The 56,862-nt window shown below is 71.2% G+C and carries 49 protein-coding genes (1 of these 49 running past the window's edge); 19 read left to right on the forward strand and 30 right to left on the reverse strand.

Annotation, left to right across the window (positions count from 1 at the left end):
• Window positions 1–332, reverse strand: partial view of a MarR family winged helix-turn-helix transcriptional regulator gene (locus ACN20J_RS27675; protein WP_419667032.1) — the 5' portion only. Its footprint begins 178 nt before the window's first position; 332 of the gene's 510 nt are visible here — the first part of the coding sequence; the start codon lies at window positions 330–332; its stop codon lies off the left edge, out of view.
• A 303-nt stretch (window positions 333–635) separates the two neighbouring features.
• On the opposite strand from ACN20J_RS27675, the gene ACN20J_RS27680 reads away from it, so the two are divergent.
• The gene (locus tag ACN20J_RS27680; protein WP_419667033.1) at window positions 636–2,192 is read left to right on the forward strand and encodes a subtype B tannase; all 1,557 of its coding nucleotides are present in this window, start codon (window positions 636–638) and stop codon (window positions 2,190–2,192) included.
• 28 nt (window positions 2,193–2,220) lie between these two features.
• Here the strand turns inward: ACN20J_RS27680 and ACN20J_RS27685 are convergent, their stop codons facing one another.
• From ACN20J_RS27685 to ACN20J_RS27705, 5 genes are all read right to left on the reverse strand, one after another.
• Window positions 2,221–2,865, reverse strand: a complete 645-nt coding sequence (locus ACN20J_RS27685; protein WP_419667034.1) for a hypothetical protein — start codon at window positions 2,863–2,865, stop codon at window positions 2,221–2,223.
• A complete protein-coding gene (locus ACN20J_RS27690) occupies window positions 2,865–3,452 on the reverse strand; it encodes a hypothetical protein (protein ID WP_419667035.1) in 588 nt (195 codons plus the stop codon). Before ACN20J_RS27690 ends, ACN20J_RS27685 begins: the two co-directional genes overlap by 1 nt.
• Window positions 3,449–3,973 (reverse strand): HIT family protein, encoded by a 525-nt coding sequence (locus ACN20J_RS27695; protein ID WP_259333282.1) that lies wholly within the window; start codon window positions 3,971–3,973, stop codon window positions 3,449–3,451. The genes ACN20J_RS27690 and ACN20J_RS27695 overlap by 4 nt, the downstream gene beginning before the upstream one ends.
• 44 nt (window positions 3,974–4,017) lie before the next feature.
• Window positions 4,018–5,037 carry an N-acetylmuramic acid 6-phosphate etherase gene (gene murQ, locus ACN20J_RS27700; RefSeq protein WP_419667036.1) on the reverse strand — a complete coding sequence of 340 codons (1,020 nt, stop codon included), beginning with the start codon at window positions 5,035–5,037 and terminating at the stop codon, window positions 4,018–4,020.
• A 181-nt stretch (window positions 5,038–5,218) separates the two neighbouring features.
• Complete coding sequence (locus tag ACN20J_RS27705; RefSeq protein ID WP_189836845.1) at window positions 5,219–6,136, reverse strand: MurR/RpiR family transcriptional regulator; 918 nt, start codon at window positions 6,134–6,136, stop codon at window positions 5,219–5,221.
• Window positions 6,137–6,326: 190 nt separating this feature from the next.
• Here ACN20J_RS27705 and ACN20J_RS27710 point away from each other — a divergent pair, with 190 nt between their 5' ends.
• Both ACN20J_RS27710 and ACN20J_RS27715 read left to right on the forward strand, forming a co-directional pair.
• The gene (locus tag ACN20J_RS27710) at window positions 6,327–6,740 is read left to right on the forward strand and encodes a hypothetical protein (RefSeq protein ID WP_190228944.1); all 414 of its coding nucleotides are present in this window, start codon (window positions 6,327–6,329) and stop codon (window positions 6,738–6,740) included.
• The gene (locus ACN20J_RS27715) at window positions 6,737–7,012 is read left to right on the forward strand and encodes a DUF4031 domain-containing protein (protein ID WP_055613941.1); all 276 of its coding nucleotides are present in this window, start codon (window positions 6,737–6,739) and stop codon (window positions 7,010–7,012) included. Before ACN20J_RS27710 ends, ACN20J_RS27715 begins: the two co-directional genes overlap by 4 nt.
• A gap of 32 nt (window positions 7,013–7,044) precedes the next feature.
• Here the strand turns inward: ACN20J_RS27715 and ACN20J_RS27720 are convergent, their stop codons facing one another.
• The 3 genes from ACN20J_RS27720 to ACN20J_RS27730 form a co-directional block, all read right to left on the reverse strand.
• Entirely contained in the window at window positions 7,045–8,133 is a 1,089-nt protein-coding gene (locus tag ACN20J_RS27720) for a GNAT family N-acetyltransferase (RefSeq protein ID WP_419667037.1), read from the reverse strand.
• Between the two features lie 18 nt (window positions 8,134–8,151).
• Complete coding sequence (locus ACN20J_RS27725; protein ID WP_189838343.1) at window positions 8,152–9,411, reverse strand: Cmx/CmrA family chloramphenicol efflux MFS transporter; 1,260 nt, start codon at window positions 9,409–9,411, stop codon at window positions 8,152–8,154.
• Between the two features lie 108 nt (window positions 9,412–9,519).
• The gene (locus tag ACN20J_RS27730; RefSeq protein ID WP_189836847.1) at window positions 9,520–10,173 is read right to left on the reverse strand and encodes a hypothetical protein; all 654 of its coding nucleotides are present in this window, start codon (window positions 10,171–10,173) and stop codon (window positions 9,520–9,522) included.
• Between the two features lie 154 nt (window positions 10,174–10,327).
• On the opposite strand from ACN20J_RS27730, the gene ACN20J_RS27735 reads away from it, so the two are divergent.
• The 4 genes from ACN20J_RS27735 (at window position 10,328) to ACN20J_RS27750 (ending at window position 13,149) form a co-directional block, all read left to right on the forward strand.
• Window positions 10,328–10,999 (forward strand): maleylpyruvate isomerase family mycothiol-dependent enzyme, encoded by a 672-nt coding sequence (locus ACN20J_RS27735; protein ID WP_189836848.1) that lies wholly within the window; start codon window positions 10,328–10,330, stop codon window positions 10,997–10,999.
• 96 nt (window positions 11,000–11,095) lie between these two features.
• Window positions 11,096–11,788 (forward strand): copper homeostasis protein CutC, encoded by a 693-nt coding sequence (locus ACN20J_RS27740; protein WP_190228948.1) that lies wholly within the window; start codon window positions 11,096–11,098, stop codon window positions 11,786–11,788.
• A gap of 74 nt (window positions 11,789–11,862) precedes the next feature.
• On the forward strand, window positions 11,863–12,573 hold the full coding sequence (locus tag ACN20J_RS27745) for a Clp protease N-terminal domain-containing protein (protein WP_259333284.1): 711 nt from the start codon (window positions 11,863–11,865) through the stop codon (window positions 12,571–12,573).
• Window positions 12,574–12,690: 117 nt separating this feature from the next.
• Entirely contained in the window at window positions 12,691–13,149 is a 459-nt protein-coding gene (locus tag ACN20J_RS27750) for a hypothetical protein (protein WP_189836850.1), read from the forward strand.
• Between the two features lie 6 nt (window positions 13,150–13,155).
• On the opposite strand, the gene ACN20J_RS27755 is transcribed toward ACN20J_RS27750, so the two are convergent.
• From ACN20J_RS27755 to ACN20J_RS27770, 4 genes are all read right to left on the reverse strand, one after another.
• Entirely contained in the window at window positions 13,156–15,228 is a 2,073-nt protein-coding gene (locus tag ACN20J_RS27755) for a HelD family protein (protein WP_419668965.1), read from the reverse strand.
• A gap of 711 nt (window positions 15,229–15,939) precedes the next feature.
• Window positions 15,940–17,583, reverse strand: coding sequence for a DNA repair helicase XPB (locus tag ACN20J_RS27760; protein WP_189836852.1), 1,644 nt, complete (start codon window positions 17,581–17,583; stop codon window positions 15,940–15,942).
• A gap of 71 nt (window positions 17,584–17,654) precedes the next feature.
• The gene (locus ACN20J_RS27765) at window positions 17,655–20,051 is read right to left on the reverse strand and encodes a tetratricopeptide repeat protein (protein WP_419667038.1); all 2,397 of its coding nucleotides are present in this window, start codon (window positions 20,049–20,051) and stop codon (window positions 17,655–17,657) included.
• Window positions 20,048–21,691, reverse strand: a complete 1,644-nt coding sequence (locus ACN20J_RS27770) for a hypothetical protein (protein WP_419667039.1) — start codon at window positions 21,689–21,691, stop codon at window positions 20,048–20,050. Before ACN20J_RS27770 ends, ACN20J_RS27765 begins: the two co-directional genes overlap by 4 nt.
• Before the next feature lie 388 nt (window positions 21,692–22,079).
• Here ACN20J_RS27770 and istB point away from each other — a divergent pair, with 388 nt between their 5' ends.
• On the forward strand, window positions 22,080–23,393 hold the full coding sequence (gene istB / locus ACN20J_RS27775; protein ID WP_246575149.1) for an IS21-like element helper ATPase IstB: 1,314 nt from the start codon (window positions 22,080–22,082) through the stop codon (window positions 23,391–23,393).
• Here istB and ACN20J_RS27780 read toward each other — a convergent pair.
• Window positions 23,371–23,616 (reverse strand): hypothetical protein, encoded by a 246-nt coding sequence (locus ACN20J_RS27780; protein WP_419667040.1) that lies wholly within the window; start codon window positions 23,614–23,616, stop codon window positions 23,371–23,373. The two genes, istB and ACN20J_RS27780, sit on opposite strands and share 23 nt — an antisense overlap.
• Window positions 23,617–24,122: 506 nt before the next feature.
• On the reverse strand, window positions 24,123–26,672 hold the full coding sequence (locus ACN20J_RS27785) for a helicase-associated domain-containing protein (protein WP_361997928.1): 2,550 nt from the start codon (window positions 26,670–26,672) through the stop codon (window positions 24,123–24,125).
• A gap of 241 nt (window positions 26,673–26,913) precedes the next feature.
• Between ACN20J_RS27785 and ACN20J_RS27790 the strand changes: the two genes are divergently transcribed.
• Entirely contained in the window at window positions 26,914–27,921 is a 1,008-nt protein-coding gene (locus ACN20J_RS27790; RefSeq protein WP_419667041.1) for a hypothetical protein, read from the forward strand.
• 7 nt (window positions 27,922–27,928) lie between these two features.
• Here the strand turns inward: ACN20J_RS27790 and ACN20J_RS27795 are convergent, their stop codons facing one another.
• The 3 genes from ACN20J_RS27795 to ACN20J_RS27805 all read right to left on the reverse strand — a co-directional run bounded on the left by ACN20J_RS27795 (window position 27,929) and on the right by ACN20J_RS27805 (window position 30,950).
• Window positions 27,929–28,819 (reverse strand): ABC transporter ATP-binding protein, encoded by an 891-nt coding sequence (locus tag ACN20J_RS27795; RefSeq protein ID WP_419668966.1) that lies wholly within the window; start codon window positions 28,817–28,819, stop codon window positions 27,929–27,931.
• A gap of 35 nt (window positions 28,820–28,854) precedes the next feature.
• Window positions 28,855–29,880 carry a FecCD family ABC transporter permease gene (locus ACN20J_RS27800; protein ID WP_361918447.1) on the reverse strand — a complete coding sequence of 342 codons (1,026 nt, stop codon included), beginning with the start codon at window positions 29,878–29,880 and terminating at the stop codon, window positions 28,855–28,857.
• Between the two features lie 77 nt (window positions 29,881–29,957).
• Window positions 29,958–30,950 carry a FecCD family ABC transporter permease gene (locus tag ACN20J_RS27805; protein ID WP_189836856.1) on the reverse strand — a complete coding sequence of 331 codons (993 nt, stop codon included), beginning with the start codon at window positions 30,948–30,950 and terminating at the stop codon, window positions 29,958–29,960.
• Between the two features lie 239 nt (window positions 30,951–31,189).
• Here ACN20J_RS27805 and ACN20J_RS27810 point away from each other — a divergent pair, with 239 nt between their 5' ends.
• Window positions 31,190–31,822: an HAD family hydrolase gene (locus tag ACN20J_RS27810; RefSeq protein WP_189836857.1), complete on the forward strand. Its 633-nt coding sequence runs from the start codon at window positions 31,190–31,192 to the stop codon at window positions 31,820–31,822.
• A gap of 17 nt (window positions 31,823–31,839) precedes the next feature.
• On the opposite strand, the gene ACN20J_RS27815 is transcribed toward ACN20J_RS27810, so the two are convergent.
• Window positions 31,840–32,088, reverse strand: a complete 249-nt coding sequence (locus tag ACN20J_RS27815; RefSeq protein ID WP_189836858.1) for a hypothetical protein — start codon at window positions 32,086–32,088, stop codon at window positions 31,840–31,842.
• A gap of 188 nt (window positions 32,089–32,276) precedes the next feature.
• Here ACN20J_RS27815 and ACN20J_RS27820 point away from each other — a divergent pair, with 188 nt between their 5' ends.
• Window positions 32,277–32,660, forward strand: coding sequence for a cold-shock protein (locus tag ACN20J_RS27820; RefSeq protein ID WP_055610283.1), 384 nt, complete (start codon window positions 32,277–32,279; stop codon window positions 32,658–32,660).
• Window positions 32,661–32,730: 70 nt separating this feature from the next.
• Here ACN20J_RS27820 and ACN20J_RS27825 read toward each other — a convergent pair whose 3' ends face one another.
• The 4 genes from ACN20J_RS27825 to ACN20J_RS27840 form a co-directional block, all read right to left on the reverse strand.
• Window positions 32,731–33,558, reverse strand: coding sequence for a 1,4-dihydroxy-6-naphthoate synthase (locus ACN20J_RS27825; RefSeq protein ID WP_361893228.1), 828 nt, complete (start codon window positions 33,556–33,558; stop codon window positions 32,731–32,733).
• Between the two features lie 61 nt (window positions 33,559–33,619).
• Complete coding sequence (locus ACN20J_RS27830; protein ID WP_419667042.1) at window positions 33,620–34,387, reverse strand: futalosine hydrolase; 768 nt, start codon at window positions 34,385–34,387, stop codon at window positions 33,620–33,622.
• A gap of 19 nt (window positions 34,388–34,406) precedes the next feature.
• Window positions 34,407–34,895 carry a hypothetical protein gene (locus ACN20J_RS27835; RefSeq protein ID WP_189836861.1) on the reverse strand — a complete coding sequence of 163 codons (489 nt, stop codon included), beginning with the start codon at window positions 34,893–34,895 and terminating at the stop codon, window positions 34,407–34,409.
• A gap of 271 nt (window positions 34,896–35,166) precedes the next feature.
• Window positions 35,167–36,588: an MFS transporter gene (locus ACN20J_RS27840; RefSeq protein ID WP_189836862.1), complete on the reverse strand. Its 1,422-nt coding sequence runs from the start codon at window positions 36,586–36,588 to the stop codon at window positions 35,167–35,169.
• A 488-nt stretch (window positions 36,589–37,076) separates the two neighbouring features.
• Here ACN20J_RS27840 and ACN20J_RS27845 point away from each other — a divergent pair, with 488 nt between their 5' ends.
• The 4 genes from ACN20J_RS27845 to ACN20J_RS27860 all read left to right on the forward strand — a co-directional run bounded on the left by ACN20J_RS27845 (window position 37,077) and on the right by ACN20J_RS27860 (window position 43,791).
• Window positions 37,077–38,000 (forward strand): DUF3027 domain-containing protein, encoded by a 924-nt coding sequence (locus tag ACN20J_RS27845; RefSeq protein ID WP_361918330.1) that lies wholly within the window; start codon window positions 37,077–37,079, stop codon window positions 37,998–38,000.
• A 515-nt stretch (window positions 38,001–38,515) separates the two neighbouring features.
• Window positions 38,516–41,662 carry a sacsin N-terminal ATP-binding-like domain-containing protein gene (locus tag ACN20J_RS27850; protein ID WP_419667043.1) on the forward strand — a complete coding sequence of 1,049 codons (3,147 nt, stop codon included), beginning with the start codon at window positions 38,516–38,518 and terminating at the stop codon, window positions 41,660–41,662.
• A 233-nt stretch (window positions 41,663–41,895) separates the two neighbouring features.
• Entirely contained in the window at window positions 41,896–42,675 is a 780-nt protein-coding gene (locus ACN20J_RS27855) for a calcium-binding protein (RefSeq protein WP_189836865.1), read from the forward strand.
• A gap of 186 nt (window positions 42,676–42,861) precedes the next feature.
• Window positions 42,862–43,791, forward strand: a complete 930-nt coding sequence (locus tag ACN20J_RS27860; protein ID WP_189836866.1) for a hypothetical protein — start codon at window positions 42,862–42,864, stop codon at window positions 43,789–43,791.
• Window positions 43,792–44,131: 340 nt separating this feature from the next.
• Here ACN20J_RS27860 and ACN20J_RS27865 read toward each other — a convergent pair whose 3' ends face one another.
• A complete protein-coding gene (locus tag ACN20J_RS27865; RefSeq protein ID WP_419667044.1) occupies window positions 44,132–46,534 on the reverse strand; it encodes an HAD-IC family P-type ATPase in 2,403 nt (800 codons plus the stop codon).
• 111 nt (window positions 46,535–46,645) lie between these two features.
• On the reverse strand, window positions 46,646–46,927 hold the full coding sequence (locus ACN20J_RS27870) for a DUF2530 domain-containing protein (protein ID WP_189836868.1): 282 nt from the start codon (window positions 46,925–46,927) through the stop codon (window positions 46,646–46,648).
• 187 nt (window positions 46,928–47,114) lie between these two features.
• On the opposite strand from ACN20J_RS27870, the gene ACN20J_RS27875 reads away from it, so the two are divergent.
• Window positions 47,115–48,566 (forward strand): NCS2 family permease, encoded by a 1,452-nt coding sequence (locus tag ACN20J_RS27875; RefSeq protein WP_419667045.1) that lies wholly within the window; start codon window positions 47,115–47,117, stop codon window positions 48,564–48,566.
• 54 nt (window positions 48,567–48,620) lie between these two features.
• Here ACN20J_RS27875 and ACN20J_RS27880 read toward each other — a convergent pair whose 3' ends face one another.
• A complete protein-coding gene (locus ACN20J_RS27880) occupies window positions 48,621–48,803 on the reverse strand; it encodes a hypothetical protein (protein WP_055616674.1) in 183 nt (60 codons plus the stop codon).
• A 155-nt stretch (window positions 48,804–48,958) separates the two neighbouring features.
• Between ACN20J_RS27880 and ACN20J_RS27885 the strand changes: the two genes are divergently transcribed.
• The gene (locus ACN20J_RS27885) at window positions 48,959–49,396 is read left to right on the forward strand and encodes a MarR family winged helix-turn-helix transcriptional regulator (protein WP_055616675.1); all 438 of its coding nucleotides are present in this window, start codon (window positions 48,959–48,961) and stop codon (window positions 49,394–49,396) included.
• Between the two features lie 60 nt (window positions 49,397–49,456).
• A complete protein-coding gene (locus tag ACN20J_RS27890) occupies window positions 49,457–50,806 on the forward strand; it encodes an MFS transporter (protein ID WP_307888522.1) in 1,350 nt (449 codons plus the stop codon).
• Window positions 50,807–50,865: 59 nt separating this feature from the next.
• Here ACN20J_RS27890 and ACN20J_RS27895 read toward each other — a convergent pair whose 3' ends face one another.
• Window positions 50,866–51,627 carry a DUF4239 domain-containing protein gene (locus ACN20J_RS27895; RefSeq protein ID WP_419667046.1) on the reverse strand — a complete coding sequence of 254 codons (762 nt, stop codon included), beginning with the start codon at window positions 51,625–51,627 and terminating at the stop codon, window positions 50,866–50,868.
• A gap of 84 nt (window positions 51,628–51,711) precedes the next feature.
• Here ACN20J_RS27895 and thpR point away from each other — a divergent pair, with 84 nt between their 5' ends.
• On the forward strand, window positions 51,712–52,296 hold the full coding sequence (gene thpR / locus ACN20J_RS27900) for an RNA 2',3'-cyclic phosphodiesterase (protein WP_419667047.1): 585 nt from the start codon (window positions 51,712–51,714) through the stop codon (window positions 52,294–52,296).
• 220 nt (window positions 52,297–52,516) lie between these two features.
• Here the strand turns inward: thpR and ACN20J_RS27905 are convergent, their stop codons facing one another.
• From ACN20J_RS27905 to ACN20J_RS27915, 3 genes are all read right to left on the reverse strand, one after another.
• Window positions 52,517–53,509 (reverse strand): aldo/keto reductase, encoded by a 993-nt coding sequence (locus ACN20J_RS27905; protein WP_361918351.1) that lies wholly within the window; start codon window positions 53,507–53,509, stop codon window positions 52,517–52,519.
• A 123-nt stretch (window positions 53,510–53,632) separates the two neighbouring features.
• Window positions 53,633–55,351 carry a methyltransferase gene (locus tag ACN20J_RS27910; protein ID WP_419667048.1) on the reverse strand — a complete coding sequence of 573 codons (1,719 nt, stop codon included), beginning with the start codon at window positions 55,349–55,351 and terminating at the stop codon, window positions 53,633–53,635.
• Window positions 55,352–55,505: 154 nt separating this feature from the next.
• Window positions 55,506–56,669 (reverse strand): 4-hydroxybenzoate 3-monooxygenase, encoded by a 1,164-nt coding sequence (locus tag ACN20J_RS27915; protein ID WP_419668967.1) that lies wholly within the window; start codon window positions 56,667–56,669, stop codon window positions 55,506–55,508.
• Window positions 56,670–56,862 lie beyond the last annotated feature (193 nt).

A 56,862-nucleotide genomic window follows, 5' to 3' on the forward strand; every position in this document is an offset into this window, starting at 1 on the left:
TCCCCCGGAACGGACTTGCGTACGGCGAGACCCTTGCGCTCCAGGTCGTCGACGACCCGCATGATCCCCGCCTTGTCCGTCCCCGTCGCCGCCGCCAGGTCCCGCTGCACGGTGGGGCCGCGGTCGACGAGCACGATCAGCACGGCGAAGTGCCGCAACTCGATGCCGAGCGGCCGAAGCGCCTCCGACATCACCGCCGCCGCCCGCCAGTGCGCCTGCCGCAGCAGCAGACCGAGCGCGAAGGGCGAGGCGTCCCCGGGGCGTTCGGTCGCGCGCGCGGCGGTAGTGGCGGTGGCGGCGGTGGTGTCGGGGTGGGAAGCGTCGGCGGTCATGGGGGCATGTTACCGCTGTTAATTCAATCGATACGGTATCGATTGAAACGATATGCGGCTGCGGGGTGCGCCCCGCGCGAGAATGCGCCAAAATTGCTGACAATTTTGTGGGCGATTCACTCGGTATGGCGGTGGACCAGGCAGGACGTGGTGCTGAGGGGTGGTGGCCGGTTCCCTGTGCTGCGGTTGGAGGGGCACAGGAAGTCTTAAGGAAAGGTTGGTGCACTGGGGTCTCCGTCGGCGCCGAACCGGGCGTTGGCAAACGGTTGTTGACCGTATGAGCCGTGCAGACAGGAGACGGAAGTGCAGCGTAGAGCAGTGGTCATGGGACTCACGGCGGCCGCGGCGGTACCGGCGGTCGGGTTCGCCTCCGGGGCACGGGCCGCGGAGGCCACGCAAGCCACTCGGGCCGGGAGCGGGACCTCCGCGGCGGCCTCGGCAGCCTCGCCCTCGGCAGCCGCGGGCCGCTCCTCCCTCGTCTTCGACCCGGGCGCCTACACCGAGTCCACCATCACCATCAAGGACACCGACGGCGTCGCCCACGAGGTCGTCTACCGCTTCCACAAGGTCGCCTCGTACGTGGCGAAGCCGGTCAACGCGGCGTACCAGTCCCTGAACATCAGCGTCCCGGTGCGGATCGACGGCACGGCCGTCGACGCCACCGACGCGCCGATCCTCCTCGCCAACGCCATCGGCGGTTACATGCCGTCGTCCGTGGCGAACAACACCGGGATCGTCGCGTCCGGCATGGGCGGCGGGACCAGCCGCCAGGCGCTCGCGCTCGCCGCCGGGTACGTCGTCGTGGAGCCGGGCGCCCGCGGCCGGAGCCTGGTCGACGCCGACGGCGTGTACTACGGCACGGCACCGGCCGCCATCGTGGACCTGAAGGCCGCCGTGCGGTACCTGAAGTCCAACAAGGGCCGCGTCCCGGGCAACGTGCACCGGATCGTCTCCTCCGGTGTCAGCGCTGGCGGGGCCCTGTCCTCGCTGCTCGGCGCGTCCGGCGACAGCCCGCTCTACGACCCGTACCTGGAGGCGATCGGCGCGGCCGACGCGAGTGACACGATCTTCGCCGTCGGCGCCTGGTGCCCGATCACCGACCTCGAACACTCCGACACGGCGTACGAGTGGTGCTGGGGCGACAACCCGCTGGGCAGCGGCGCCCAGGTCGACCCGGCCATTTCCCGGGAACTCAAGGCCGCGTACGGCGACTACCTGGCCTCACTCGGGCTGCGGGCGAAGGGCTTCGGCAGGCTCACCGCGCGCAACCTCGACGAGTACCTGCTGAAGACCCATCTGGAGCCGTCGGCCACCCGGTACCTCGCCGCCCTGTCCGACGCGGACCGCGCCGCCTACCTGGCCGCGAACACCTTCATCACCTGGTCCGGCGGCCGGGCGGCCTTCACCTGGGCCGACTTCCTCACCCATGTCGGCGCCCGCAAGAAGAACGCGCCCTCCTTCGACGGCTTCGACCTGGCCACCCCCGAGAACAACCTGTTCGGTACGGGGACCACGAAGGCCCGCCACTTCACGCTCTACAGCCTGCGCCACGAGAACGGCGACAGCGCCCGTCTCGACGCCGACATCCCCGCGAAGCTCGACCTGATGAACCCGATGCACCACCTCGTCGAGGACCTCAACCGGAACCGGTCGAAGCACTGGTGGATACGCCTCGGCACCAAGGACAGCGACACCTCGCTCTCCGTCGCGGGCAACCTCTCCGCCCGCCTGACGACCCTGGGCGACGACGTCGACACCGCCTACTACTGGGACGCCGGCCACGGCGCCGACCAGGACCCGGGCGCCTTCATCAAGTGGATCGCCGAGGTGTCGGGTCACCGGGGCATCGCCGGGAAGTAGGACGACGCGGGCCCAGAGGCCCGGTCGTTCACGGGCGCGGGGTCGCCCGGAAGTCCTGCCGCACCAGGGTCTTGCCGTTCGGCAAGGGATATTCGCGGTGGTCCAGGGCTGCGAACCCCGCATCCGACATCGCTGCGGCCAGCGCCTCGGGGTCGATGTCCGACGACACCGACGCGAGAGCGTCGAACGACGACGAGTGGTTCGTCGAGCTGACGAAGCCTGCCTTGTCGTTGTGCTGGATCACGCACGAGAGCACACCGATGGAGCGGGCATTGGCGGCCGCGAAGGCGACGAACTCCTCGGCGCCCACGTACTCGACGATGAGGTTGGCGATGAGGAGGTCGACGCGCTCGATCCGCACGGAACGGTCGATGCTCGTCTCGATCAGACGGAGGCGATCGCCGAGCCTGTCGCGATACCGGGTCTCGCAGGCGGCGAGGTACTCGGGGTTGATGTCGTACCCGTACACGGCATCCGTGGTCTCCGGGTCGATGACGTCGAGTCCGTTGCCTCCCGCCACTCCCAGCACCCCGATCGCGCGGAACGGGTACGCGGCGAGCTGTTCCCCGGTGATGTCGCGCAGCCGCTGAAGCTGCCCGACGCCCGGGTCGCCCATGTGCTGCTCGTACACGTCGAGGTCGATTCCACGCCAAGGGTGCTCGGGCGTGCCCATCAGAGGTTCCCCATCGGCTCGATGTCGATCTTCACCGGGGTGCCCCAGATTCGCAGCACTTCATAATCGGTGAACTCGTGGACCAACCGGTAGGCCATGCCCGGGCGGGGGCCCCGGCGCTGGGCGGCGAGATAGAGCTCCGCCTCCTGTTTGTCGCGGCGGGGTGTGCCGCAGAGCTGCCAGGTCTGGCCGGTCCACAGCTCGGGGAGCCAGCGCTGCTGGGGCTGGGGCCGGTCGCCCCGCACTCCGTAACGCGACTTCGTGCGTTCCCCGATCTCGTCCGGGGCGGTCGGACGGCCCTGCGGGAACGAGTCGTTGACCTTCGAACGGCGGGCGAGGCGGCGCCGGGTCTCGCAGAGCAGGCACAGGTCCGGGGCGTCCTGGTCGACCGGGCCCGTGGGGTGCTCCGGGCAGCGCGTGGTGGGGGCCGCCGTCGTGACGGTCTCCTCCAGCAGGTCGAGGGCCCGCTTGAGGTCGGCCTTCACCTCGTGCAGCTTCGCGTCCTGCGTGTCGGAGGACAGGGCGTCCCCGTGCTCGCCGAGTACGCGCAGGGCGCGGCCCAGAGCGGTCAGTTGCGCGTGGTTCACGGTTCTCGTACCCCTTCCTGTTCGGCCTCCCTAGACTCCCACGCCCCACTGACATCCAGTTCTGCCCGCATCCGTTCGCACACATCCACCACTGCCTCCTCGTGCGGTACGGCGCCCGCGTCGAACATGGCCATCTGCAGGGCCGGCCCGTGTACCCCGTACCGGTCGAGGTCGGCCTTCAGCGCGGGCTGCACGACGAAGTGGATGTGGCCCGGTACGGCGCCCGCGTGGGACCAGAGGCAGACGTAGACCTGCTCGGGGCGGGTCACCGCGGTGACGGCGGCGGCCACCCGTCGAAGGAGCGGGCCGAGTTCCGCGGACTCGGGCGGTGTCAGGTCGGCGATGTGGAGGACGTGGCGGAGCGGTTTGACGACGAGCGTGCCCAGGCCCAGGGGGCCGACGCAGTGCTCGACGACCCACAGGGCGGTGCGGTGGACCGTCCCGCCCGGGAGGTGCTCGGTGCCGGAGGTGAGCCGGCAGGCCATGCAGGTCGTCCGGTCGGTTCCCGGCTTCTCGGTCACGGGCGTTGCTCCTTCCGGCGGACGGCGGCAAGGGAGCGTGCCGGTCAGTGGAGCGCCGCCGCCAGGGCCGCTCGCAGGTGGCCGTTGCTCTCCTCCAGGAGGCGGGTCGCCGTGGGGCCGTCCACGTTGCCCAGGATGGTGAGGATGGCGTTCTTGACCTCGCCGTCCGTTGCCGCGAGGGCCGCCTCGATCTCCTCGTCGGAGGCGCCGGTGGCGAGCGAGACGATACGGCGGGAGCGGGCGCGCAGCTTCTCGTTCGAGGCGCGGACGTCGACCATCAGGTTCCCGTACGTCTTGCCCAGGCGGATCATCGTGATCGTCGAGAGCATGTTGAGGACGAGCTTCTGTGCCGTGCCCGCCTTCAGACGGGTGGAGCCGGTCAGCAGCTCGGGGCCCACGACCACCTCGATGCCATGGTCGGCCGCCGCCGCGAGGGCGCTGTCCGCGTTGCAGGACAGGCCGACCGTGAGCGCACCGAGCGCCCGCGCGTGCTCCACGGCACCGATCGCGTACGGCGTGCGGCCCGAGGCGGAGACCCCGACGACCACGTCGTCCGCCGTGAGGTCCAGGGCGGAGAGGTCCTCCACGGCCAGCTCCGCCGAGTCCTCCGCGCCCTCGATCGACGTCGTCATCGCCGCCGGGCCGCCCGCGACCAGGCCGACGACCTCGGAGGGGTCGGTGTTGAAGGTGGGCGGACACTCGGACGCGTCCAGCACGCCGAGCCGGCCGGCGGTACCGGCGCCCGCGTAGACGAGCCGTCCGCCGCGCCCCATCCGCTCCGCGATGGCGTCGATCGCCGCCGCGATGCCCGGCAGCTGCGCGGCGACGGCGCCCGGCACGGTCGCGTCCTCCCCGTTCATGAGCTTCGCGATGTCGAGTGTGGGCAACTGATCGATCTCGGACAACTCGGGCCGAAAGGCCTCGGTGGTCAGGCTCTCCAACTCGGCCCGCACATCCCGGTGGTCGGAGGCCGAGGAGTGCGAGGAGCGTGAGGAGTGGGAGTGGGAGTGGGAGTGGGAGTGGGAGTGGGAGGGGGCGTCGGTGGCATCGGCGCTGGAGGTCATGTACGACGGCTCTTTCTGGTACGGGGCGGTTCTGGCGCTGAAGTTTCGTCCGTGGGCTTCAGAGTGCCGGGGCGCCCGGCCTTTGTCCTTCAGGGGCGCGGGGCAGTGACATTCGCGACTCCGCCGCGGGGCGCGACCAGCCCCCGCACACCCGCAGCTACCTACCGGTCTCAGACCGCGGCTATCGCGGCGCGCTCCGGTGACGATGCGCCAACGCCTCGTACGACGCCGACAACGCAGGCGCCGCGGTCTCGTACGTCCGCTGCGCGACCCCGATGAACAGGCAGTCCACCACCAGCAGCTGACTCGTCCGCGAGGACATCGCCGCCGGCCGCAGCTCGCTCTCCCGGGCCGTGGACGTGGTGAGGATGTGATCCGCGTACTGGGTGACAGGGCCGTCCGGACGCCCGGTGATCGCGACCGTCGTGGCCCCGCGCTCGAACGCGACCCGCAGCGGCTCGATGACATCCCCCGTCGACCCGGAGTGCGTGATCGAGATCGCCACGTCCTTGGCGCGCAGCTGCACGGCGTTGGTCACCGCGAGGTGGGGGTCGCTGTGTGCCTGGGCTATGAGACCGATCCGCAGGAGCTTCTGGGTGAGGTCCTGCGCGACGAGACCGGACGCCCCGACGCCGTACACGTCGATACGGCGGGCAGCCGCGAGGGCGCCGACCGCCGCGCCGAGCTGGACCGTGTCCAGCCCCGCCGCCGTGTCGGCGAGCGTCTGCTGTTCGTCGTACGCGAGCTTGGCGACCACGTCCGCGATCGGGTCGTCGACCGCGATGTCGGCAGTCACGGCGGGGGCCCGGCCCGACTGCTGCTGGGCCGCGAGTCCGGCGAGGGCCAGGCGCAGGTCGCGGTAGCCGGGGTAGCCGAGGAGACGGGCCGTACGGACGACCGTCGCCTCGCTCGTACCGGTCAGTTCCGCGAGGCCGGTGACCGTGAGGGCCGCGCAGCCGGCGGGGTCCGCGGCCACGGCCTCGGCGACGCGCTGCATGGAGCGGGTCATCGAAGGGGCGAGCGTGCGCACCTTCGCCGCGAGGGCCGCGGGGGCCGGCGGGGCTTCGCCCGCGAAAATTTCCTTCACTTCGTGGGTCACGTATGAAAGATATTTTCGCCACGGGGGAGGGTCAAGGGGTGGGGTCCGCGTCCGCGGCCGGTGGAGGCCGGTGGGGGCTGGTCGCGCCCGAGCGGCGGAGCCTGAGCCGCATACGTATACAGCCCCGCGCCCCTTACGAGGCACAGGCGGAACCCGGCACCGCGCTGCCCGGGTGGCGCACAATGGACGTATGGATTCTCCGCCCTCTCCCCATCCCATCAGCCCCTTGGAGCAGGCGTTGCACGCGGCGCGGGCGCTCGTGCTTGCCGATCTCGCCGCGGGTGAGGTCGCCGAGCCGGACGTCGTCTCGTTCGTCGAGGAGTCGGTGGTGCAGCGGCGCTGGTGGGTGGAGCAGTGGCCGGAGGGGGTCGACTACGTGGCGGGGCTCGTCGCCCAGGACGTACAGGACGCGCTTCTCGAGCGGTACGGACGGTGGCCGCTGTGTCCCGTCTGCGGTGCCGGTGACCCCCACGCCCTGGAAGTGGAGCCGGAGTTGGGCGCCGACCCGCACTGGGTGTGCCACAAGGCGGGCGTGAAGGTCTCGCCTGTGGGCGCGCTCCAGACGGCCGGCGGCGGGACCGGCGGGGGGACGCCCTCCTCGTGACCGTCTACATCGACCCGCCCGACTGGCCGGGGCACGGCCGCATGTGGTCCCACCTCGTCAGCGACGTCTCGTACGACGAACTGCACGACTTCGCCCGCCGGCTGGGCGCCCCCGCCCGGGCCTTCGAGCGTGATCACTACGACATCCCCTCGCACCGGTACGAGGACGCGGTCGCGGCCGGAGCGGTGGAGGTTCGCAGCCGCGAGGTGGTGCGGCTGCTGCTCGCGTCCGGGCTGCGCAGGCCCAAAGGGCGTGCGGTTCCCGGGAGTTGACGGGCGACCGACGGTGTCCCGCCCTCAGCTGCTCAGCCCCGCAGCTCGTACGCGTACTGCTCCCCGTCCTCTCCCTCCCCGCCCGCCTCGCTCACCCGGGTGAAGCCCGCGCGGGACAGCACGCTCTGGGAGGGGGCGTTGACGCGGTCCACCGTCGCGAACAGGGACGTGACGTCGTCGCGGGAGAGGGCCCAGGCGGACAGCGTGCGCAGGGCCTCGGCGGCGTAGCCGTTGCCGCGGGCGGACTCGGCCAGGTCGTAGCCGACCTCGGCGCGGCCGTCCTCGTCCGGGGCGCCGTGGAAGCCCATGCCGCCGACCGCGCGGCCGTCCTCCCGGCGTACGAGGACGAACAGGCCGAACTCAGGCCGGTGCACCCCGGCCTCGTACGCCTTCGTGACCATTCCGGCGGCGTCCCGGGTGCCCTCGAAGGGGCCGTCCTGCGTCCACTCGAAGCCGCCGGTGCCGCCCGTGCGGAGGTCGGCGGCGGCTGCGGGGGTGACGCCCTGGAGGGTGAGGCGGTCGGAGGGGATGACGAGGTTGTTGTTCCAGCGCCAGTCGGTGAGGGGCGCCCGGCCGGGCAGGTCACCGCGGCCCGTGGCCCACAGGAGCGTGCGCCAGTGGCCGGCGCCGGGCGCCGGTCGGACGTGCGGGAAGATCCGGGTGAGCACCGACTCGCAGAGCGCGGCCGGGGCCTCGTACGGGATGCCCAGGCCCTCGGCGATGTCGTGCGTGTGCGCGAGCACCTCGGTGACGCCCATCGCGGCGAAGCCCTCGCGGTTCGCGCTGCGGAAGGGGTACGGGTGGAAGGCGCGGGCCTCGTGAGGGGCGGCCCGGACGGCTGCCGCGAGCAGGGTGCCGGTCGCCTCGACGACCTGGAGGACGTCCTCGGGGCTCTCGCACTCGTCCATGGAGATCTCGAACGGTACGTAGCGGTCGGTGGGGAGGCCCGCCAACTGCCCCGCGTACGCGATGCAGTCCGACGCGATGTGCTCCGCCGTCTGACGGCAACTCCAGTCCAGGCGGCCCGCCTTGACGCTCCAGTCCCGGTCGGCCACCCGCCGAAGCACCGCCACCGCGTCCGCGACGGCCTCTTCCACCTGATCCCCGCCCATAGCCAGCATGCCGGTGAGAATAGGTGATCAGTTCGCCGAACGAGACTGATTAATCGGCTCGTTGGGGGCTGCGGCAGCAGTGGTTGTGGCAGCCGTGGCTGTGGAGGGCGGGGCTCCGGCGGTCACCACCCGTGAGGCCGTCGTACGTCGGTGCAGGCGCAGCGAGACCGCCGTCACCGCGCCCGCCGTGACCGTCAGGGCCGCGCCCGCCCAGGCCGGGGAGGCGAAGCCGAGGCCCGCGTCGATGACGGCGCCGCCGATCCAGGGGCCGCCGGTGTTGCCGAGGTTGAACGCGGCCGTGGTGGTGGCACCGGCCAGGGTCGGGGCCTTGCCCGCCACGTTGAACATCCTGGCGTTCAGGGCCGGGGCCGTGTAGAAGGCGGAGACGCCGAGGAGGAAGGCGAGGGTGACGGCGGCGACGGCGTACTGCCCGAGCAGCGCCAGCGCGACGAGCAGCACGGACGAGGCCGCGATGCCGGAGAGCAGCACCCCGAAGAGGTGCGCGTCCGCGATCCGGCCGCCGATCATCGTGCCGATCAGCGCCCCGACGCCGAACAGCCCGAGCACCACGGGCACCCAGCTGTCGTCGAGCCCGGACACGTCGGTGAGCAGCGGCGCGAGATAGCTGAACGCGCAGAAGACACCGCCCGCCGCGAACGCGATCAGCGAGATGGAGAGCCAGACCTGCCGGTCGCGGTAGATCCGCAGCTCCCGCCTGAGCTGCGGCTTCTCGTCGGGGAGGGGGATACGGGGGATGAGCGTGGCCACTCCGACCAGCGCGACCGCGGAGGCCGCGCCGACCGCCCAGAACGCCGAACGCCAGCCGAGGCTCTCACCCAGGAAGGCGCCCGCCGGGACACCGAGGACGTTCGCGATGGACAGGCCGCCGATCATCACGGCGAGGGCGCGGGCCCGGGCGTTCACCGGGACCATGGCGATGGCCACGGCAGCGCCGACCGCCCAGAACCCGGCGCACGCCAGCGCGCTCACGACACGGGACGCGAAGAGCACGGCGTAGTTCGGGGCGAGGGCGCCCGCGATCTGGCCGACGCCGAAGACCGCGATGAGCGAGATCAGGGTCGTACGGCGGGGCATCCGGAGCGTCGCCACGGCCAGCAGCGGCGCGCCCACCACCATGCCGACGGCGAAGGCGGATATCAGCAGCCCCGCGCGCGGAATCGACACGTTCATGTCGTCCGCGACGGCCGGCAGCAGCCCGGAGAGCATGAACTCGCTGGTGCCCAGTGCGAAGACGGAGAGCCCGAGGACGTAGACGGCCAGGGGCATACGGGTGCGGGTGGCGGTGCGGGTGGGCGTGGCGGAGCCGGCGCTCGTGGGGACGGGCATATCAGGTGCCAACCTCATGGATGGGCCTGTCATTCCATCGGCTGCCGTTCAGCCCGTCAACAGGCTGAGCTCCGACTCCAGGTTCCGGCGTGCCGGACCCTCCCATTCCCTTGTCCCGTAAGGGGTGTGGAAGAGGCGTGGCAGCTCCAGAAGCTGCCGCAGAATCGCCGCGCGGCCCTCCCGGAAGGCCTCCGGCGGGACGAAGGCGTACTCCTCGCGGACGGCTGCCGTGTAGGCGGCGTACGCGGCCGGGGGCGCCGCCAGGATGGCGAGGTCGGCGTCGCAGAGGACCTGGCCGTTGGGGTCGTCGTCGGCCGGGGCGTGCGTGACGGTCAGGCGGACGAGGCGGGCCACCTCCGCCGTGCCGGCCGCGGAGACACCGGCCTCGGGCAGCGCACGCTCGGCGAGCCGGGCCGACCGCTCCTCGTTCTCGGACCGGTCGGGGAGGTAGACCGCGTCATGGAACCACGCGGCCAGCCGCACCAGGTCCACGTCGTCCGCGTACTTCTCGTGCGCCTCCAGCACATCGATGTGGTCCAGCACCGCCGCCAGATGATCAACCGTGTGATACCGCCGCTGCGGCTCCGACCAACGGGAGATGAGGTTGTCGGCGTAGGGGGCGGGGTCCGGCCGGGCACCGGCGTCGCGGGTCCCTTCCACGGCATGGAACCAGCGGGAGCGCAGGGAGTCGAGGTCGGCCATGGGCCCATTGTCCACCGCGCCCCGGCCCCGTAAGGGGCGCGGGGCTGCATCGGTCTGCGGATCCGCCGCGTGGGCGCGACCAGCCACAACCGGCCCGCAGATTTCCACGACCGTACGATCCCGCCCGCCCCCGCGGAGCCCCTAGCGTGGCTTCATGACTGCCGCAGACACGCACCCCGTACGCGATCCGGAACTCCCCGGCCGCCTCCTGGCCGCAGAACGGGACGCCCTGATCCCCCTCCTCCGCGGACGCCCCGAGCACGACTTCGAGGTCAGGACCTGCTGCCCGGGCTGGACCGTACGACACGTCCTCGCACACTGCTCGGCCGCGCTGTCGAGGGTCGTGGAGAGCCGCTACGAGGAGGACGTGTTCAGCCCCGAGGCGAACGACCGGGACATCGCCGAGCGGTCGGGCCGGTCCATCGCGGAGATCGTCGACGAGCTGGAGCGCGGCATGACCGACGCGGGCCCCGTGATCGCCAAGGCGGGCGGCGCGCTGGACGGGGTCGGACTCGGCGAGTGGGTGCACGCGGGAGACGTACGGGACGCGTGGGGCGAGCCCGGAGCGTACGCGGGTGCCCAAGTCGGCCCCGCGCTCGACCTGTTGGCGTGGATCACCCGTGACCGGCGGCGGCCCGCCCTGCACGCCGACCTCGACGACCGGGACGAGCCGCTGCTGCTCGGCGCGCCCTCGGGCGACCGGCCGCCCGCCCGTTACCTCGGGGACGCGGCCACCCTCGTACGGCTGCACGCGGGGCGCCCGCTGACCGGGACGCGGTACGAGCTGGCGGGGGTGACGGAGGCCGAGCTCGATCTGTTCGGCTGAGCCCCGGCGGATCGGTCCCGGTCCCTCGGTCCGCGGTGTCGAGCGCGTAGGCTGACTATTGGACTAGACCTGTAGCCGCCCGAGGGAAGAGGTCCTATGAGTGAGCGTGCAGTCCTGGAGGTGATCGCCCTCGGTGTCGAGGACGCGGTCGCCGCCGAGGCCGGAGGCGCGGATCGACTGGAGCTGGTCACCGACATGGCCGCCGACGGGCTGACCCCGCCGGTCGAGACCTTCGCGGGGATCAGGGCCGCCGTCGGCATCTCGCTGCGAGTGATGCTGCGCCTGGCCGACGGTTTCGAGGCCGGGGACGTACGAGCACTCGTGCGGGCGGCCCGGGAGCTGCGGGCCGCCGGGGCGGACGAGTTCGTGCTCGGGTTCCTGGACGAGACCGGGGAGCCGGACCTGCCCGCGCTGGAGGCCGTGCTCGACGAGCTGGACGGCTGCCGCTGGACGTTCCACCGGGCGATCGACCGCGCGGCCGACCGCGACGCGCTGCGCAAGAGCCTCGCCGACCTGCCGGGCCTGGACGCGTACCTCACGGCGGGGTCGGCGGAAGGCGTGGACGAGGGTCTGGCCACGCTGCTGGCGGAGGCGGCCCGCAGCGGAGAACAGGGTTACGAGCCGCAGCTCCTGGTCGGCGGCGGCCTCCGCCTCGACCACGTACCGCGCCTGCGGGCCGCCGGCGTCGACGCCTTCCACATCGGGGGAGCGGCCCGGCCCGGCGGCTGGGACGTACCTGTCTCGGCGGAGGCGGTACGGGAGTGGCGGACGGCGCTGGACGCGGCCTGATCCTGAGCGGCGGCACCTCTGCAAAGAGGCAAGTGCACCTTGACACCCCGGAATTGGCAAGGTGTGCTTGCCTCATGCCGCTTCCCGATCTGGACGATCTCATAGCGGAGGTCGACCGCACCTGCGACACCGCGCACCGGGCCGCCACGAGCCAGGAACAGCCGGACTGGCTGGCGCTGTTGACGACGGCGGCGGGCGTCGCGGGTCAACTGCAGGCGCTCGCCGACGACTTGGTCGAGGACTATGTCGAGCACTGCCGGATGCACGGCCACTCGTGGACGGACGTCGGCGCGGCCCTGGGCGTGACCCGGCAGGCGGTCCAGCAGCGTTTCCAGGCCCCGCACAAGCGGTACGGGCCGGAGACGATGACCGACGACCTCCGCCTGGCGATGACCCATGTGAAGCGGGCCGCGGTCCAGCACCGCAACAACTACATCGGCACCGAGCACCTGCTCTGGGGCCTCACCGCCGGGACCAACTCCGCCACCCGGCTTCTCCGCTCGCTCGAAGTGTCACCGGACGACATCCATAGGGCGGTGGGGGCCCGCTTCAGCGTCGGAGCCTCACAGGCCGCCGAGCGCATCGCCTGGACGCCGTACTCCCGCAGGGCGATCGCGATCGCGGAGGAACGCGCCTGCGCGGAGGACGGCGAGGGGGCGGAGGACCGCGAGGGGCCGGAGCCCCTGATCGACTGCCATCACCTGCTCCACGGCCTCGCCCGCACCGGCCGGGGAGTGGCCGCGACGGTGCTGGCGGAGGCGGGCCTGGACCTCTCGACCCTCTGAAGCCCGACCCTCTGAAGCAGGAAGGAAGGGGGAGGGAAGCAGGCGGGAAGCGGGAAGAAGGCAACGAAGCAGGGCGCGAAGCGGGAAACGAAGTAGGAAAACAGGGGGACGGGTCTCGTGACCACAGCCATCGTCGCAGTGATCGGCACTCTGCTGGGCGCCGTCACCGCGGGCGTCATGCAGCACCTCACCACGGTCGCGGCCCGCCGCGACCGCGACCGGCAGGCACTCGCCGCCGCCGTCGCCGCCCTCCTGGGCGCCGCGACCGACCACCGGCGCCACCAGTACCTGAAGCACGTCATGCGCAGGCAGGGTCACGAGGAGACCATGGAGATCCGCGCGGCCCGCTACGAGGCGCGCTCGGAGATGACGAAGGCCCTGACCTCCCTGACCCTCGTCACCGACGACCCGTCGCTCCTCGGTCTCGCCGACACCCTCGTCCAGCGGTCCACCGACATGGGCGAACCGCCCCACGACGACTACGACGCCGTCAACGCCGCGGGCGACCGGGCCAGGGAAGCCCACGCCGCCTTCCAGGCGGCAGCGGCCGAGCGCCTCCGGCGCGCCCGCTCCTGAGGACGTTCACAACGTCCCCGCCCCCTCGGCCAGTTGGGGCGGCAGCGGCGCCGCGTGCGTGACGATCAGGCCCGAGACCGCTCGGGTCAGGGACACGTACAGGCGGCGCAGACCGGTGCGCTCGTCCGGTTCGCCGTCGACGACGGCCCGGGGCTCGTCCAGGACCACGTAGTCGTACTCCAGACCCTTGGCGAGCGAGGCCGGGACCAGGGTGAGCCGGGTGGTCAGGGTCGTCTCCTCGCCGGGGCCCAGATAGGGAAGCCCGGCCGCCGCCAGGGCCTCGGCCAGCAGCGGTACGCGCGCGTCGGCGGCGATGAGCCCGACCGAACCCTCGTTGCGCAGCAACTCCTCGCAGGCGGCGACCACTTCGGTGTCCGAGGTGTCCGCGGTGGCCGGGCGGACCTCGAAGAAGCCCGGGTTCTCGCGGACCGACGCCACCGGGGTCAGGCCCGGCGCGATGTGAGGGAGGAGTCGGGACGCGTACGTGATGACGTCCGTCGGCACACGGAAACCGGCCGTCAGCTCCTCGACGACCGCGTCCCCCTTGCCCAGATGGGTCAGCGCCTCCTCCCAACTCCGGGTCGCCCAGGGCGTCGTGCCCTGTGCCAGGTCCCCGAGCACGGTCGCCGAACCGGTCGTGCAGCGCCGCCCCACCGCCCGGTACTGCATGGGAGAGAGGTCCTGCGCCTCGTCGAGCACCACATGTCCGAGGGAGTGCGTGCGCTGTACGAGGTCGGTGGCCTCGTCGATCAACACGGCGTCCGCGGCGGCCCACTTGGCGGATTTCACCGACCGTACGGGCCTGCTCCAGAGGATCGTCTTCTGCTCGTCCTCGGTGAGGACGCCCTCGGCGTGGGTGGCCAGGAAGTCGGCGTCGGAGAGCAGACGCAGCACGAGTTTCGCGGGCTCGACCGGCGGCCAGAGGCTCTTCACCGCCGCCTTCACCGCGGGGTTGCGGGCCACGGCGTCCTGCACCCGGTCGTCCGGGGCCTCGCCCGACCGCTCCATCTGCACCAGCACGGCGTGCGCGATGCGCTGCGGCAGGGCCTCGCGGGCGGCGCCGTACCGGATGTCCCGGTCGAGCAACTCCCGCACGATGACTTCGAGTTCGTACGCCGGGACGCGCCAGCGCCGTGAACCGCGGACCACCACGACCGGTTCGACGGGCATGGTCACGTGCGAGCGGACGGCCCGGCGCAGCACCTCGGCCATCCGTGCGTCGCCCTTGACGACCGCGGTCGCCGCCTCGTCCCTGCCCCGCACCTCCACATGCGCGACGAGGTCGTCGACCGTGGCCTGCTTGACCTCCAACTCGCCCAGTGCGGGCAGCACTTGCTCGATGTAGTGGAGGAAGGACGCGTTCGGCCCGATGACCAGGGTGCCGGTGCGGGCGAGCCGGTCGCGGTGGGCGTAGAGGAGGTAGGCGACGCGGTGCAGGCCGACCGCCGTCTTCCCGGTGCCCGGACCGCCCTGCACGCAGACCGAGCCGCCGAGACCGGACCGTACGATCTCGTCCTGCTCGGGCTGGATCGTCGCCACGATGTCGCGCATCGGGCCGACGCGCGGGCGCTCGATCTCCTGCTGGAGGAGCTTGCTGGTGGCGGCCGCCTCCGCGGGGTCGGAGAGGTGCTCGTCCTCGTACGCGGTGAGGTCGCCGCCGGTGTACCCGAAGCGGCGGCGCAGCGCGATGTCCAGCGGGTTCTTCTTGGAGGCCCGGTAGAAGGGCTGGGACACCGGGGCACGCCAGTCGATCACCATCGGGTCCCCGTCGGCGTCGTGCACGTGCCGGCGCCCGATGTAGAAGCGCTCGCCCCCCGCGCCCTCCGCCTGGTCGGCGCCCGGGGAGTGCAGATAGTCGAGGCGGCCGAAGAAGAGCGGGGTGTGCGAGAGGTCGGCGAGGGCTTTGACGCGCTCGTCGATCTGGCGCGTGAGGACCTCCGCGTTGACCCAGTTCGCGGTGACGTCCCGGATGTCGAGCGACTCGACGTCCTCGCGCATCGAGCGGAGGGCGGCGCGGGAGTGGGTGAGGTGGGCGCGCTCGCGGGAGAGCGGGTCGTCGGACGGATCGGGGACCGGCATGGCGGAGTCGGGCGGGGTGGACACGGGTGATGCCTCCGGGGCCTGGAGCCTGCTGCGTGGGTGTGCCTCATCGCCGTATGGCGGGGCTGTCGCCGTATGGCCGGGCTGTGTGCCGACCGGTTTCCGTCCGGTCGGCGGCACTCCGCGAGGGAGGCGGGCAAGAGCGGAGATTTTAGGCGAGAGGAGGGGATGGGGGCCAACCATTTATCGCCGCGTCCCCTAGGGGACGCCGTCCCCCTCCCTACGGGGGACGGGTCACTCCGGAGTCGTACGCGCGGGCAACGAAGGTTCGGTCCGCAGGCCGATGAAACCGGAAGGCGAAAATTCCACTATGGATACATGAGCACAGCGACCTTCACCCCAGCCCCCGTCAGTCCCGGCCCACCCCCGGGAGCCACCGCCCTCCAAGGCAGCCACCGCCACCGCCTCGGCGACACCCTCCGAGCCGTAAAGGTCTTCACAAGCGCCGCCCTCAGCGTGATCCTCCTCGGAGAATACGAAGAGGAAGCAGGCATACGCCGCCGGTAGCCGCACCGACGCCCCTCCACGGGCGCGAGGAACGGCGCGCTTTCAGGGGCGCGGAGAACGGCGCAATTTTTTGGCTTTCAGGGGCGCACGTGACGAACCGACCTCGACTACAGCCTTTCAGGGGCGCGAGGAACTGCGCGACCAGCACAGACCAACCCGCACCCTCCCGACACCCTCACCCGCTCAGCTGTCCGCCAGCAACTCATCCGCATCCACAATGCGATACGCATACCCCTGCTCAGCCAGGAACCGCTGTCGATGCGCAGCGAAGTCCTGATCGATCGTGTCCCGAGCCACCACAGAGTAGAAGTGCGCCTGGTGCCCGTCGGCCTTCGGCCGCAGCACCCGCCCGAGCCGCTGCGCCTCCTCCTGCCGGGACCCGAACGTCCCGGACACCTGGATCGCGACCGTCGCCTCCGGCAGGTCGATCGAGAAGTTCGCCACCTTCGACACCACGAGCACACTGATCTCGCCCTGCCGAAACGCCTCGAAGAGCTTCTCGCGCTGCGCGTTGGACGTCTCACCCTTGATGACAGGCGCGTCCAGGTGCTCGCCCAGCTCGTCGAGCTGGTCGATGTACTGCCCGATGACAAGGATCTGCTGCCCGGCGAACCGCCGCACCAGCGCCTCAGTCACCTTCCGCTTCGTCGCGGTCGTCGCGCAGAAGCGGTACTTCTCCTCCGTCTCGGCGGTCGCGTACGCGAGACGCTCGGCGTCCGTGAGATTGACGCGGACCTCCACGCAGTCCGCGGGCGCGATGTACCCCTGCGCCTCGATCTCCTTCCAGGGAGCGTCGAACCGCTTCGGGCCGATCAGCGAGAACACGTCCGACTCACGGCCGTCCTCCCGCACCAGCGTGGCCGTCAGACCGAGCCGCCGGCGTGCCTGGAGGTCCGCGGTGAACTTGAAGACGGGCGCGGGCAGCAGATGCACCTCGTCGTAGACGATCAGACCCCAGTCGCGGGAGTCGAACAGCTCCAGGTGCGGATAGACACCCTTCCGCTTCGTCGTCAGGACCTGGTACGTCGCGATGGTGACCGGCCGGATCTCCTTCCGCGTACCGCTGTACTCCCCGATCTCCTCCTCGGTCAGCGAGGTCCGCTTCACCAGCTCGTGCTTCCACTGCCGGGCGGAGACGGTGTTCGTGACGAGGATCAGGGTCGTGGCCTTCGCCTGGGCCATGGACCCGGCCCCGACCAGCGTCTTTCCGGCGCCACAGGGGAGTACGACCACCCCTGACCCGCCGTGCCAGAAGTTCTCGACCGCCTGCTTCTGGTACGGCCGCAGCGCCCAGCCGTCCTCGGCCAGCTCGATGGGGTGCGCCTCGCCGTCCACGTACCCGGCGAGGTCCTCGGCCGGCCAGCCCAGCCTCAGCAGCGTCTGCTTGATCTGGCCGCGCTCGGAGGGGTGCACGGCGACCGTGTCCGGGTCGATCCGGGCGCCGACCAGCGGAATGACCCGCTTCGAGCGGAGGATCTCCTCCAGCACGGGCCGGTCGGTGGTCGTGAGGACGAGCCCGTGCGCCGGGTCCTTGCTCAGCGTCAGGCGGCCGTAGCGGTCCATCGTCTCGGCGATGTCGACCAGCAGCGCGTGCGGCACCGGATAGCGGCTGTACTGCACGAGCGCGTCGACGACCTGCTCGGCGTCGTGCCCGGCCGCCCGCGCGTTCCACAGCCCGAGCGGCGTCAGCCGGTACGTGTGGATGTGCTCCGGCGCCCGCTCCAGCTCGGCGAAGGGTGCGATGGAACGACGGCACTCGTCGGCCAGCTCGTGGTCGACCTCCAGGAGCAGCGTCTTGTCGGACTGGACGATGAGTGGACCATTCACGCGTGCGTCCCCTTCTGCACAGCTGTGCGGTGTGCACGGCCAAACGTCCAGTGTGCCTGATGCGCGAGCGATCACATCCGGCTCTCGACGGGACGCATGCCAACACCGATCCGCCTTCGAACTTGGTCGACTACGTTGAGCGTATCGACGGCCCTCTCCGTGTCGCGGGTCTGTCGGTACAGATCGGCGGCGAGCTCCAGGTTCTCCAGGGCTTCGATGTTGCAGCCCTGCTGGAGAAGTGCGAACGCGAGATTCTCCAGCTCGCTGGCCAGACCGTGATCGTCCTTGCCCTCGAGGAATGCCTCCAGGGCAAGGGTGTGCAGCCGCACAGCCTTGTTCCACCTGCCCTGCTTCTGGCGTACGAGGGCCATGTTGCCCAAGGCCATCGCCTCACCGCGGCGGTCTCGCAGTTGACGGAAGGTAGTCAGTGCCTCCTGCTGCGCGGTGAGAGCAGCTTCGAACTCTCCGGCAGCGGTCAGGGTGCCGGAGAGGTTGGACAGTTCTACCGATCTCTCATGGGGTGTGAGCAGGCCGTCGGCCAGGTCGAGTGCGCGTTTGTGCAGCTCGATCGCCTGCTCGGCCTTCCCGTCGTCGCGCGTCGCCTTGGCGAGGCTGCCCAGGGCCTGGGCGTAAGCGCGCAGGTCGCCCTGTTTCCGGAAGATCTTCGCGGCCTTCCGGAGGGAGTGGGCAGCCTCCTCCGTGCGTCCCAGCTCGGTCAGTGTCTCGCCGGTGTTGCTTAGTGCCCGCGCCACGCCGATCCGGTCACCGGTGCGCTTGAACAGCTGCGCAGCTTCGGTGTGGGATGCCACCGCCTGTTCGAACCGGCGCTGCTCATGGAGCGAGAGCCCGAGGTTGTTCAGCGCACTGGCCAGGGCTTGGCGCTCCTGCAACCCCTTGCAGATCTTGATGGCCTTGTGGTGCGCGCGAACAGATCTGCGCAGCTTGCGCTTGTCCCGGAGCACCACACCGAGGGCACTCAGCAGAGATGCCTCGTGAAAACGGTCCTTGCGCCGTCGACACGACCGGATGCCCGCGGACAGCACCCGCCCGGCATCCTCGAGGTAGCGCGTCTCCATCAGGATTTTCGACACAGGCACTGCCAGGGCCACACACACCAGATCGTCGCCGGCGTCGTGAGCCCAGAGGGTCGCTGCGACCAGGGTGTGCCGCTCGGCCTCCAGCCACTGCAGTGCCTCGGCTCGGTCTGTGAAGGCGGACTCTGCTGCGGGACGCGTCCTCGCGGGGTGGAAGAGGCTTTCACACGCGAGGGTGGTCATTCTGTGGAAGTGGGCGAGCAGACGCATGAGGGCCTTGCCCCAGGCGCCGTCGTCCGAGACGAGCTGCTCCCGGGCGTAGAGGCGCACGAGACTGTGCTGCTGCCAGCGGCCATACGGATCTCTCGGCTCGACCATGTGCCTGCGGGCCAGGTCCAGCAGAAGCCGTTCGGTTTTCCTGAGGTTCTCGCCGGACAACTCGGCAGTGGCCTCGGTGGAGAAGTCCGGTCCGGGATGCAGGGATATCAGCCGGAAGAGCTTGGCCTGCTCTTTGGTGAGCCTTCGGTAGGACAGTTCGAAGGCCGCGGTTACGGCGCGTTTCTCCCGGCTCAGTACGGAGAGCCTGGAGTGCGCGTCCGCGAGGTCTCGGCGGAGGTGGGACAGGGGCCGGGACGGCACGTCCACGAGGAGGGACGCCAGGATGCGCAGGGCCAGTGGCAGCCCGCCGCACAGCGCGACAAGTCGGCCGGCCTCACTCGCCTCGTCCGCCATCCGCGAGTCGTCGGGCAGAGCGGTGCGGAGGGCGTCGCCCAGCAGCTCTCGTCCCTCGTCGGCGGGCAGCTCCCGCAGGGTCAGCGCCAGAGCGTCCAGGTCCGCCAGGGAGTGCCGTGAGGACACGAGCGTGGCCGTGCTTCCGTCGCTCGGCAAGAGATGGCGGACATGGCGGGTGGCCGGTACGTCGTCTAGGACGACCAAGACCCGTCGCCCGGCAGCGGCCAGTGCGCCAAGTGCAGAACGGTAGACGAGCACGCGTTCCTCCAACCCGGGAGGAATGTGTTCCGGGGGGATGCCAAGTGCTCGCAGGAGGGTGCCGAGCGCCCGCTTCGGCGTCACCCTGCGCTCCGCGTCGTAGCCGTGGAGATCGACGAAGAGGACTCCACCGGGGAACCAGGTTTGGTCATGAAGCGCTCGGTGGGCTGCCTGCAGTACGAGTTCGGTTTTGCCCGTCCCGGCGAGCCCGGTGACCATTACGGTGCCCTCTGCCTCGTTCGCCTCGCCCGGCGTCGCCGGTGCCAAGGCCGCGAGGATCTGAGCGAGTTCGTTGTGGCGCCCCGCGAAGGTCGCAGACCGTCGGGGAAGTCCGGCGAGTGCGGGGTCCGGACGGTTTGGGAGAGTCAGGGTGACGGTTTGCCCCTGGACGACGAGGCTGAATAGGACTCCTCCGCTGATGTGGTTCTCGGTCCCGTCGGTCATTCGCAGGCCTCCTGGTGCCGCGCGAGAGCCCTGTTGAAGGCGATCACCTCAGCGGTGGTGAACCCGCTCCTGGTTTCCTCGGTGACCACGTACCCAACCTCGCGCCAGGCGTGGAAGAACGCGGGGTCGACGCCCATCTCGGCTGCGCGCTCCGCCATGCGCCGCAGCATGTCGTCGAAGTCTTTCTTGGTGATGCGGGTTGGTTTGTCGGCATCGAGATCGAAGAACAGCGGATCGTCCGGTGCTGGCTCGCGGCCGAACTTGTCCCGGAAGGCATTAATTTGGCTTTCCAAGGCCTCCTTCAACTCCTTCCCCTGCGGAGTGTTGGTCGAGATCCAGATCTCGGAACTGCCGTCCGCGTTCCAGATGCGCTCGACGGGACGGTCGGACCGGCGGCGTCCGGCGGCCGTACTGCCGGACGCCTTACTGATCTTCTGCCGCACCGTCTCGCGCACGGACTCACGTCGCTCGGCCCATCGCTCGTCCGGCTCCTTCCGTTGGCTGTCCGTCTCCTCGGCGCGGTCCGTCTCCTCGATGTCGAGATCGGCTGCATTGCTGCGAGCGGCGGCACTCAGGTGCATCCGGGTGCGCATGCCCACCCAGTCCAGTAGATCCGGGGTGATCGCTTGATCCCGTGTTGACACCTCGGGAATGCCCAGCCCGAAGGCCAGGCGCGGTAGAGCGAGACCTGGAGAGCTGGTCCAGATCAGGGCATCTGAGGGGAAAGGCTCAGTGAACGCGGGGACGGCGAAGAGATGCCCGAGGGTTTCGGCGACGGACAACTCCAGCTCGGGGGCGACAAGGAGGATGTCGAGCACCGGCACCAACGGCGACGCCTCGTCCAGGGAAACAGCCCATGCCCAGGCATGTTCGCCCATGTCCTCCAGAAGCTCGCCCGGCTTCGTCATCAGCGCCGCGTACAAGGCGGGAAGTAACACCCCGGAGTCATCTTCGACTGGCAGACCCATGTCATGGAACCGGCGCAGCCCGTCACGGAGAACTGCCTGAGGACTGTCATCGGCCCATGGTTCCTCCCCGTCTTCCCAAAACCGCCGTACGCGCTTCTTCACATCCTCCGGGGGGTCGGGGAGCCGCAGATCCAGAGACGGACCAAGGGCCGCGCGACAGTCCTGGAGGGCCACCTCGGGCAGCAGTCGCCGGGGCAGTTGGCGTTGGTCGAGCCCGGCCGCCTCGAGTCGCCCGGTGAGCGCCAGCATCAGTTCCACGTCGTCTACGGGGAGCCCCAGCTCCTCACTCACCGAGACGGCCTCGCGTATGAAGTGCTGGACTCCTTTGCCGTGCACGGTGCCGCGCAAGAGACGCAGCCACGCGTCGCGTGCGTTGGCGAACTCGAGCTCGTCACGGAACCCCTTGGGCCAGGCCGTTCCCAGGAAGAGGATGTCCAAGGGGTCGATCTCCTGGTGCCAGTCCGGATCGGTTCCTTCCTGCTGCGCGAGTCCCAGCGCCGCGTAACCCCACGCGTAGGCACCGGCCAGGCTGATCTTCCCTGGTGTGTTCGAGCGCAGAAGCCGCCCCAGGGCTTCCTCGCCGCGCGCTCGCGGGTCACCACCGTCCATGACGTCGACCGAGCTGGCTTTCCGCGCCCGCTGTTCCTGCTTCTTCCTCGATGCTTTGCCCACATCGCCCTCCCGGCACAAGGATGGCGCACCGCACCGGACTTGACTGCGGTATCCCTGGACCTCGGCTAGCGGCCGAGAGATCCATGATTTCGAGGGCGAAGGGCGGGTTGGGCAAGTCTCGCCGAAGGATGTGCGGGCGCTCAGGTGCGCGCGCCAGGTCCGATGAACCGGGTGGCGCCCCGTCCTGTCCTACTGGATGTCTATTCATTCCAATGAGTGGTGGGAATTCAGATTTACGGCCGCGGACCCGAAGAATGGCGATCCCCGCAGGTCACTGCCCCAGGTCACCGCCCAGGGAGAGCCACCGTTGTCCGGACCCGGTCACATCCACAGCCATGCCCCGCCGCACGCGCCTCCGCCGGCCTCACCGACTGTTCCGCTGCCCGTCGTGTCCCAGCCGTCCACCACGCTCGGATACGCACTCTTCGCCACCCGCTGGCTGCAGGCTCCGCTGTACTTCGGGCTGGTGGCCGCGCAGGGCGTGTACGTCTACAAGTTCTTCAACGAGCTGTGGAATTTAATTCTCCGGTGCGTGACCGGTCAGGCGAACGAGACGTACGTCATGCTCGCCGTGCTGAAGCTGGTGGACGTCGTCATGATCGCGAACCTGCTGATCATGGTGATCGTCGGGGGGTACGAGACCTTCGTCTCCCGCATCGGTCTCCAGGGCCACCGTGACCAGCCGGAATGGCTCTCGCACGTCAACTCCAACGTCCTGAAGGTGAAGCTCGCCACCGCCATCGTGGGCATCTCCTCCGTCCATCTGCTCCAGATGTTCGTGGACGTGCACCACACCTCGCAGCACGCGCTGCTGTGGGGGACGGTGATCCACATGGCCTTCATCGCCTCGGCGGCGATCCTGGCGTACATGTCGGGGCCGATGGCGGAGCACGGGGACCGCTCGCACAAGGGGCACGGGCCGGTGCAGGGGCAGGGCGGAGCCGACGGTGGCTACTCCGTCTCGGCGTCCGTCCCGGCCGAGTTCTCGACCTCGGCGGCGGCCATGCGTGCCCCGGCCATGGTCCCGAGCCCGGTCCCGGTATCGGTCCCGATTCCGGCCCAGTCGACCGGCTCGTACCTGTCCTCGTCCGAGCCCTACGACGCCTACGACCCCTACGAAACGGGGGCCGAGACCCGGATCCGTGCGGCCCGTTTTCCGTCGCGGAAGCAGTTGGAGGAGTTCGACGAGGATCATCCACGGGACTTCGACCGGGAGGTGCTGGCCCGGCTCGGCAAGCTGGACTTCGTGGCCGCGCGGCGGAACGTGGTCTTCGTGGGGCCGCCCGGCACTGGCAAGACGCATCTCGCCGTGGGCCTCGGTGTGCGGGCCTGCCAGGCGGGGCACCAGGTGCTGTTCGCGACCGCCGCGCAGTGGGCCGCGAGGCTGTCGGAGGCGCGGGCGGCCGGGCGGCTCGCCGAGGAGCTGGCCGCGCTGGACGCCCACCCGCTGCTGATCGTGGACGAGGTCGGCTACACCCCGTTCGACGCGGACACCGCCCACCTCTTCTTCCAGCTCGTCGCGCACCGCTACGAGCGGTCCTCGCTGATCGTGACCGGCGACCGCCCGCTCGGCCGCTGGGACGAGATCTTCGGCGGCGCCGCCCCCGCGATGGTCGACCGCCTCGCGCACCACGCGGAGATCGTCCGCCTCGAAGGGGACAGCTACCGGATGCGCCGGGCTACTTCAGCGTGGGCAGAGTGATGTTGTTGACCAGCGGTCCCTCGACGCTGACCCCCTCGGTGACGAGCGGTTCGACGGCGGCGACCGGGATGGGCAGCGGCAGCGCGGGCTGCGCGGCGGCGGCCTGCGGGGCGAGCACGCCGACGATCGCGGCCGAGGCGAGGAGCGCGGCGGTGGCGGCGGTACGGATCGCGGCACGGCGCGCGGTGTCGGTCGCTGTACGGGTCCGGAGCGTGGAACGCATGGGGTTTCTGAAGCCTTTCTGATGCTGCTGAGCGGGGGTGGGGGCCCTCGGAGGGGACGGGCCGGACTCGGATGCCGAGTCCGGCCCGCGGGGCGTACTGGGTGTGCGGGGGCGCCTCAGAGGGTCAGGCCCCCGCCGAGATCGATACCGATCGCGGCGGCCTGTGACGCGAGTGCGCCGAGCAGCGCGGCGGTACCGATCAGAACGGTGGCGACACGGCGAGCAGTGCGCATGGGACTACCTCCTGGTTGCGCGATCAGGCCGGTGCCTGATCAGGACGTCCAGTGGCTGCCCCGCGACTCGCGCCGCGATGCGGGAGGTCCTCGAAGGTCCCTCATGGGTGGGAAGCGCCCGGCGTGGCGTGCATGAACCGCCGCGTACACCCGGACGAGTGAGACGGGGTGGACCTCCGGCCGGGGGGGCGGGGTGCGGTTTCCGGCCGGGACGGCCTCAAGCGTGCCCCAGCTCTGCCCCAGGCCCGCTTCAGCTCCTGCCCCGGGCCCGTCTCAGGCCTGCTCGTCCGCCAGTTCCGCGACGCCCGTCACCCGGTGCAGCGGATAGGTGCGGACCTCGTCCGCGGTGTGGTCGTACGCCGTCACGAAGCCGCCCTCCACCTTGATCGGGGCGATGACGCGCTGGCTGGCGGAGCCCTCGGCGTTCACGTACCCGATCCAGAGGGTGTCGCCGGTGAGGACGGCGGCCTGCATGGTGGCGAGGGTCTCGGCGGAGGTGGTGCGCGGGAGCGTGCCGTTGCGGCCGGGAGCGGCGGCGGTGGGCTTGTGCGGGGTCGTGGAGGCCAGGTCGCCCGCGCGGATGGCCCGGATCGCGGCGCCCAGCAGGGTGGTGTCGGGGGACGGCGGACCGTCCGGGACCGGCTCGGGCGCCGTGCGCGGGGGCGTGCGATGGGCGTGCGCGCGGGTGATCAGTACGTCGCCCTCGGCGGACTCGGCGGCCGGGGCGAAGCCCATCGAGCGCAGCCCTTCGAGCAGCGTCGCCGGGTCGGCCTGCGCGGCCAGCACCGTGGGCGCGAGGCGGCGCAGACGCAGCCCCTGGGAGCGCTTGTCGGCGATGATCTCGTTCAGCAGGGCGTCGTCGTCGCAGCGGACGTACGCCGACGCCGAGCCGATCCGCAGATGGCCGTGTCTGCGCGCCACGTCGTCGATCAGGTAGGTGAGCGGCTGCGGAACCGGCGTACGGGAGTGCTCGGAGAGGAAGGCGTGCAGGTCCGAGGCCGAGCGGCCCGCGTCAAGGGCCCGGCGGACGGAGCCCGGTGTGAAGCGGTACACCGTCGCCCCGCCCTTCGACTCCACGTCCGCCAGGACGTCCAGCGTGTCCGCCAGCGGCCGTTGCAGCGGGCCCGGGGCCACCGCCGTCAGGTCCGCCTGGAGCAGGACGTGGTCGAGGGGCTCGGGGAGCAGGGGCGCGAGCAGCTTGCCGGCGCGGGAGGCGGCGGAGGCCAGCTCGGCGGCCGAGCGGGGCTGCGGAGGGGGCGCGGGGTGGTGCCTGTGGTGGTGGACGGGGAGCTTGTCTCCCGGGCCGGCGGCCGTCTCCGTCTCAGGGGCGGGTGCGCTCGATGCGGCCCCGATCAGCGCCCGCCCGTGCGCCGACAGCGCCCCCCGCCCGGTGATCCCCAGCGACTCGGCCTCGGACAGCGTCCAGCGGGCGAGCCGGGCCCGCAGGTCGTCCGAGGAGGCGGCCCCGCGCAGCGCGCGCTCCCAGTGGAGGCGGGCGACGAGGGAGTCGGGGGAGGCGGAGGCGCCTTCGGGGAGCGCGGCGAGGAGCGTGAGGACGCGGTGGCGGACCTCGGGGGCGGCCGAGCGGTCGAGGCCCGGGCCCAGCGCCGCGAGGGTGCGCTCCTTGGTGTCCCGGCCGCCGATCACGCCCGCCGTGCGGGTGGCGGACAGCCAGGCCGTGGCCAGCCGTGTCCAGCGTTCGGCCGCCGGGAGCTCCAGCCACTCGTCGTACGCCGGGGTCGCCGCGTATCTCTCGTCGGCCTCGCCGTCCGACGCCAACAGGCCTGCCGCGTAGGCGAGTTCGACCCAGAACGCGGCGACCGGCTCCGGCACGTCCAGGGCCACGGCGGTGCGCTTGAGGTCCCGTACGCTCAGGCCGCCCGCGCGCAGGACGGTCGGACCGCCCTCGTCCCAGTCCTTCAGCAGCTCCTCGATGGTCGCGAGCGAGGTGTACGCCTGGCCGGCCGCCGTCGTGTCCACAACCTGTGGACGGTGCGTGGCGGCGGGCTCGACCGCCGGTGGCAGGGGCCGGGTGTCGCGATGGGCGCGGCCCGCCCGGAGATGGAGGGCGACCTCACGGGGCAGTACGACCGTGCCGGGCGCCGTCGGCAGCAGCAGGCCGCGGTCCAGGAGCCAGCGCAGACGCGAGGCGGGATCGGCGGTCACCTGGCCGTAGGGCGGGCCCCAGACCAGCCGGGACAGGACGTCCAGGGAGTCCGGCGGGGCCGCGGCGAGCAGCTCCGCCATCCGGGCGCGGTCGGTGAACAGGCCGGTCAGGGACGCCACCGCCGACACCGCGTCGTGTGTCGTGGGCAGCCCCGCCGCCGTGAGGATCTCCTGGATCCGGCCCGGGGACATGCCCGAGGTGGCCTCCGCGACCGTCGGGCCGAGGCCCGTCGGGGACGGGTGCTGCGGCGAGGGCGCGAGCAGTTCGCGGGCCGTGCGGACCAGGCGGAGCCGGTCGTCCGGGCCCCACACCAGGGCCTGTTCGCGCAGGGCGGCCAGGGCGTGCGGGAACGCCCCGACGACAGCGGGGTCGTTCTCGTCGCCCGCCAGCAGTGCCAGGAGCGTCTCGCGGTCCGCCGGCTCCGGGGCCACGGCCAGGGCTTCCGCCGTCTGGAGCGTGAACCGGTCCAGGCGCTCCAGGGCGCGGACCACCGAGGCGCGGGTGCCGGCCCGGGTGGCGAGCTGCGTGAGGTCGGTGGGGACGGGCGTGATGAGGTCCGGGCGGGCGCGCAGGAGCGCGGCGAGGGAACCGTCCTCCTTCGCGCGGAGCGCCTCCGCGAGGGACCGCGGGGCCACCTGCTTCTCATCGCTGCTCATCCGCTCAACGGTAGCGGGTGGCGGGCCCGCCAGGGGCCGTGTGCCAGGGCTTCGACGAGTGGGTCGCCGAGCGGGTCGCCGTCATCAGCGCCGCACTCCCTCCGGAAGTCCTCCGCGGCGTTCCCCCGTGAAGGCGGGAACCCGCACCCGCGCGAGCCGACCTGACCCGCGTCCGTGCCCACCCCCCTGCGCTAACGTCGTCCCACGGGGTATTCGACGCACCCGCCCCGGAGGGGACTTCGTGGGTATCGAGAGCGACCAGGTCGTCTACGAGTATCTGAGCCGTGTCGGAGACGTGGCCCAGCAACGGCAGCTGCCGTCGGGCGTCCGCATGCGCCTGGTCTCGGAGCTGCGCAACGAGATCGACCGGCGCCGGGCCAAGGCGACCGTCGACAGTCCGGCCGCGGTCCGCCGCATCCTCGAACGGCTCGGCACCCCCGAGTCGGTCGTCGCCGCAGCGAACGCCGACACCGGCGGAGGCGAGGGCCCGGCCGAACCCCGCGCGGCCGTCCCCACCCAGCGCGCCCAGGAACCCGAGCCGCGGTCCAAGCGCCTGCGCCGGGTCGTCCCCAGGCCGCGCCCCTCAGAGCCGGACGTCCCCGCGACGGCCGACTCCGCGCCCTCGCCGCCGCACCTCGCGAGCACGGAGGAACTCGGGTCGGGGCAGCCCGACTGGTGGCGGGTGGAGAGCAGCCCGTTCGGGTCGGTGGACAGCGTGCCCGGGTTCACGGGCGGCATCGAGATCCCCGAACTGCTCAAGCCGCCGCCCCGGAAGACGGACGAGACGGACGAGCCCGACCCGAAGCCCGCCGCGCCCGTCGTACCCGCGGCCCCCGTCGAGGCGGCCGAGGCGGACACGGAGGCCGGAAAGAAGACCCGCCGTTTCGTCCCCCGGCTGCGCCCCGTCGGCGGCGGCTGGACGAACCCCCTGCTGCTGCTCGCCGCGGCCCTGCTCGTCGCCGGCGCCGTCATCGGCAACCTCGTCATGCTCGGCCTCGGCTGGCTCATCGCCTACCTCTCACGCCGCCTCAGCCCCACCGAGTCGAAGTGGGCCGTCCTCGGCCTCCCCGGCCTGGTCGTCACCGCGGGCGTCGTCTGGCTCTGGGGCCGTACGGAAGGCCGCTGGGGCACACCCATCGCGGACGGCCACATGAACGACGCGGTCGCCGAGACCTGGCCCTGGGTCCTGCGCGGCGCCGCCGTCGCTTCGGCGCTGTACCTGGTGTGGAGGTCGCAGCGGTCCAGATAGCGGCGGTCTAGGTAGCCGTGCCCGAAGCGGCGGCGCCCGAGGCGGTGCCTTCCTGGGCCTTCCGGTCTGTGTGGGCCTTCTGGCCTTCCTGGGCCGGGACTTGCGCATCGCCGCCCCGCCACGGAGCGCCGGGCACCACCAGCGGCGACCCCGTCACCGGATCCGGCACGACCACGCACTCCAGCCCGAAGACCTCCCGTACGAGATCGGCCGTGACGATCTCCGACGGTGGCCCGGAGGCGACGATCTGCCCCTCCTTCATGGCGACGAGGTGGTCGGCGTAGCGGGCGGCCTGGTTGAGGTCGTGCAGGACGACCACGACCGTGCGGCCGCGGTCATGGTTCAACTGCCTTACCAGGTCCAGGACTTCCACCTGGTGCGCGATGTCGAGGTACGTCGTCGGCTCGTCCAGGAGCAGCAGCTCGGTCTCCTGCGCGAGCGCCATCGCGATCCAGACCCGCTGCCGCTGCCCGCCCGACAGCTCGTCCACGGGCCGCTCGGCCAGCGAGGCCACGTCCGTACGCTCCATCGCCTCGGTCACGGCCCGCTCGTCCGCCTCCGACCACTGCTGCCACCAGCTCTGGTGCGGCTGCCGGCCCCGCGAGACGAGGTCCGCGACGGTGATCGCCTCGGGTGCGACCGGCGTCTGCGGCAGCAGCCCGATCTGCTGGGCGATCCGCTTGGTGGGCAGCTTGGCGAGCGAGGTCCCGTCCAGGAGCACGGCCCCGCCCTTCGGCTTCAGCAGCCGCCCGAGTGCGCGCAAAGTGGTCGATTTGCCGCAGGCGTTGGGCCCGACGACGACCGTCACCCGCCCGTCCGGGATCGCGAGATCCAGCTCGCGCACCACCGTGCGGTCCTCGTACGCGAGCGTCAGCTCACGCGCCGACAGCCTGCTCATGCCCTGCCCCTCGTGCCCCTTGGCCATGTCCTGCCTCACGCCTTGCCACCAGAACGGACGGTACGGCTCCGGACGATGAGCCAGATCAGATACGGCGCCCCCACGGCCGCCGTGAACACCCCGACCGGCACCTCGGTCGGCGAGAACAGCTTCCGCCCCAGCAGATCGGCCAGTACGACGATGACGGCACCCAGGAGCGCCGAGCACACGAGCGGGATCTGCGCGGTCCGGGTCATCCGCCGGGCGATCTGCGGAGCCAGCAGCGCCACGAAGTCGACGGGCCCCGCCGCCCCGGTCGCCACCGACGCGAGGACGACCCCGAGTACCACCAGCCCCAGCCGCACCCGGTTCAGCCGCACACCGAGCGCCGTCGCCGTGTCGTCGTCCAGGCCGACGGTCCGCTGCGCCCGGGCCGCCCACGCGACGGCCGGTACGAGGACCAGCAGCGTCCAGCCGAGGGGCGCGGCCTCCGCCCAGCCACGGCCGTTCAGCGAGCCCGTCATCCAGATCTGCGCCTGCTGCGCGACCAGATAGTCGCCCTTCGTCATGAAGAGCGTGGTCACCGAGCGCAGCGCGATCGCGAACCCGATCCCGATGAGCACGAACCGCGTCGCGTGCAGCCCGCCGCGCCAGGCGAAGACGTACACGAGCGCGGCGGCCAACAGCCCGCCCACGACGGACAGATACGGCAGGACCGTGTACGACGTCACCCCGAACGTCATCGCGCCCACCGTCAGCGCGCTCGCGCCCTGGCTGATCCCGATGATGTCCGGGCTGGCGAGCGGATTGCGGGCGACGGTCTGGATCAGCCCGCCCGCGACCCCGAAGGCCGCCCCGACGAGCAGCCCGACCACCAGCCGGGGCGCCCGCAGCGTCCCGACCACCAGCTCGTCCGCCGACGGCCGCCCCGCCAGGACCTTCAGCACCTCACCGGGCGCGACGAAGCTCTCGCCGACACAGAGGTACGCGAGACAGGCCGCCGCGAGCAGCACGGCGAGGCCCGCGCCCACGGCGACCGCGCGCCGGTGCAGCAGGAAGGTGGCCCGCCGGGCGCGGAGCACGGAGTATCCGGCGGAGGCGGTGGTGGTCGCCCTTGAAGCGGTGGAGGTCGCGGTCTTCGCGGCTGTCGGGCTGGTCGTCACGCCGGTACCGCCTTCCTGCGGACGAGCCCGACCAGGAACGGCACCCCGATCAGCGCCGTCATCACACCCGCCGGGACCTCGCTCGGCGGGAACAGCACCCGGCCGACGGTGTCCGAGACGAGCAGCATGGTCGGGCCGAGGAGCGCGGCGAGCGGCAGCACCCACCGGTGGGCGGGCCCCACGATCGCGCGGGCGATGTGCGGCACGGCCAGCCCGATGAAGGCGAGGGGCCCGGCCGCGGCGACCCCGACCCCGGTGAGGACGGTGGCCCCGAGCCCGCCGACGATCCGTACCGTCGCGACCCGCTGCCCCAGCCCCTGCGCGACGTCCTCGCCGAGCGCGAGCGCGTCGAGCCCGCGAGCGACCGACAGTACGAGCACGGCCCCGGCCAGCAGGAACGGCCACACCTGCCCGACGATCTCCGCGTCCCGCCCGGCCAGCGAGCCCACCTGCCAGAAGCGGAACTCGTCCAGCGCGGACGCCTTGGTGGTGAGCACGGCCGTGGTGACCGACACGAGCAGCGCGTTGATCGCGGCGCCGCCGAGCGCGAGCTTCACCGGCGTCGCGCCGCCGCGCCCGCTCGACGCGATCGCGTACACCGCGACCGACGCGATGGCCGCACCCGCGAAGGCGAACCACACATACCCCGTGAGCGTGTGGATCCCCGCGAACGCGATGGCGAGCACGACCCCGACCGAGGCGCCCTGGCTGATGCCGAGGATGCCGGGGTCGGCGATGGGGTTGCGGGTGATCCCTTGGAGGACTGTGCCCGCGAGCGCGAGTCCCGCGCCGACCATCAGGCCGATGAGGGTACGGGGGACGCGCAGGCCGCGTACGACTTCGGCGTCGTCGCTGTGGCCGCCGTTCAGCAGTGCGTCCAGGACGGCGGACGGGGGGATGGCGCGGGCGCCCACGGCCAGGCTGAACAGGATCGCCAGCAGCAGTGCGATGACGGCTGCCGCGAGGGCGACGGCGCGTCTGGCTTGCATGGGCTGGTGCTCCGGGAGTACGTGGCTGATGGCTGGCTGGTTTGGTAAGGCTTGGCTGAGTCTATGTGGCGGTTGTGGGTCGTCGGCTGCGGGTGGGTGGGGGCTGGTCGCGCCCACGCGGCGGAGCCGCAAGTGTCTGCAGCCCCGCGCCCCTAAAAGACTGCGCAGTTCCCCGCGCCCCTCAAGGGGGCGCTCATGCTCACCGGACCATCACGGGAGGGCCACCTTTGCTGGGCACAATGGTCCATATGACTTCTCGTGTACTCACCATCGGCTTCGATCTCGACATGACCCTCATCGACTCCCGGCCCGGTATTCACGCCTGCTACCAGGCACTTTCCGTGCGGACCGGGACGTACATCGATGCCGATCTGACCATCACGAGGCTCGGGCCGCCGCTCGCGGAGGAGCTGGTGAACTGGTTCCCGGCCGAGGAGGTCGAGGCCGTGGCGGACCTCTACCGGGAGATGTACCCCACACACGCCATCGCCCCGACGCCCGCGATGGCCGGCGCCCGTGAGGCCATAGCGGCGGTACGGGAAGCAGGCGGCCGGGCCATCGTCGTCACCGCCAAGTACGAGCCGAATGCAAAGCTGCATCTCAGCCACCTCGGCATCGAGCCCGACGCCGTCATCGGCGGCCTGTGGGCCGAGGGCAAGGCGGAGGCCCTGCGCGAGTACGACGCGGGCGTCTACGTCGGCGACCACACCGGCGACGTACGAGGCGCCCGTGCCGCGAACGCCCTGTCCGTGGCGGTCGCCACGGGCCCGTGCGACGCGGACGAACTACGGGAGGCGGGCGCGGACGTGGTGCTCACGGACCTGACGGAGTTCCCGAGTTGGCTGGCCGGGCACACGAAGGCGCCCCTCTAGGGGCGCGGAACGGCCCTTCAGGAACCTTCGCGCGCCCGCCGCCGCCCACTGGCGATCGACTGGAACACCCCCGCCCCCGCGATGAGGAATCCAACCCCCATCAACATGCTCAGCCCGAACATGTACGTAGGAAAGGGCGTCGTACCCAGCAGCAGTGGGGCAACGGTGACCAGTGTGGCCACCGCACCGACGAAGAACACGATGGCCCCGGCACGGATCAGTCCGTCTCCGGCCGCGGCGGAATTCGTTTGGGTTTTGTCACGCACCCGACCAGGGTAGTTCCCTGCGCGGAGGAACAATCCGGCGACGTCTTGTCAGCAGCCGCCGGACCATTAGCCTTGGTACCGGCGGGTCCGACGACCCGCTGTAGTGCTATACGGACCCGTTTCCCGAGCAGTTTTCAGCCGCACTTTTCAGACGCAGTTTCCCGACGAGTACGAGGACGAGGACAGACGTGCCTACCGGCAAGGTCAAGTGGTTCAACAGCGAGAAGGGCTTCGGCTTTCTCTCCCGCGACGACGGCGGCGACGTCTTCGTTCATTCCTCGGTCCTGCCCGCCGGAGTCGATGTTCTCAAGCCGGGTCAGCGTGTGGAGTTCGGCGTGGTCGCCGGACAGCGCGGTGACCAGGCGCTTTCGGTGACGATCCTGGACCCCACCCCGTCCGTCGCGGCCGCCCAGCGCCGTAAGCCGGACGAACTGGCGTCCATCGTGCAGGACTTGACGACGCTTCTCGAAAACATCACGCCGATGCTGGAAAGGGGCCGCTACCCCGACAAGGCCTCCGGCGCGAAGATCGCGGGCCTGCTCCGCGCGGTGGCGGACCAACTGGACGTCTAGGGACCGGCTTCGCAGGCGCCCGCATCCCGTTGGGGGAGGCGGGCGCCGCCTTTTGGGGCGCCCTGCGCGTTCAGGGAAACGAAAGCGCGTCCGGCGCAAGAGCCGGTACCAGCCCCTCCGCCGCCGCCCGCGTCAACAGCCCCCGAACCGCCGCGTACCCGTCCTCGCCGAGGTCGGCCGTGAACTCGTTCACGTACAGCCCGATGTGCTGGTTCGCGACGGAGACGTCCATCTCCTGGGCGTGTTCCATGACGTACGCCCGAGACGCCTCGGGATCGTCCCAGGCGGCCCGCACCGACGTACGGGCGGACTCGGCGAGCAGCCGCAACGTGTCCTCGCCCAGCGACCGCTTGGCGATGATCGCGCCGAGCGGGATCGGCAGACCCGTCGTCGACTCCCAGTGCTCGCCCATGTCCGCGAGCTTGTGCAGCCCGTAGTTCTGGTACGTGAAGCGCGCCTCGTGGATCACGAGCCCCGCGTCGACCTTGCCGTCCCGCACCGCCGGCATGATCTCGTGGAACGGCATCACGACGATCTCGCCGACCCCGCCGGGCACGATGTCCGCGGTCCACAGGCGGAACAGCAGGTACGCGGTCGACCTCTCGCTCGGCACGGCGACCGTGCGGCCGGTGAGGTCCACGCCGGGCTCCCGGGTCAGCACCAGCGGCCCGCAGCCCCGCCCCAGCGCGCCCCCGCAGGGCAGCAGGGCCCACTCGTCCAGGACGTACGGCAGGACGGCGTACGACACCTTCAGGACGTCGAACTCGCCGCGTTCCGCCATGCCGTTGGTGATGTCGATGTCCGCGAAGGTCACGTCCAGCGCGGGCGCGCCCGGGACGCGGCCGTGGGCCCACGCGTCGAAGACGAAGGTGTCGTTCGGACAGGGCGAGTAAGCGATCTTCAGCGGCTCACCGACGCCGACACTGGCGTCGGTGTCGGCACCGGTCTCGTTCTCATTCTCATTGAGTGCGGTCATGTGGGTTCCAACTCTCCAATGCGGGCGCGAGCTTCCCGAAGGCCCCGGTGAGTGCCGCGAGGGCGTCCCCGATCCGCCAGGCGGCACGGTCGCGGGGCCCGACGGGGTTGGACACGGCACGGAGTTCCAGCACGGGCACGCCGTGCGCGGTGGCCGCCTCCGCGACCCCGAACCCCTCCATCGCCTCGGCGAGCGCCCGTGGATGGCGCCGGCGCAGTTCGGCGGCGCGTGCGGCGCTGCCGGTCACGGTGTTGACGGTGAGAACAGCACCGGTACGCGCTCCGGTGACGGCCGCGACCGCTCGTACGAGTGATTCCGGCGGATGGTGGGTGACGGCGCCGAAGCCCAGTTCGGTGACCGGGACGAATCCGTCCGCGGTCTCGGCGCCGAGATCCGCCGCGGTGATCTCGTCGGCGAGGACGAGCGACCCGACGGGCGCCCCGGGCTGGAAGCCGCCCCCGATACCGGCGGAGACGACCAGGTCGTACGGCCCGGAGGTCTGTGTGTCGGCCGGTTCGTCGGTGTGTTCGTCCAGGGCGGCTGCCGTGAGCGCGGCCGCGGTCGCCGCGGCGGCTGCCGCCGGGCCCACGCCCGCGGCGAGCAGATCGAGGACGAGGGGGCCGCCCTGCGGGGGCGCCACCCGGCTCAGGGTCGCCCCCGGAATCGCGTACTCCCGGGCGCCCGAGGGCGCGAACGCCGCGGCCACCGCGTCCCGTTCGACGAGGACCGCGGTGGCTACGAGGACACGCATGCGCGGCTGATCAGGCGGCTCAAGCGTCGGCGTTCTCGAGCTTGAAGTTCCAGACGCCCGCGAACTTCGAGTCGGCCTTGTTCTGCTGGACGATGCTGATGTTCAGCGTCTTCGGAGCGGGCTGGCCCTGCTGGCTCGCGAAGAGGTCGACGCCCTCGAAGGAGTAGTACGTCTTCTTGAACGGGTCGGTGACGCGCTGACCGTTGATCCACAGGGCCCAGCCCTCGTCCGCGATCTCCGGGTCGACACCGATCCGCAGCGTCTCGCCCTGCGGGACGCTGATCGTGTCGGAGGCCTTCTTGAGGGCGCACTTGCTGGCTTCCGCGCGGCCGATGTTGTCGCCGTCCTTGTAGCACTCGGCCTCGGTGCTGACCGAGTCGTTGCCGATCGTGACGGTGGCCATCGGCGTCGGCTTGTCACAGGCGGACAGGACGAGAAGTCCGGCGGAAACGGCGCCTGCGGCGGCGACGGCGCGGCGGCGGCGCGCGAGGGGACGCTGGGAGCTCATGGCCGAAGGCTATCGGGCGGGTCCGGCGCCCCACCTACGCGGGTGGGGTACGCGGCGCGCCGTCCTCGTCCTCAAGCGCCGGACGGGCTCTGGGGTGGCGGGTCCGTGACGAGAGGTGCGGGCACGTCATGGCTGGTCGCGCAGTTCCCCGCGCCCCTAAAAGATTGCGCAGTTCCCCGCGCCCCTAAAAGCCAAAAGACTGCGCAGTTCCCCGCGCCCCTGAAAACCAAAAGACTGCGCGGTTCCCCGCGCCCCTTCAGGGCCGGGCCCCTCACGCCACCCGCGCGTGCTGTCGACCCCCGCGGCGGGCCGCGCTCAGCAGGCCCCGGACCGTGGTGAGCCAGCCGACGGCGACGATTCCGGCGGCCACGGACATGCCGAGCGTTCCGTAGAGCGGCAGCGCGATGCCGATCGCGCCACCGACCACCCACGCCATCTGCAGGATCGTCTCCGAGCGGGCGAACGCGGACGTCCGGACCAGTTCCGGCACGTCCCGCTGGATCAGCGCGTCCAGCGACAGCTTGGACAGCGCCTGCGCGAACCCGGCGAACGCGGCCAGTATCGCGACGAGGATCACCCCGAAGAACACCGCGGCCGTGATCGCGACTCCGAGCACCACCGCGATCACCGTCACGATGATCAGCTCTGGGGACCGGGTTCTCAGCGCCGCCCCGACCGCCGTGCCGAGCGCGTTGCCCGCGCCCGCCGAGACACCCACTATCCCCAGCGAGACCGCGGCACTCGCACCGGCCAGCGGATGCTCGCGCAGCAGGAACGCGAGGAAGAAGATCAGGAACCCGGAGAGACAGCGCAGCGCCGCGTTCGCGGCGAGCGCGTGCGTGACCGCCGTGCCGACCGTACGCAGCCCCGGGCGCTTCGGCGGTTTCAGGTGCGGCCCGTGCAGGTGCTGCTCGTCCGCGGCGAGCAGGGCCTTGTCCTCGCCCTTGGCAGAGTCGACCTTGTGCGGGAGCTGGAACGACAGGAACGTACCCGCCACGAAGATCACGAAGGCGCCGTAGAGCGGATAGCGCGGCCCGAGCGCCTGCAGCCCGGCCCCGATCGGGGCGGCCACACCGGTGGCGAGGAGGCCGCCCAGCGTGACCCGTGAGTTCGCCTTCACCAGGGAGAAGGCGGGCGGCAGCAGCCGGGGCACCACCGCGCTTCTGACCACGCCGTACGCCTTCGACGCCACCAGGACGCCGAGGGCCGCCGGGTAGAGCTCGATGCTGCCCGTGACGACCGCGCTCGACAGCAGCAGGGCCATGAACGCGCGGGCGATGAACGCGCCGGCCATCGCGGCGCGGCGGCCGTGCGGGAGGCGGTCCAGGAGCGGCCCGATGACCGGGGCGAGGAGTGCGAACGGGGCCATCGTGATCGCGAGGTAGAGCGCCACGCGCCCGCGGGCCTCGTCCGTCGGCACCGAGAAGAAGACCGTGGAGGCGAGTGCGACGGTGATCATCATGTCGCCGGCGCCGTTCACCCCGTGCAGTTCGATCAGCTTGCCGAGGCCCGACTCGCCCGCGCCGTGCGCGTGTGTCGCCTTTCTGATGCCCCTCGCCGTCCCCGTGAACGGCAGGTGCAGGGCACGCCCGACGGAACGGACGGCCCCGCGCACCGGGCCCGATCCGCTCGTTCCTCCGGCCCCGGCCCCACCGATCCCGGTGGCACCATGGGGCGACCTTGCGGCTGCCACTCCGCAATAGTGCCCCGAGAACGGCCCATGTAGCGCGGTTACCGCGCGTATAGGGGCTGAGTGGGCGCTGTGAGTTCGCCGCTGAGCGGCAGGTTCCGGGGGATCGCGGGGCTGCTCCGGAAGGGCGGACCGGCGAGATTTCGCCACCGATTCGCCACCGAACGGCGAAGAACCGCCTGGCGAGTGCCTGGAGCCGGCCGTCGCGGGACCGGGCAAAGCGCCCATCGCGGAACCGGCAAAGGCCACGCCGAGGCGCCGCGAAGAGACCGCGGTGTAGGCCAAGCGCCGACGAGACGGTAGCGTGCGTAGCGCGCCCGCGGCGGTTGTTCTCGGCCGCGCGCCTCTCGGCCATCCCGCAGAATGGATGACGTAGGTGCGCCCGAGTGCGATCGGGCGCGGACGTCGACGCGGCCCTCCGGTCCGCTCCGTCCGCACCCCCGTCGAGGGACGGCGCACTCGTGAGACGGCGTAGGAGAGAAGCGATACCTGTGAGCGCGACAACGCGAAGCCGAACCCCCGACCGTCTGTGCGCCGAGGCCGTCGACCTCGCCCGGGCCGCCGCCGAGGAGGCCGCCGTGCCAGGCGTCGTCGGCGAGCACGCGGGGATGGTCAGCGAAGGGGATCGCGTCGTCACGCACTTCTTCGAGTGCAAGGACCTGGGCTATCGCGGGTGGCGCTGGGCCGTGACCGTGGCGCGGGCCTCGCGGGCGAAGCTCGTCACCCTCGACGAGACGGTTCTGCTGCCGGGACCGGACGCGCTGCAGGCCCCCGAGTGGGTGCCGTGGAGCGAGCGGCTCCGGCCCGGGGACATGGGTCCGGGGGACCTCCTGCCCACGGACGCGGAGGATCTGCGCCTGGAGGCGGGGTTCTCCGGCGAGGACGAGCCCGCGCCGAACTCGCCGATCTCCGAGGAGATGGCCGAGCTCGTGGAGGCGGAGGACGCCGACGTCACGGCCGGGACGCCGGCCGCGCTGCCGGCCGTGCCGACCCGCGGGTCGATCGCCTCCGTCGCCGAGGAGCTCGGGATGCGGCGGGCGCGGGTGCTGTCGCGGTACGGGCTGCATGTCGCCGCCGACCGCTGGGAGGAGTCGTACGGGCCCAAGACGGCGATGGCCCAGGCCGCCCCCGCCACGTGCGTCAGCTGTGGGTTCCTGAATCCCATCGGGGGCTCGCTCGGGCAGGCGTTCGGGCTGTGCGCCAATGAGTTCTCGCCTGCGGACGGGCGTGTGGTGTCTCTGTCGTACGGGTGTGGCGGCCACTCGGAAGCCGCGGTCATGCCCAAACCGCCCCGACCGGCGCCGCCGGTGATCGACGAGACCCGGGTGGACCCCTTCCCCCTGCGCCCCTCACCGGACTCGGGCTCCGTCTCCATCGGCCCGGACGAGCCCACATCAGAGTTCGGCCACTCCTAGGCTGCCGCCGGCTCGCTGTGGGGTGCGGGGTGCCTGTGGTCGGCCGTGGGTGGGCGTGGGGTGTCGAGTGCGGGTGAGTTTCAGTTGAGTGCGCAGTTCCCCGCGCCCCTGGGTGAGTGGGGGTGGGCGTGGGTTCCATGGGTGCGGGTGAGTTTCGGCTGAGTGCGCGGTTCCTCGCGCCCCTGAAGGCGAAAAGCCAGGGGCGCAGCCCCGCTTTTCAGGGGCGCGGGGAACTGCGCGAACGCCCGCACAGGCCCACGGTGAACCCACGACATCCGCCACTCCACCCACCCAGGGGCGCGGGGAACTGCGCGAACGCCCCCACCGGCCGACGCTGAACCCACGACATCCGCCACCCACCCCACCCAGGGGCGCGAGGAACCGCGCAGCCACCCCCAGGCCCCCCGCACCAAGCACCCACCCCCCCGCCGAGCCCCCTGCAAGGGACCCGCACGGTACCTTCGTGCCGCGACCGAGCCACCGCGTGCGGCCGTACAACGTAAGGGAGAGTGACCGTGAGCAAGTTCGTGCGGCCGGCCGCCGAGGGCGCGGACCCGTTCGGGACGGCGCGGCTCCGTCGCGGGGTGCTGGACGCCTGGGCGACGAGCCCGGCGCGGTTCCGCGAGGACGCCAACGCCGAGGAGGACCTGGTCCTCGGCGGATACCGGGACCGGCTGGTGGTCGAGCTCGCGCAGAACGCCGCCGACGCCGCCGCCCGTGCCGGAGTGCCCGGCCGGCTCAGGCTCACCCTCCGCGACGGCGTCCTCGTCGCCGCCAACACCGGCGCCCCGCTGGACGCGACGGGCGTCGAGTCGCTCTCCACGCTGCGCGCCTCCGCCAAGCGGGACGACACCGACAGCGCGGTCGGCCGCTTCGGCGTCGGCTTCGCGGCCGTGCTCGCCGTGACCGACGAACCCGCCCTCGTGGGGCGGCACGGAGGCGTCCGCTGGTCTCTCGTCGAGGCCCGCGAACTCGCCACCGACATCGCCCGCCACAGCCCCGGTCTCGGCGACGAACTGCGGCGCCGAGACGGTCATGTGCCGCTGCTCCGGCTGCCGTTCGCGGCCGAGGGCACCGCCCCGGACTCGTACGACAGCGTCGTGATCCTGCCGCTGCGGGACGCGGCGGCCGAGGATCTCGCCGGGCGGCTCCTCGAAGGTGTCGACGACGCGCTGCTGCTGGCCCTGCCGGGGTTGGAGGAAGTCGTCGTCGAGGGCGGGGACGGGAGCGTACGGACCATCCGGCGCCGCACCGACGCGGAGAGCGGCGATGTGGTCGTCGAGGACTCCCGCGACGGTACGACCCGCTGGCGTACCGTCTCCGCGCACGGCTCCCTGGAGCCCGCGCTGCTCGCCGACCGGCCCGTCGAGGAGCGGCTGCGCCCCCACTGGTCGGTCACCTGGGCCGTCCCGGTCGACGCCGACGGCACCCCGGCCAAGCCCCGCACCAGCCCCGTCGTACACGCGCCCACGCCCAGCGACGAGCCCCTCGGCGTGCCCGCGCTGCTCATCGCCTCGCTCCCGCTCGACACCACCCGCCGGCACGCCGCCCCCGGCCCGCTGACCGACTTCCTGATGCAGCGCGCGGCGGACGCGTACGCCGGACTGCTGGCCGACTGGCGGCCGGTGACCACCGGGATCATCGGTCTCGTGCCGGGCTCGCTCGGCAAGGGTGAGCTCGACGGGACGCTGCGTCAGGCGATCCTCGACCGGCTGCCGCGTACCGCCTTCCTGCCGCCCGCGGTCGAGCCGACCGGCGACGACGAGGACGACTCCGACCTGCCGGAGGCCCTGCGGCCCCGCGACGCAGAGGTCGTGGAGGGGGCGGGCGCCGAGACCGTGCAGGTCCTCGCCGAGGTGCTGCCCAGCCTGCTGCCCGCCGGGCTCGAACGGCGGGCGGAGCTGCGGACGTTGGGCGTCGCGCGTGTGCCGCTGACCGAGGCGATCGACCGGCTCGCCGGACTGGAGAAGGACCCGCGGTGGTGGCGGCGGCTCTACGACAGCCTCGCCGGCGTCGACCCGGACCGGCTGACCGGCCTCCCGGTGCCGCTCGCGGACGGGCGTACGACGATCGGGCCCCGGCAGGTCCTGCTGCCCGCCGCGGACGGTGAGCGGGCCGCCCCCGAGGCCCTCGTGCGCCTCGCCCGCCTCGGCCTCAAGGTCGCCCACCCGGACGCCGCCCATCCGCTCCTGGAGAAGCTGGGCGCCCTGCCCGCCACCCCGCGCGCCGTCCTCACCACCCCGCAGGTCCGCGCGGCCGTCGCCGCCTCCCTCGACGACGACGGCGGCGCCTGGGACGAGGACGCCCCGGACGCCGAGGAGCTGGCCGACACCGTCCTCGCGCTCGTCCGCGACGCGCGCCTCGAACCCGGCGACGAACCCTGGCTCGGCGCCCTCGCCCTCCCCGACGAGGAGGGCGAACTCGCCCCGGCCGGTGAACTCGTCCTGCCCGGCAGCCCGTTCGCCCAGGTGATGCGCGAGGACGAACTCGCCTCCGTGGACTCCGAGTTGGCCGAGCGCTGGGGCGAACAGCCGCTCGCCGCCTGCGGGGTGCTGGCCAACTTCACCCTCGTACGCGCCACGGACGTGGTTCTCGACCCCGACGAACTGGAGCCGCGGGAAGGGGAGTTCGCCGAGCCCGACGACGCGGGGCTCCTCGACGCCGTGGACGTGTGGTGCGAGGACGTGCTGGACCGGCTGCCCGACTCGCCGGTGCCGCCCGTCGCCACGGAGCTCGTCGCCGTACGGGACCTCGACCTGGTGGACGAGGACCGCTGGCCCGAGGCCCTCGCCCTGCTCTCCCGCCCGCCGCTGCGGGACGCCCTCACCCAGCCGGTCCGCATCCTGCTGCCCGACGGGACGCACGAGATCGTCCGCCCGTACACCGCCTGGTGGCTGCGCGGGAACCCGGTTCTCGACGGCCGCCGCCCGGCCGGCCTGCGCGCCGAGGGCGGCGACCCGCTCCTGCACGGCCTGTACGACGCCGCCGACGCCACCGGCTTCAACGACGAGCAGGTCCTGCGAGCCCTCGGCGTCCGCACCTCCGTCGCCGCCCTCCTCGCCGAACCGGGCGGGGCCGCCGAACTCCTCGACCGCCTCGCCGACCCCGACCGCGAGGTCACCTCGGCCCAACTGCACGCCCTCTACAGCGCGTTGGCCGACCTCGACCCCGAACAGGTCACCCTGCCCGACGAGTTGCGGGCCGTGGTGGACGGCCGGGTGACCGTCGTGGACGCGGCCGACGCCGTGGTCGTCGACTCACCCGACCTGCTGCCCTTCACCACCGGCACCCCGCTGCTCCCCGTCAGCCCGTCCCGCGCCGGCGACCTCGCCGAGCTGTTCCAGGTCCGGCGGCTGAGCGAGTCGGTGACCGGCGAGGTCACCAGCGAGGGCGTCGAACACGACGTCCCGGAGTCCGTACGGGTTCTGCTGGGCCCCTCGACCCCCACGACGTACGTCGAGCACGAGGAGCTCTTCGTCGACGACACCGAAATCGACTGGCGCCGCACCCGCGACGGCGTGCTGCACGCCGCCACCGTGGAGGGCGTCGCCGCGGGCCTCGCCTGGGCGGCCGGGCAGTGGCCCCGCCGCTTCGAGGTCGGCGCCCTGCTGGAGGACCCGTCCAGGACGGAGGAACTGGCACGGGACCGCTGGTTCGACTGAGGGGCCGTCGTGCCGGATGTGCGGCAGAGGGCTCCGGGGCCGCTGGTTCGACTGAGGCGCCCGGGGCCACTGATGTGATCTGGGCAACATAGTCACCAGAAGTTCACAACTCGTACAACCATTCGTTCCCCTCGTGGATCTGATCACCGCGAGCCCTCGGGCTCCGCAGTCTCAATGACCGGACCTCGCGTGACATGGCTTCGCCGCGAGGTCCCTCTCCACGTGGGGAACGCATGCGTATTCGTGCCACCCTGGGCGTCGTCACCGGTGCCCTGGCCCTGTCCGTCCTCGCCGTACCGGCCGCCCAGGCCGACGACTCGGCGGGCGACACCAAGATCTCGAACGTCGTGGTCAACGGCGGCAAGGACGTCGTCGGCGGCGCGACCGGGAAGAAGACCTTCACGGTCTCCTTCACCGCCACGGACGACTCGGGCATCGACTGGGCCCAGGCGATCCTGTACCACGGCGCGGACATCGAGTCGTCCGACAGCGGTGCCGTCGCCAACAGCAGCGACCTGCGGGCCACCTGCACCGAGGTCAACGCCACGACCTCGACCTGCAAGTCGAGCTTCACCCTCGAGTCCGGCGCCAACCTGATCAACTCGGTGGCCGGCGGCTGGAAGGTCTGGGCGCTCGCCGCGGGCGTCGACGCCGACTTCGTCCAGAAGGACAACGCCAAGGGCTTCAAGGTCAAGCGCGCCTCCAAGCTGACCGTCAACGCCTCGCCCGAGCCCGTGAAGAAGGGCAAGACCATCACGGTCAAGGGCAACCTGACCCGTGCCAACTGGGACACGGGCCGGTACGCGGGCTACACCTCCCAGTCGGTGAAGCTCCAGTTCAAGAAGAAGGGCACGACGACCTACAAGGACGTCAAGTCGGTCAGGTCCGGCTCGGCCGGCGCCCTGAAGACCACGGTCACGGCCTCGGTCGACGGCTACTACCGCTACAACTTCGCGGGTACGACGACGACTCCGGCGGTCGCGGCCGCGGGTGACTTCATCGACGTGCAGTAGACCCTCGGGTGTGTGGGGGTGAGTGGTGATGATGACCTTGGTCACGTGTACGCAAAAGATTCACCTCGCGTACAACCATTCACCCCCGTCACGCATCTGATCACTCGGGTCAACAGACTCTTGATCACTTCGGCCCCGACGTGAGGACGAATGCCGTCCGGGGCCCTTTCTCCATCAGGGGAACGCATGCGCATACGTGCCACCGTGGCCGCCGTCACCGGCGCCCTGGCTCTCTCCGCCTTCGCCGTTCCGGCCGCGCAGGCCGACGACTCCGCCATCTCGCGCGCGGACGTCGCGAAGGTGCTCGACTCCGCCCACGCCGCCTCCGGCAAGAGCGGCGCCCGTATCGCCGCCGCCGAGGCCGACGCGCCGTACGCCCTCGACGCGAGCTTCTCGAACGTGAAGGTCAACGGCGGCAAGGCGATCGTCGCCGGCACCAGCAAGCAGGTCACCGTCCCGACGACGTTCACGCTGACGCACGCCGCCGACGTGGACATCGCCGCGGCCGACTTCGTCGTCGACCTGGAGATCTACCGCGGTTCCTACGAGTCGCCGGACAACTACCTGTTCGGCGACCTGTACCCGACCTGCACGCCGGTCTCCACCACCGTCGCGTCCTGCAAGGGCACGATCGACGTCCGTCCGGGCGAGGAGGAGCTGCTCAACTCCGACGCCGGTACGTGGAACGCCAACGCCTACGCCATCGCCTTCAACGGCCAGGACCCGTCCGCCGAGGACTTCGACATCACCAAGGTCGGTTACGCCGAGGTCGCCAAGGCCGGCACGACCAAGGTCCAGCGGTTCTCCAAGCTGACCGTCAACGCGTCGCCCGAGCCCGTGAAGAAGGGCAAGACCATCACGGTCAAGGGCAACCTGACGCGGGCCAACTGGGAGACCAACAAGTACGCGGGTTACACCGTCCAGTCGGTGAAGCTCCAGTTCAAGAAGAAGGGCACGTCCACGTACGTGGACGTCAAGACGGTCAAGTCCGGTTCGGCCGGTGCCCTGAAGACCACCGTCAAGGCTGCTGCCGACGGGTACTTCCGCTACAACTTCGCGGGCACGACGACCACCCCGGCCGTCAAGGCCGCGGGCGACTTCATCGACGTGCAGTAGCCGTCCCGCCTCGCCGACCACCGGCCCCATGCCCTGACGGGTGTGGGGCCGGTGGCGTTGGGGCGGGGGTGTGTTGTGGGTGCGGCTCGGTCGGTGTTGAGTGCGCAGTTCCCCGCGCCCCTGAGGTGAGTGGGGTGGGCGTGGGTTGTCGGGTGCGGGTGAGTTTCGGCTGAGTGCGCGGTTCCTCGCGCCCCTAAAGGCGAAAAGCCAGGGGCGCAGCCCCGCTTTTCAGGGGCGCGGGGAACTGCGCGAGTAACACCGACCGAGCCGCACCCGACAACCCACGCCCGCCCTCACCCCCCAGGGGCGCGGGGAACTGCGCGACCAGCACACCCACCCCCTACGCGGGAAAGCGGAGGTCCACCCACCTCCACACGAGCTCCAATGCGGCCGAAGCCACCACCGCGATGCCGACGGCGGCCCACGGCATGGTGGTCCCGACCAGTTTGAGTGCGAAGAACTCCTGGAGCCACGGCACGACGAGCACGATGAGGAACCCGAGCCCCATCGCGGCAACGAGCCCCACCCGCCACCAGGTGTACGGCCGCGCGATGATCGCAAGGACCCACATCGCGATCAGGAACAAGGTCAAGGTCGCCGCACTGGTCTCGGCGTCCAACGCCCCTTCCCCCGTGTAGTGGTGACGAGCGAGCAGATACGTGGCGAACGTGGCGACCGCCGCGACGACCCCGCCCGGAATCGAGTACCGCATCACCCGCCGCACGAAGTGGGGCCGAGCCCGTTCCTTGTTGGGTGCCAGGGCGAGGAAGAACGCCGGAACACCGATGGTCAGCGTCGACAGCAGGGTCAGGTGCCGCGGCAGGAAGGGGTACTCGACCTGCGAGCACACCACCATCACCGCGAGCAGTACCGAGTACACCGTCTTCACGAGGAACAGCGTCGCGACCCGCGTGATGTTCCCGATGACCCGTCGCCCCTCGGCGACGACGGACGGCAGGGTCGCGAAGCTGTTGTTCAGCAGCACGATCTGGGCGACGGCCCGGGTGGCCTCGGACCCGGACCCCATCGCGACCCCGATGTCGGCGTCCTTGAGGGCGAGCACGTCGTTGACGCCGTCGCCGGTCATCGCGACGGTGTGGCCGTGCGACTGGAGGGCGCCCACCATGTCCCGCTTCTGCTGCGGCGTGACGCGCCCGAACACCGTCCCCTCGTCCAGCGCCTCGGCCATCGCCTCCTTCTCGGTGGGCAGCCGTCGCGCGTCCACCGTGGCGCCGGACAGCCCGAGCTTGGCGGCGACCGCGCCGACCGACACCGCGTTGTCGCCGGAGATGACCTTGGCCCGTACGTCCTGCTCCTCGAAGTACCGCAGCGTGTCCGCCGCGTCGGGCCGCAGCCGCTGCTCCAGGACGACGAGCGCGGTCGGCCGGGCGCCCTCCTGGACCAGCGGATCGTCGAGGTCCTTGTCGGCCCGGGCCAGCAGCAGCACCCGCAGCCCCTGCTCGTTGAGCTGCTCGGTCTCGGCGAGCGCCGGGTCCTCGGACGGCAGCAGCACGTCCGGGGCGCCCAGCAGCCACGTACTCGTCCCGCCGTCGCCTTCGTTGAAGGACGCCCCGCTGTACTTGCGCGCGGAGGAGAAGGGCAGCGACTCGACGCAGCGCCAGTCCTTGTCGTCCGGGTAGGCGTCGATGATCGCCTGGAGCGAGGCGTTCGGCCGTGGGTCCGACTCCCCGAGGGCGCCCAGCACTTTACGTACGTACGACTCGTCGCTGCCGCCCAGCGGCCGCAGTTCGGTGACGTCCATGCCGCCCTCGGTCAGCGTGCCCGTCTTGTCGAGGCAGACCGTGTCGACGCGGGCGAGGCCCTCGATGGCTGGAAGCTCCTGGACGAGGCACTGTTTCCGGCCAAGCCGGATGACGCCGATCGCGAAGGCGACGGAGGTGAGGAGGACCAGCCCCTCCGGGACCATGGGCACGATGCCGCCGACGGCGCGGGCGATGGAGGCCTTGAAGTCGTCGTTCTTGACGACGAGTTGGGTGATGGCCAGGCCGATCGCGGCCGGGATCATCATCCACGTCACGTACTTGAGGATCGTGGAGATACCGGTCCGCAGCTCGGAGTGGACGAGCGTGAAGCGGCTCGCCTCCTCGGCGAGCTGCACCGCGTACGCCTCGCGCCCCACCTTCGTCGCGGTGAACGCGCCGCCGCCCGCCACCACGAAGCTGCCCGACATCACCTGGTCGCCGGGCTGTTTGACGACCGGGTCCGCCTCACCGGTGAGCAGCGACTCGTCGATCTCCAGACCGTCGGCCTCGACGCACTCGCCGTCCACGACGATCTTGTCGCCCGGCCCGATCTCGATGAGATCCCCGAGCACGATCTCGGAGGTGCCGACCTCGGCGGCGACCCCGTCCCTGCGGACGGTCGGCCGCGCCTCGCCGATCACCGCCAGCGAGTCCAGGGTCTTCTTCGCACGCAGCTCCTGGATGATGCCGATCCCGGTGTTCGCGAGGATCACATAGCCGAACAGGCTGTCCTGGAACGGCGCGACGAACATCATGATCAGCCAGAGGACGCCGATGATCGCGTTGAACCGGGTGAAGACGTTCGCCCGGACGATGTCGGCCGTGGAGCGACTGCTGCGCACGGGTACGTCGTTGACCTCGCCCCGCGCCACCCGCTCGGCGACCTCGGCCGCGGTGAGGCCCACCGCCCTCGGCGCGGGGGCGGGTATGGGGTGGGGATGCACAGGGTCGAGTTCGGCGCCCGCGTCGATGTGCGTCATGCATCCGACGGTACGGGGGGATATACGGCTTCACCCGCCGAGTGCGGCAAAGATCCGACCAGGGGAGGACCCGGGATGGTGCTGTGGTTGTACGGACCTTCGCGGAAGTTGCTACTCCGTGACCGGTTGCTCAGGCTGTGCCGCTTCGTCCCGCTTGAGTGCCGCTTCGCGGCCCCGTACGTACCAGATGCCGATCAGGCCGAGGCCCGCGCCGGCCAGGCAGGTCCAGAGCCACCACAGGTGTCCGTGGTCGTCGAACCAGTTGTAGAAGGGGAGCTGTGCCAGGAAGAGGACGAACCAGAGGATCGTGCCACCCGTGATGGTGGCGACCACGGGACCCTCCAGGGGCTCCGGCGCCTCGTGTTTCGGGGATCCCGAAAAAAACCCAGCCATGGGGGACAGCTTACGAGGTGATCAGGACCATGCGCGGTCGGTCATGTCTACGCGCGGAGATAGCGCTCTCCGTGACGTATGTTCATACTGAAACTGTTTGCTTCTGGCCACTTCCGTTCGTATGAAACGCCAAATAACGAAACGCCACATGGACATCGGGGATGTCCGCCGGCGATGAGGTCCCCGCATGCCCACCTCGGCCCCCGCCAAGGCCTCCGCGCCCAAGCAGCCGGACCCACGGTCCGGCTCCGGCGCGCTCGACCGCTACTTCCGGATCTCGGAGCGCGACAGCACGCTGTCGCGCGAGATCCGTGGCGGTTTCGCCACCTTCTTCGCGATGGCCTACATCATCGTGCTGAACCCGATCATCCTGGGCAGCGCGAAGGACATGTACGGACACCAGCTGGACAACGGCCAGCTGGTCACCGCGACCGCGCTGACGGCGGCGTTCACCACGCTCCTGATGGGCGTCATCGGCAACGTACCGATCGCGCTCGCCGCCGGTCTCGGCGTGAACACCGTCGTCGCGCTCCAGCTCGCGCCCCGGATGTCCTGGCCGGACGCCATGGGCATGGTGGTGCTCGCGGGATTCGTGGTGATGCTGCTCGTCGCCACCGGTCTGCGTGAGCGCGTGATGAGCGCCGTGCCGCTCGGCCTGCGCAAGGGCATCGCGATCGGTATCGGCCTGTTCATCATGCTGATCGGACTCGTCGACTCGGGCTTCGTCTCGCGCATCCCGGACGCCGCCCAGACGACCGTGCCGCTGCAGCTCGGCGGGACCGGTCACCTCGACGGCTGGCCCGTCCTGGTCTTCGTGCTCGGCACGCTCCTCACGCTCGCGCTCATCGTGCGCAAGGTGCCGGGCGCGATCCTGATCTCGATCGTCGCCATGACCGTCGTCGCGCTCGTCATCGACGCCGTCGCCACGGTGCCCTCCTGGGGTCTGACCACCCCGAAGTGGCCCGGCAACCCGGTCGCCAGCCCCGACTTCGGGCTCGTCGGGCAGGTCAGCCTCTTCGGCGGCTTCGGCAAGGTCGGCGTACTGACCGGTGTGCTGTTCGTCTTCACCGTGCTGCTGTCGTGCTTCTTCGACGCGATGGGCACGATCATGGGCGTCGGCGACGAGGCGAAGCTGACCGACAAGGACGGCAACATGCCGGGCATCAACAAGGTGCTCTTCGTCGACGGCATCGCGGTCGCCGCGGGCGGCGCCACCTCGTCCTCCGCGACCACCTGCTTCGTGGAGTCCACGGCGGGCGTCGGTGAGGGCGCGCGCACCGGTTTCGCGAACGTCGTCACCGGCGCGCTCTTCGGTGTCGCGCTGTTCCTGACCCCCGTCGCCTCGATGGTCCCGTCCCAGGCCGCCACGCCCGCGCTGCTCGCGGTCGGCTTCCTGATCCTGGCCGGCTCGATCCGGCAGATCGACTGGAGCGACCTCACCATCGCGATCCCGGCGTTCGTGACGATGCTGATGATGCCGTTCACGTACTCGATCACGAACGGCATCGGCATGGGCTTCATCACGTTCGTCGTGCTGCGGCTGGCGGCAGGGCGCGGGCGGGACGTACCGGTCGCGATGTACGTGGTGTCTGCGGTGTTCGTCTTCTACTACCTGATGCCGGCGCTGGGCCTGACCTGAGCCCGGATGTACCGGGGGCTCACGTGACCCCGCGGAGCGTTCGGGCTCCCGGGCTCACGTGACCCCGTAGAACTTTTCCGTCTCCTCGACCGCGGTCTGGAACCGCTCGTCGAAGTCGTCGCGTACGAGCGTCCGGACGACGTAGTCCTGGACGCTCATTCCCCGTTTGGCCGCATGGTGCCGGAGCCGATCGAGCAGCTCCCCGTCTATCCGCAGGCTGAGCACACTGGTCCCCATGCGGTCGAGGGTTGCCGTATCCGGCCGCCCCTCGGGTCACTTTCCGGAGCGGTCTCACTCGTATGAGTGATGAAATGCGTCAGTGGCCCGTTTCACGGGCATCAGGCGTGCACTCGGGTGGTCTTTAGCGAGAGTAATGAGTTATTCTAAGGAACATGCCTGACCTGACCCATGGCGACGACGTTGCCGCCGTGAACTCCCTGCGATCCGCCGTGATGCGCCTGTCACGTCGACTCAAGCACCAGCGGGTCGACGAGTCGCTGAGCCCGACCGAGATGTCGGTGCTCGGCACCCTCGCCCGCTGCGGCACGGCCACCCCGGGCGAGCTCGCCCGCAAGGAGCATGTGCAGCCGCCCTCGATGACCCGCATCGTGGCGCTCCTGGAGGCCAAGGGCCTGGTCAAGCTGGAGCCGCACCCCGAGGACCGGCGCCAGAAGGTCGTCACGCAGACCGAGCGGGCCGAGGCCATGCTCGACGAGAGCCGCCGCAAGCGGAACGCGTGGCTGGCCGGACTGGTCGACGGCCTCGATGAGGACGACTGGGCGAAGCTCCGCGAGGCCGCCCCCGTCCTGGAGAAGCTCGCACATCTGTAACCGCGCGCACCGGCACGCCGCGCGCACCGAACCCACCCCCGTCCAAGGAGGCGAACGCCGTTGAGTACGGGACCCGGAGCAGACTCCGCCCCCGCACCTGCCGCCCACAACTCCCCATCCGCTCCCAAGCCCCGCTCCTCGATGTTCAGCTCGCTGAAGATCAGGAACTACCGGCTGTTCTTCACCGGCCAGGTCGTCTCCAACACCGGCACCTGGATGCAGCGCATCGCCCAGGACTGGCTGGTCCTCAGCCTCACCGGCTCCTCCGCCGCCGTCGGATTCACCACGGCCCTGCAGTTCCTGCCGATGCTGCTCTTCGGCCTCTACGGCGGTGTCCTCGTGGACCGCCTCCCCAAGCGCCCGACGCTGCTGGCCACCCAGAGCGCCATGGGCCTCACCGGCCTCGCGCTCGCCTTCCTGACCCTCTCCGGCCACGTCCAGGTCTGGCACGTCTACGTCGCCGCCTTCGCCGTCGGCCTCGCCACGGTGATCGACAACCCGGCCAGGCAGTCCTTCGTCTCCGAGATGGTCGGCCCCGACCAGCTGCAGAACGCGGTCAGCCTCAACTCCGCCAACTTCCAGTCCGCCCGTCTCGTCGGCCCCGCCGTCGCGGGCCTGCTCATCACGAGCGTCGGCACGGGCTGGGCGTTCCTGCTCAACGGCCTGTCGTTCATCGCGCCCCTCGCCGGTCTGCTCCTGATGCGCTCCCGCGAGCTGAACCAGGTCGAGCGCACCCCGCGCGGCAAGGGCCAGCTCCGCGAGGGCCTGCGCTATGTCGCCGGCCGCCCCGACCTGATGTGGCCGATCATCCTCGTCGGCTTCATCGGCACCTTCGGCTTCAACTTCCCGGTCTGGCTCTCGGCCTACGCGGACGACGTCTTCCACGCCGGAGCCGGCGCGTACAGCCTCTTCAACACGCTGATGGCCGTCGGGTCGCTAGCGGGCGCGCTCCTGGCCGCCCGGCGTGGCACGGCCCGGGCACGCGTGCTGGTCGCGGCCGCCGTCGCCTTCGGTGTCCTGGAGATCGTGGCCGCCCTGGCCCCGTCCTACTGGCTGTTCGCCCTCCTCATGGTCCCGATCGGGATCGCCGGCCTGACCGTCAACGTCACGGCGAACACCGCGGTCCAGATGGGCACCGACCCGGCCATGCGCGGCCGGGTCATGGCCCTGTTCATGATGGTCTTCATGGGCGGTACGCCACTGGGGGCGCCCGTGGTCGGCTGGATCACGGACGCCTACGGCCCCCGGATCGGCTTCGCCATCGGCGGAGTGGTCTCGGCCCTCGCCGCGGTCACCGTCGGCCTGGCGCTGGCCCGCGTGGGCGGACTGCGCCTGTCGGTGGGCTGGCACCGCGGCCATCCGCAGGTCCGCTTCGTCCCGAGGGAACGGGCACTGGCGACCGCCGCCTAGACCGACGGGGCCCGGCCCTGTCGGTGGTGGTCCGTGGTGGTCAGTGGCCGCCGGTCGGCCTAGGCGATGGCCCGTATCCGCTCCAGGGCGAGGCGGAAGGCCGTCGGCTCGACCTTCAGCGGCCCGCTGAACGGGTAGTTGAACTCATAGACGATGAGGAGCATGACGCCCACGGTGAGGACGAGGGCGAACGCCACGCCTCCGTGGGCGCGCAGGCTCTCCATCCCGAAGAGGAAGACGAAGCCGATGTTGACCGCGGCGCCGATGAGCAGCACCGCCCACAGCAGGTCCGGCACTCCCGCCGTCGCGGCCTCGTTCACCCGCTCCCGGCGCGCGTCGCCGAGCTGGGCGACCGCTTCGAGCGCGACGTCGTAGCGCGCCTGGTCGGCGAGAGTGTCCGGCTCGGCGGTGTTCACCGTCTCGCGGATCTCGGTGAACAACGTCCAGGCCGGGGCGGCGTCGCGCTGCTCACCCATCAGCGGCCACTCGTCGTCGATCACCGTCCGCGTGTACCGCTCGGTGAGCCCGCCGAGGCGGTCGCCGTCCGGCGCCGGGAGCGTACGGCCGTACCAGGCGATCTGCAGCAGCGCGTTCGTCTCCGTGTACGTGTTCTCGTGGGCCTGCGACCTGGTGTCCCAGACCCCCACCACGACCATCGCGAGCACCACGGCGTAGATCACGCCGATCTCCGCGTACACGAACCCGAGGACGTCGTTGTGCGCCTTCCGCCGCGCGATCGGCACGACGCGGGCGACCACGAAGACGAGGGCCGTCGCCGCGGCCGAACACACCATGATCAGCAAGAGCCCGAGCACCGGCATGTGGACGTCCCCCCCCGTAGACGTGTGCACATCCATGGTGTGGGGCCGTGTGCCGGGTGATCCATTCCCTGGAAGGGTGACGCCATGAGACTCTTCGCCGCCGTGCTGCCCCCGGAGAACGTGACCGCCGAACTCGCCTCGGTGGTCGAGGAGTTGAGGAACCTTCCCGGGGCCGGCCACGGGCTGCGCTGGACGGGCCGGCCCGGCTGGCACTTCACGCTCGCGTTCTACGGAGAGGTCGACGACGAGCTCGTACCGGATCTGTCGGCCCGCCTGGAACGCGTGGCGCGGCGGACGGACCCCTTCTCCCTGTCCCTGCGGGGCGGCGGCCGTTTCGGGGGCCGCGCGTTGTGGGCGGGCGCCGCGGGGGACGTACGGACGTTGCGGCTGCTCGCCGAGCGGGCGGGGGCGGCGGGGCGCAAGGCCGGGGTGGAGCGGGAGGAGCACCGGCGGTACCGGCCGCATCTCACGCTGGCGCGGAGCCGGGAGGAGACGGACTTCACGCCGTATGTGGCTGTGCTGGACGGGTTCGAAGGGCGGGGGTGGACGGTCGGTGAGCTGTGTCTGATGCGGAGTTGGCTGCCTGCCTCGGGGGTGCCGGGGGAGCAGCCGCGGTACGAGGTGTACGGGCGGTGGGCCCTCGGCGGACCCCTCGCCGGGGGTGGCTGAGGGAGGGGCGGTTAGGCTCGGGGGCGTGGACCCGAAGACGCGTAACCGGATCATGGCCGGGGTGCTTGTGATGATGTTCGTTGTGGTGGCGATGGCGGCGGCCGTCGGTAGGTGACCGGCCGCCACCGTTGTTGTGCTGCGGAGGGTTGTGCGGCTGCGGGCCCGTTGTGGCTGTTGCGCAGTTCCCCGCGCCCCTATGGGGGCGCTTCCCTGCCCGGTGCTACCAGGCGAAGGCCTCCGGAGACGGGCCCGGGCCCGGGAAGATTTCGTCCAAGCCGGTCAGCAGGTCGTCGGTCAGGTTCAGTTCGAGGGCGCGCAGGGCTGAGTCCAGTTGCTCGGCGGTGCGGGGGCCGACGATCGGGCCGGTGACGCCGGGGCGGGTGAGGAGCCAGGCCAGGGCGGCCTCGCCGGGCTCGACGCCGTGCTTGTCGAGCAGGTCCTCGTACGACTGGACCTGCGCGCGGATGGCGGTGTCGGCGAGGGCTGCGGCGGCCCGGCCGCTCGCCCGACGCCCGCCCTCGACCTCCTTCTTGATGACCCCGCCGAGCAGACCGCCGTGCAGCGGGGACCACGGGATGACGCCGAGCCCGTACTCCTGCGCGGCCGGAATGACCTCCATCTCGGCGCGGCGCTCGGCGAGGTTGTAGAGGCACTGCTCGCTGACGAGGCCGATGGTGCCGCCGCGCCTGGCGGCGATCTCGTTGGCCTGGGCGATCTTGTAGCCGGGGAAGTTGGAGGACCCGACGTACAGGATCTTGCCCTGCTGTACGAGTACGTCGATGGCCTGCCAGATCTCCTCGAAGGGAGTGCGGCGGTCGACGTGATGGAACTGGTAGATGTCGATGTAGTCGGTCTGGAGCCGCTTGAGGCTGGCGTCGACGGCCCGCCGGATATTGACCGCGGAGAGCTTGTCGTGGTTGGGCCAGGCGTCGCCGTCGGCGGCCATGTTCCCGTACACCTTGGTGGCGAGCACGACCTTGTCGCGCCGCTCGCCGCCCTTGGCGAACCAGTTGCCGATGATCTCTTCGGTACGGCCCTTGTTCTCGCCCCAGCCGTACACGTTGGCGGTGTCGAAGTAGTTGATCCCCGCGTCCAGCGCCGCGTCCATGATCGCGTGGCTGTCGGCCTCGTCGGTCTGCGGACCGAAGTTCATGGTCCCGAGCACGAGTCGGCTGACCTTGAGTCCTGTGCGTCCCAGCTGCGTGTACTTCATGGCTCATAGCCAACGTCGTGGAGTGCGCTCTAGGCAACACCGGTCCGGGGACACGCCCGGCCGGTCATGCGCACACGCGGGGCGGGCGCCCGCCCCGCGTGTGCGCATGGAGGAGCTCGACTCCTAGACCTTGGATCCGGTCTCAGCCGGCCCGGTCCTGCGGACGTGCAGCACGCTGCCGTCCAGGGGCAGTGGTGTGCGGTCCACCAGGGTGAGGCCCGCGTCGGCGAACAGCCGGGCGTAGTGGTCGGCGCGCCGTTCGCGGCCTCCGACGTTGCACATCATGTGCAGGTCCCATGCCGTGGCCAGCGAGGCCGAGCCGTCGGCGGGCAGGACGCGTTCGACGACGAGCAGATCGGCGGTGTCGGTCATCGCACGGGCGCAGTGGCGCAGGATCTCGCGGCAGCGGTCGTCGTCCCAGTCGTGCAGGACGCGCGACAGGACGTACACGTCGGCGCCCGCGGGTACGTCCGCGAAGTCGCCCGCCCTGAAGGCGCACCGCTCCGTGTGGCCGGCCGCGCCGAGGAGGCGGCGGGCGGTCTCGACGGTGTGCGGGCGTTCGAGGAGGACGCCGTGCAGGCGGGGGTGTGCGGAAAGGATTCGTCCGAGCAACTCCCCGTTGCCGCCCGCGATGTCGACCACGGTGGCCCCTTCGGCCGCCGCCGCGGTGAGGACCGGGTGGGCGGGCAGCGGGTCGAACATCCGTGAACCGGCGGCCATCGACCGGTCGAAGAGTTCGGCGAGTTCGGGATCACGGGCGAAGTGGTCGAAGTGGTTCTCGCCGAAGCGCTGCTCGAAGGCGACCTGTCCGGTGCGCACGGTGTGGTCGAGCCCGGCGAAGGACTCGTAGAACGGTCCCCCGTACATCAGCGCCAGCGCCCGCATCGACCCCTCGGCGTCCGCGCGCAGCAGGGTGCCGGTGTCCGTGAGCCGGAAACCGTCGCGGTCCTCGCTCACCACGCCCAGCATGGCGAGATAGCGCAGCAGGGTGGCCAGGTTCGGTGCGGAGGCACCGACGTCCCGCGCCAGTTCGGCCACGCCGACGGCCCGTTTCCCGTCCATCGCGTTCCCGTCCATCGCGTCGGCCACGTCGAGGCGTACGAACGCGGCCAGGGCCTGTGTCGTCCACGCCCCGGTCAGCAGGCGCAGCAGGGTCTCGGCGGGCTGGCGCGCGCGGTGCTCGTCGAGGTGGGCGGCGAGGACGTCACGGTGGTCGCCGGGGACGTACAGCTCCACGCGCCGGTAGCCGGCCTTGGCCTCGGCGGGCGCGGTGAAGTAGAACACCGTGCCGTTCTCGTGCGGGTTGTAGCCGCCGCCGTCCGGCACGGCGCCGTACCGCCCGAAGGCCGCGCACAGGCCGCGCAGCACCAGCGGGTCCGGCGTCTCGACCTCGAAGGCGACATGCGCCTCGTGCTGCCGCTCCCGCTCGTACGCGGCGACCGTGTCGAGGTCCGAGGCCGGCGGCACGGTCAGCGTGAACACCTCGACCCAGCGCCGCGCCCCGTCCCGGCACACCACCGCGGGGCGCAGGATGCCGACGTCGAGCTCCGCCGCACTCCGCTTGTGCCGTACGGCGAGACGCTCGCGCACGATGACACTCGGCCGCGGCGGCGCGTCCGCGACGAGCCCGCAGTCGGCGAGCGTGGCGTCCAGCGCCGCCTCGTCGGGCGGGAAGACGAGCAGCGCCGCGTGCGAGAAGCCGCAGCGCTCCGCCAGGGCCCGCAGCTCCGGGCCGTCGAGCCCGGGAAGCAGGAGCCGGAGCAGCGTGGCGGTGTCCTGTTCCTTGACGAAGTCGACCGTCGCGCGCAGGCGGGACGTATCGCCCGACAATGTCGTGATCATTGCGGGGGGATCCTCATTCCGGGGTTCGGATGCACGCATACGGACGTACGCGTGCCGGTGTTACGCGTGCGGGTGTACGGGGTGTACGGGGTGGACGTGGGTGCGGGGCCGTGGGTGCGGGCTCAGGGGCGCCGGGTTCGGGGAGGTGACGCGGCTATACGCCGACGTAGTGCTCGGCGAACCAGTCCTGGTGGCTGCGTGAGGTGCGCAGCGAGGTGAGGCGGGAGCGGCGCAGGGAGTTGTGGAACAGCGACTCGCCGTCCGCGCCGGACGGGCCGTGCAGCAGCCCGATCATCCAGTGCGAGAACTCCTGCGCACGCCAGATGTGCGTCAGACACCGCGCCGAGTAGGCGTCGAGGCCTTTGGAGTCCCCAACGACGAGGTCGTCGATCAAGGCCTCGGCCAGGACCGCCGCTTCGAGGACCGCCAGATTGGCGCCCTTCGCGGCGGACGGGCTGATCAGACCGGCGGCGTCACCCACGAGGAACAGCGCGCCGTGGCGCAGCGGTTCGAGCACGTCGGACTCCAGGTCGACGACGGAACGCTGCACGATCCGCCCGCGGCGCAGCGGGCCGTACTCCCGTGCCCGCATCCGCAGTTCCAGCTCGTCCCAGATCCGCTCCTCGGACCAGGCGTCGGCCGGGGTGCCGCGCTCGCACTGCAGGTAGTAGCGGGTGACCTCGCTGGTGCGGGCCATGTGCCCGGCGAACCCGCGCTCGTGCGCCGCGTATCCGACGGCGTCCAGACTGGGCGGCGCCTCGGCGAGCAGACCGAGCCAGGTGACGCCGTGATCGCGGTGGTGGCGGACCGTGCCGGCCGGCAGCGAACGCCGGGCCGCGCCGTGCCGCCCGTCGCAGCCGGCCACGTACCGAGCCCGCCACAGCCCGGGCCGCCCGTCGGCCTCACGCACGGCCACTTCCGGCCGCTCACTGTCGGCGTCGCGCACGGCCACGGCCTCGGTGCCGAAACGGATCTGTCCGCCGCGTGCCAGGAACCGCGTCAACAGGTCCGTCACCAGCTCCTGTTGGGGGTAGACGGTGTGCTGCTCCCGCTGCCCGAGCCCGCTGTAGTCCAGCCGGAACCGGCCGTCCTCGGTACGGAACTCGCAGGTGCTGTGCATCTGCCCGCGCCGCCGCAGCCCCTCGGCGAGACCGTGCTCCTCCAGGATCCGCACGGTGTTGGCGGCCAGGAACCCGGCCCGTGCCCGCGTCTGCACCTGCGCGCGCTCGGCCCGCTCCAGGACGACGCAGTCGATCCCCCGGTCCACAAGGACGTTACCGAGCACGAGCCCGGCCGGCCCGGCCCCGAGGACGACCACATCGGTCGCGTTTTCGGCCGGTCGCCGCCGACTCTTCCCGTCTGTCACGGAACCAGATATTAAGTAGCCTAAAACCGGTTGTCTCACCGAAATCACCTGAATGCCTGGATCGAACGGCAAGATCACCACACCGGACAGGTGTGGGGTGTATTGACCCCCAGCGCCGCCCGCGGCACTGCCGGCAGGACTGCGG

The organism is Streptomyces sp. 2-1, assembly GCF_048564895.1.
Taxonomy (GTDB): Bacteria; Actinomycetota; Actinomycetes; order Streptomycetales; family Streptomycetaceae; genus Streptomyces; species Streptomyces phaeochromogenes.

What these genes read in the sequence shown, in the direction of transcription:
- ACN20J_RS27865 (WP_419667044.1), bottom strand. Translation starts at nt 46,534, where the DNA reads ATGACGCACATCGACGCGGGCGCCGAACTCGACCCTGTGCATCCCCAC.
- murQ (WP_419667036.1), bottom strand. Translation starts at nt 5,037, where the DNA reads ATGACCTCCAGCGCCGATGCCACCGACGCCCCCTCCCACTCCCACTCC.
- ACN20J_RS27835 (WP_189836861.1), bottom strand. Translation starts at nt 34,895, where the DNA reads ATGAGCTCCCAGCGTCCCCTCGCGCGCCGCCGCCGCGCCGTCGCCGCC.
- ACN20J_RS27810 (WP_189836857.1), top strand. Translation starts at nt 31,190, where the DNA reads ATGGTCCATATGACTTCTCGTGTACTCACCATCGGCTTCGATCTCGAC.
- ACN20J_RS27710 (WP_190228944.1), top strand. Translation starts at nt 6,327, where the DNA reads ATGGATTCTCCGCCCTCTCCCCATCCCATCAGCCCCTTGGAGCAGGCG.
- ACN20J_RS27730 (WP_189836847.1), bottom strand. Translation starts at nt 10,173, where the DNA reads ATGGCCGACCTCGACTCCCTGCGCTCCCGCTGGTTCCATGCCGTGGAA.
- ACN20J_RS27765 (WP_419667038.1), bottom strand. Translation starts at nt 20,051, where the DNA reads ATGACCGACGGGACCGAGAACCACATCAGCGGAGGAGTCCTATTCAGC.
- ACN20J_RS27855 (WP_189836865.1), top strand. Translation starts at nt 41,896, where the DNA reads ATGCGTATTCGTGCCACCCTGGGCGTCGTCACCGGTGCCCTGGCCCTG.
- ACN20J_RS27735 (WP_189836848.1), top strand. Translation starts at nt 10,328, where the DNA reads ATGACTGCCGCAGACACGCACCCCGTACGCGATCCGGAACTCCCCGGC.
- ACN20J_RS27910 (WP_419667048.1), bottom strand. Translation starts at nt 55,351, where the DNA reads ATGATCACGACATTGTCGGGCGATACGTCCCGCCTGCGCGCGACGGTC.
- ACN20J_RS27795 (WP_419668966.1), bottom strand. Translation starts at nt 28,819, where the DNA reads ATGAGCAGGCTGTCGGCGCGTGAGCTGACGCTCGCGTACGAGGACCGC.
- ACN20J_RS27785 (WP_361997928.1), bottom strand. Translation starts at nt 26,672, where the DNA reads ATGAGCAGCGATGAGAAGCAGGTGGCCCCGCGGTCCCTCGCGGAGGCG.
- ACN20J_RS27875 (WP_419667045.1), top strand. Translation starts at nt 47,115, where the DNA reads ATGCCCACCTCGGCCCCCGCCAAGGCCTCCGCGCCCAAGCAGCCGGAC.
- ACN20J_RS27780 (WP_419667040.1), bottom strand. Translation starts at nt 23,616, where the DNA reads ATGCGTTCCACGCTCCGGACCCGTACAGCGACCGACACCGCGCGCCGT.
- ACN20J_RS27805 (WP_189836856.1), bottom strand. Translation starts at nt 30,950, where the DNA reads ATGCAAGCCAGACGCGCCGTCGCCCTCGCGGCAGCCGTCATCGCACTG.
- ACN20J_RS27745 (WP_259333284.1), top strand. Translation starts at nt 11,863, where the DNA reads ATGCCGCTTCCCGATCTGGACGATCTCATAGCGGAGGTCGACCGCACC.
- ACN20J_RS27830 (WP_419667042.1), bottom strand. Translation starts at nt 34,387, where the DNA reads ATGCGTGTCCTCGTAGCCACCGCGGTCCTCGTCGAACGGGACGCGGTG.
- ACN20J_RS27880 (WP_055616674.1), bottom strand. Translation starts at nt 48,803, where the DNA reads ATGGGGACCAGTGTGCTCAGCCTGCGGATAGACGGGGAGCTGCTCGAT.
- ACN20J_RS27860 (WP_189836866.1), top strand. Translation starts at nt 42,862, where the DNA reads ATGCGCATACGTGCCACCGTGGCCGCCGTCACCGGCGCCCTGGCTCTC.
- ACN20J_RS27740 (WP_190228948.1), top strand. Translation starts at nt 11,096, where the DNA reads ATGAGTGAGCGTGCAGTCCTGGAGGTGATCGCCCTCGGTGTCGAGGAC.
- ACN20J_RS27905 (WP_361918351.1), bottom strand. Translation starts at nt 53,509, where the DNA reads ATGAAGTACACGCAGCTGGGACGCACAGGACTCAAGGTCAGCCGACTC.
- ACN20J_RS27755 (WP_419668965.1), bottom strand. Translation starts at nt 15,228, where the DNA reads ATGCCGGTCCCCGATCCGTCCGACGACCCGCTCTCCCGCGAGCGCGCC.
- ACN20J_RS27870 (WP_189836868.1), bottom strand. Translation starts at nt 46,927, where the DNA reads ATGGCTGGGTTTTTTTCGGGATCCCCGAAACACGAGGCGCCGGAGCCC.
- ACN20J_RS27720 (WP_419667037.1), bottom strand. Translation starts at nt 8,133, where the DNA reads ATGCTGGCTATGGGCGGGGATCAGGTGGAAGAGGCCGTCGCGGACGCG.
- ACN20J_RS27885 (WP_055616675.1), top strand. Translation starts at nt 48,959, where the DNA reads ATGCCTGACCTGACCCATGGCGACGACGTTGCCGCCGTGAACTCCCTG.
- ACN20J_RS27685 (WP_419667034.1), bottom strand. Translation starts at nt 2,865, where the DNA reads ATGGGCACGCCCGAGCACCCTTGGCGTGGAATCGACCTCGACGTGTAC.
- ACN20J_RS27895 (WP_419667046.1), bottom strand. Translation starts at nt 51,627, where the DNA reads ATGCCGGTGCTCGGGCTCTTGCTGATCATGGTGTGTTCGGCCGCGGCG.
- thpR (WP_419667047.1), top strand. Translation starts at nt 51,712, where the DNA reads ATGAGACTCTTCGCCGCCGTGCTGCCCCCGGAGAACGTGACCGCCGAA.
- ACN20J_RS27725 (WP_189838343.1), bottom strand. Translation starts at nt 9,411, where the DNA reads ATGCCCCTGGCCGTCTACGTCCTCGGGCTCTCCGTCTTCGCACTGGGC.